This window comes from Paraburkholderia sp. BR14320 (assembly GCF_040948665.1).
Classification (GTDB): Bacteria; Pseudomonadota; Gammaproteobacteria; order Burkholderiales; family Burkholderiaceae; genus Paraburkholderia; species Paraburkholderia youngii.
On record NZ_JBFPKG010000043.1, the window covers coordinates 1 to 56,285 of the forward strand.

The window sequence follows — 56,285 nt, forward strand, 5'->3', positions numbered from 1 at the left end:
GGAATAGGGCGCGACGAAGCTATCGACCGGCGCGGCGAGCGCTGGCCGGATCGTGGCCGGCGCGGCAATGGCAGGCGACATGTCGCGCGTAAAAGCCGCCTGCTCATGTACCTCGACGACGCGCTCGGTGTGAATCTCGCCGATACGCGTCGCGGGGAGCGGGGCGGGGTGCGGCTGGTGCGGTGGCGCGGCGTCGTCCGGCATTGAGGCGGCCGGGCGCGGCGGCGACCAAGCGGCGGCGATGGGCGCGGCCAATATGGCGTGGGCCCCGCCGCTCGCGACGGCTGACGGCGCGACGTTCGCGAAAATGCTTCGTTGCACGAACGGAGCCGCCGGCGCGGGCGCGGTCACGGAAGCCGCCGTGGTGGGCATGCGCGCCGCCACCCCGGATTCCGGCGATATCCGCGATACCGGCGGCACCGGTATCGGCGCGTCGCGCACGGGCGCATCGGAGAGCGTCGGTGCGGCTGGGTCGCCCGCCATCAGCGTTTCGGCCACCGGCTGATGCAGCGGCATCACGAACGCCTGCCAGTGCGGATGCAGGACCGGCGCGACGCCCGCGCTGCGGCGCGCGAGCCGGACCAGAAAGTTGCTCATGAGCCGGCCCCGGCACGTTGCATCGCGAGGATCAGTTCGACATAGCGCGCGCGCCGCCGCGCCGACATCGACAGAATCTCGCACTCACTCCAGCCGTATTGCGATGCGAGCAGATGCACCTCGCGCAGCGACTGCCGCGCGCGCGCGTCGAGTTCCTCCAGCAGCAGCGACGCGGCGTCGAGTTCCGCGACGAACGCGCGTCCGCACGCGGGGCAGGTCATGTCGAATTCGATGCCGGCCTGCGGATCGAGCCCGGCGATGGCCTCCGCGACGGCGTCGCACACGGCGACCGGGAGCGCGCGCACCTCGACCTGCGCGCCGTCGACGCGTGCCCAGAGGACGCAGCGCGCCAGCAGCGCGAGACCGGCGCCGGGGCCGTCGTCGAGGGCGAGCGCCGCCGTGTGGTCGAGATCGCCCGCGTTGGGCAGACGGAAGCGCAGCTCGTAGTGCGCGTCCCCGTGGGTGAGCCCGAGCGTATGTTCGGGCGCGGCGTCGGCATAGGCCGGCAGCAGCAGATCGCTCACGCGCAGCGCGAGCTCCAGCGCTTCGTCGCATTCGCGCGACGGGCAGCGCAGCACGCAGTTGAGCGCATCGCCGTGGCTCTGCATGCGCAATTGGAGCAGCAGCGCTTCGCGGTCGCCCGCGCCGAGCGCCTGCGCCGCGCCGGGGGGCGCGTTTTCCAGACAACGCTCGAGCAGGGCTGTGCCCCGCGCGCCCGGCGTCATGCCCGCGTCGAGCGTGTCGAGCAGAAACGCGTGATCCCGCTCGCTCGCGGCGCGCAAGTGCAGCTCGCGCAGCGGCGCGCCATCGCGCCAGAGACCGTGCGGCAGGCGCGCGGGCAGCGCGGGAGTCGGGTCGGGAATGTGCGCCGGCATGTCGGTCTCACACCAGGTCGGTGAGCAGCGTGTCGGGCGGCTCAGTGACATCCGGATCGAGTTCCCAGCCTTCGTTCTCGATCTTGATGGACTCGATCCAGATCGCATTGGCGTTCGCGTCGAGATCGGTATGGGAGAATTCGCTGACCCAGGCTCGATAGACCTTGTAGGCGAGGACCTTCTGGCCGGCCTCGTTATAGATCTCGATCAGGAGATCGCGGCGGAAATTCTGCAGCGAGACCTCCGAGCCGACGGATCCGCCGTCCGGACCCTTTTGCGTGTAGTTCCAGACGCTGAGCGCCCACCGATGAAACTTCCTGTCCTGCGACATGCCGCGTTCCATGGTGATCGCCTCGTACTTGGTGCGTCCGGGCGACCTGTGCGGTGAGCTGGGATCGCCGCCGTCGCGGTGTTCGATTACCTCTGTCGTGCGCTTCAGGGCGGTCACCTTGCTGACGCCCGCGACATATTCTCCGTCGATCTTGACCCGGAATTTGAAGTTCTTGTAGGGATCGAAGCGCTTGGGGTTGGCGGGAAACTTTATGCTGGCCATGACGTGTCTTCACCTCTGATGTTCGTGTACGAGACGGCCGCGAGCAGGCCGGACAATCAGACCTGGAGCGCGCCGGCGATCTGCTGGATCTTGATCACCACGAATTCGGCAGGCTTGAGCGGCGCGAAACCCACCACAATGTTCACCACGCCGAGATCGATGTCGTTCTGCGTTGTGGTTTCCTTGTCGCACTTGACGAAATAGGCCTCGCGCGGCGTCGTGCCCTGAAACGCGCCCTGCGCGAACAGCGTGTGCATGTACGCGCCGAGATTCAGCCTGATCTGCGCCCACAACGGTTCGTCGTTGGGTTCGAACACGACCCATTGCGTGCCGCGAAACAGGCTTTCCTCCAGATAAAGCGCGAGACGGCGCACCGGAATGTATTTGTACTCGTCGGTCAGGGTGTCGGCGCCGCGTCCGGTGCGCGCGCCCCACGCGACCGTGCCGATCACAGGAAAGGCGCGCAGACAGTTGAGCCCGATCGGATTGAGCGCGCCGTTTTCGTCGTTGGTCAGGACGCAGGTGAGACCGGTCGCGCCGCTCAGCACTGCCTGGATGCCCGCGGGCGCCTTCCATACGCCGCGATTGGCGTCGGTGGTCGCATAGATTCCGGCGAGCGCGCCGGCCGCCGCGAAGGGCTGGACGATGTTCTGCTTGAGCGGATGAGGCGCCGTGTAGCGCGGGAAATAGATCGCGCAATTGCGGCTGCGCAGCGCGGCGAAGTCGCCGCTATTAACCCATGTCTGTGCCTGCGCGAAGGTGCTCACGGCTTCCGGTGCGTCGATGATCATGAACGCGCGCCGGCGCTGGCAATAGTCGATCGCCTTGATGAGCAGGCCGATCTTGCCGTTTTTGGTGCTGGCCTCCGGAATCACGAGCAGATTGAAAAGGTCCACTTTTTCGAGCGCATAGAGCCCGGTTTTCTTCAGCGCGTTGCCGGTCAGATCGATCTCCTGCGGCTCGGTGCCGTCCTTGCCCTGCGCGCCTTGCTTCTGGTAGAACGCTGTCCGGCCGAGGCCGGGTGCATAGCGCGCGATGTTGCGGCCGCTGTTGGCCGCGCCGTCGATGCCGAGTGCCGTGGCGAGCGCGCCGGTGAACGAAAACGACAGGTTCGGGTCCGTCGGCCCGGGCACGATGCGCACGCTTTTGCCGATGCGCTGCGCGTATGCACCCACGTATGCGGCCTGCGCGCTGCTCGCCGCCGTGAAGGCCGCGTTGATCTGCGCGATCAGCTCGTCGAGGTTCCCGGGCGGCGCGACGGTCGTGTTGACGCCCCAGACATACAGCGGGCCGGACGCCACTGACTTACCCGTCGCGGCCGACTCCAGCGTGAAGTCGAGCTGGCCGTCTGCCGGAGTGGGAAAGGCGAGCGTTACCGGAACATTGACGGTGCCGGTCTGCATGGGACGGCCCTCGGCGGAGCCGTCGACTTCCACTCCGCCCTGATCGACGCCCAGCTTCAGCAAGTCCGTGACATCCTGATCAGAGGCGGGCACGAAAACGATCGAAGCGTTCTGGGCCAGGTGGCTCGCATCCGTGACCGCCGTGAACTGCATCTGCGTGTCGCCGTTCACGAGCGCGAAGCTGACACCGGGCGGCGATTGCGCGTTGATCGCGTTCATGATGTCCGTGCCGACCGCGGTGAGCGTGTCCTTGACGGTGGCCCCGGCGGGTGCCGTCGGCAGCGCGACGACGGCGTCCTGCGCGCCCGCGCCGTCGAGCATGTAGCCGACGCGGTAGCTGGTCGTCAGCGCGGGGTTGCCGACCAATGCCGGATCGGGCGGGGCGCTCGTGCTGGTGGCGGCGCCAGTGCTGGGCGTGAGGCGCTGCACGCGAATCAGGTTCGACGTGTGATTGACGACCAGCTCCGCGAAGCCTGGGCTCTGATCGTTGAGCGTGAGATTCAGATAGGGCTCGCTGGTATCGGGCGTGAGCCTGCCGTTCTTTGTCACGTACTGCGTGACGGTCATGTTGAACAGACTGCCGGGAGCTTTCTTCGAGTCATAGTCAATGTCGATCTGCAGCAGGTTGCCCAGCGCGCCCTCGGACAGCGCCGTCACCAGCAGCGCCGGACTCTTGTTCTTGTCGAGGAGCGTCACCGAGGCGGCCTTGGCGCCCGCCGCGACGCGCACGACCCAGGCCTCGTTGCCGCCGTTCTGAAAGAAGTCCCAAACCGCAAAGCTCACCGGGCTGTCGATCGCAAGGTCTCCGAACAGACCGACATACTCGGCGAAGCTGAAGATGTGCGCGGGCTCATTGAGCCGGCCTTTCGCGGTGTAGCCGATGAACGCCGTGACGGACGTGCTCACTCCCGTGATTGTGTGCACCCCGCTCGGAATTTCTTCGACATAGACGCCGGGATAGGTAAGTGCGACGGGCATGTGAGCCTCCTCACGAGTCACGAGCTAGTTGCCGGGACCGCGCAGCATGCGCAGCAGGGCCCCGGGCGATACGTCGGCGACCATGCGCGGCAGCGCGCCCGGCACATGGATGATCGCCGTGCGCCCCACGTCGTGGAGTTCGACGATCCGCACCGGCGGACGGCGCTCGCGCAATTGCGCGAGCGCCGTGTGCGCACGCTCGGTCTTGTCCATGCATACGACGACGACCTCGGGTGCGATTGCTTCGAGCGCCGTCAGCGCTAGCCCGGCAGCCACATCCCCGACCACCATGAGATCGTCTTCATCCGCCACCAGCCCGACGACGAGATCGCTGAGCAGTCGCGGCAGGTTCACGGTCAGTAAGCGCGTAGGCACTGCGACCACTCCGGTCCCGGTTTGAGTTCATGCTGAACTGGATCGGGCGGCATGCAAATGAATCTCACGGCGCAGATCGGGACGACCGGGAACCGGATCCTCGCGCGTCGGGCGACAGGCCTTACGGCGATGCGTAACTGGGAGAGGACACGCGGAAGGGGCGTCGCGGGAAGTCCATGGATCGAAAGATCCATGCGCTATGAATCCTGCGAAGGGAACATGACCTGAGCATGATCGGCCACACGCATGCGTGCGGCGGCTTCGCCTCGGCGCGCGACCTGCAGCTTGTCGAGAATGCTGTGCACGTGATTCTTGACGGTGGAGAGCTCGATGCCCAGATGGCGGGCGATTTCCTTATTCGAATAGCCCTGGTCGATGCAATGCACGATCTGCCGTTCGCGGTCCGTGAGCGGTGCGTGGCGCGGATGCGCGTCGGCGATGCGCGTTTGTGTGGCGAGATGGCGAAACAGGATGCCCGCGACCTTGGGCGGGCACAACAGTTCGCCGCGCGCCGCACGGCCGATCGCATCGACGAGATCTTCGTTGGACGCATCGCACGAGACGAAGCCGCTCACGCCGGAGCGCGCGTAGGCGAGGACGTCGTGCTCGCGCGCGCGTGCAGCGAAGCCAAGGATATGCAGCGACGGCGCGGCGCTGGCGATACGGCGTCCCGCGACGAGCCCGTCCTCGCCAGCGATGTCGAGCAGCACGAGCGTCGGATGGAAGCGGCCGAGCGCGGCGAGCGCGGCATCGGCGTCCGCGACAGCGCAGACGTCATGGAAGGCGGGATGCTGCGCCAGGATGGTGGCGAGTCCTTCGCGCAAGAGTCGCACGAGGCTTACAAGCAGGATCCTGATCTCTTGTTCGGAGCAAATCTTCGCTGCGTCGTTCATGCGATCACTCCAGCCCATGGCGCTAACGCATTCGGGTCATATCTTGTTCACTTCGGGCGCTTGCTGCCGGCGGGTGATGCGAACGGCGCATCTTTGTTGATTAGCTAACCTCTTACAAATTGCCTCAATCTTGCCTATACAAAAGAGTAGGACAGCGTTGGGTACCCGCACGAACAAGCAAACTATATTTATAGGCAGAGGTGTATTACAGAACGTCGATTAAGTCGAGACTTCGGTCTCCGGTTCGTCCATATTCGTTCCACCGCGCAAACGTATGCATTGCCTGCCGATTGAACGACTTCTCGAACTCCGCCGACTAGGTTGTTACCGCTGCAATTCTTTGTGCCCAGAACTCCCACAGACTATTGGTGCGTCTCCGCAAAGCTGGTCAGCCCGAGAGATAGCCCAGATTGTTTGGGCGAGCGGACCATCGCAAATTACACCTGCAACGCTAGTTACGCGAGTTTCACTTATTTGCTTTTTCCTGACTCGGTTTCTGGCGACGCCGGTGGCCTCTCCGACGGCATGATTGCGCCCATGATACGCTCGATGAACTCGAAGAACTTGTCGACGCCATAGCCTGCGACGAATGCCAATGCCAGCGGTGGTAGCGTTTTGCTACCCTCCAGAAAACTGGTGAAAAGTCCGATCGTGATGCCTATAATAATCGCCGTCGCGATCTGCGCGCGGTTCACAACCGCCGACTTCCGCACGTGATAAGTAGAGGTAGCCAATTCCAACCAGATGCGCCGTAAGACAGCTGCGCACGCGCCGAGCGCGGCGTATAGCACCGGAAGTACAAATCCGACGATCGATCCACCGAAGTTATTCGCCTCTGCCTTCAGTCTCAGCGCGATTTCTCGGATATCCTGGTAAACGGCGATTTTTTGAAATCCTTCCTGCACCTGATCCACAGGCGGCCGTGGTGCAGGTCGGGCGTCGCGTTTCGAATCCTCGGCATGACTCGGCTGCTCGTCCGGCACTTCCATAGTGCCCACGTGCAGCAGCGGTAGTTTAATCTCAAGGTTGGCTCGCCTACCATCCGCCGTGCACATCCAGAAGTTCGTATCGTGATGCGTGACGGGCCCCACCATGCCGACGTCCTTCGTGTAGCAGTTGCCCATGTACTCGTCACGTTGCCAGATCTCTGTGCTCTTATCGAACTTGAATTGGCCAAGGAAGTTCATGACCGAATTAAGGCCTTCGATGTCCGAATAAAGCTGGCGCAAGCTGATGGCGAACTTCTGGATATTCTCCTTCAGTTCGCGCGCCGTTTGCGAATCCACGAGATGGTCGCTCGCGTGCTCATTGTCATGGACGTCCTCACGCGAGTCCCAGACCTGCAAAATGAAGGCTTGGGTTTCGTCGTGAATCGAGAGCGCAAGCTTGTCGTTCGACTCGACGTGTTTGTCGATATCAGCAGCGAATTGGTTAAAAATGAGCATTAGACATGAAAGTGCGATAACAAGGAGGGAAACAAAAGCTGTGATGCAGCCGTAGAACCACATCGACCTTTGCGCAATTGCCGGCGCTCGACGGTTGAGCGTCTCTCTTGTTACTGGCGAAACCGCATTTGCGATTGCGGCATACGCCGCGTAAAAAGGTGCAATATCTTCCGGATGCCAATGATTTTTGGATCGCGCGTCGACTGCAAGACCGACCGCGTTGAGATGCTTTTCGGGAATCTCGATGCCACGCTGTGCGGCAAACGAAAGCAGCCGCTGGCAAACTGAAACGTCACGCGCCAAGCCGTACACCATGGATCCTCGGGGGACGTAGTCGGTATTCCTACTGGGCGCGTCCGATGGGGAGGAATCCGAATCCATATTCGCACCTTTTTGCGAGCGGTCACGTCAAGAGGCCGAAGCCGCGCAGATCGCCGAAAGCTGCTGCCGCGCGCTAACAGGCCTTAACAAAATGAATCAGGGGGCTGTTTCCTTTCGACAAGCCCTGTTAATCCGATCGTTGTTTTGGCGACGACAAGAACATGGCCAAACCCATACTCGGCGACGAACTTCGGACGCTCATCGAACCTTTGCTGCGGCCCGCCAAACCACGGCGAACTCGTTATTCGGGGCGCAATCCGCTCGACGATTGAACGGTGCTCGCGGGCATTTTTTTCATCCTGCAGACGTGTCTGCGTTGGGGCCTACCGCCACGCGAGATGGGCTGCGGCAGCGGCATGAGTCGTGACTGGCAGGCAGCTGGCGTGTGGGACCGATTGCACGAAATTCGGCTTGCGCCGCTACGTGCAGCGGACCAAATCGACCGGTGTCGGGCCATCGTCGACTCCTCGTCAATCCGTGCCGTGGGCGCAGGTCAAGAGCGGGACCCAGTCCCACCGACCGCGCGACACCGTCCAAAACACCACCTCATTACCAAAGCGCATGGCATCCCGCTCGCGGTGATCCTGACCGGCGCGAATCGCAGTGACGTCACCCAGTTACATGCATTGGTCGACGCCATCCCGTCCATTGGACGCAAGTGTGGCCGACCACTATCGAAACCTCCGGACGTCCGGGCCGACAGGGGTACGATTACGACAAATACCTCCACTGGCTAAACGCACTGAAATCGCACGCCGTGGCGAGCCTCACGGCAGCAACCTTGCCAAAACGCGTTGGGTTGTGGAACGATCCATTTCATGGCTACACAACTTCCGGCGACTGCGCATCCGCTACGAACGCCTCGCATCTTTTCACGAAGCCTTCATGAAAATAGCCTGCTTCATCATCTGCTGGCGAAGGCTGAAGAAACATTTTGTTAACCGCTCTAAGAGCGCAGCGTAAGTTTCCTGTGCGGGCGAAGATTCGTGCCGTCTCTTGTACCCGCTGCAGTTCGACTGATACATCTGTCCCAACACCGAGCGTTGCTGTGAAGAATTCATTGATGCAACGCGCAACTTTCGCAAATCAACATCATTATGAACACACCTTTCGCCCTGCGGAGACAACCGACTTGCAGCACGCGCGACGAATTCTTAGGGTGAAGATTAGCTCAAAGTATTGCTTTTTCGTTCAACAAATGCCTCCGAAATCAGACAACGAGACCTGCTTAGACGGCCAGCCGACCAGCATGACGCCGGTTGGAGCAGTCCCACGTATCTGAGGACACGAGGACTCTCTTAAAATAAGGGATAGTCTTGTGTCTATCGGTAAGCCGAGTCGTTACCTGGAGAGCTTCGAAATTCTGACCGAGCCGGAGCGACGTCGTCGGCGCACGGCGCAAGAAAAAACGCCATCGTGCAGGAAACATTGGAGCCAGGGAGCGTCGGTATCGGCCATTGTATGTCGGCACGGCGTCAATGCCAATTAGGTGTTCGGCTGGCGCAAGCAATACCAGGAAGGCAGTCTGGCGGCGGTGAAGGCAGGCGAGACCGTTGTGCCGGTATCTGAGCCGGCCGCCGCCATCAAGGAAATCAAGAAACTGCAACGGCTACTCGGCAAGAAGACGCTGGAGGTCGAAATCCCGAAAGAAGCCGTGGAATGGGGCTGTTCAAAAAAACCTGATTGCGCGCTCGCCCTTGCTGCCGTGGGACGACTGATGAAGACGGTCTGCGAAGTTCTCGGCGTGGCGCGCTCTGCCGTGGCGGTGAAGCGAGCTCGCTCGTCTGACTGGCGCGATGCTCGCCGTGCCCGCGTGACCAATAATGCCGGGCCGGTCGGGGAAGTTCAGGCCCATGTGGCGCATCTGCCGACCTACGGCTACCGGCGTGTCTGGGCGCTGCTGCGCCGCAGTCGGGAGCAGACCTATGCGCCATGCATCAACGCCAAGCGCGTGTATCCGGTCATGCGTGAGCATCAGTTGCTGCTGCGCCTGCGCGTGACGTTTGCGCTGGACTGCTGCGACCGTGAAGCGATTAGCTGGGCAGCGACGACCGACGGGCATAGCGGCGATGTGGTGCGCGACGTGATGCTGGCCGCCGTCGATGAGCGCTTCGGCGCCACGCAGGCCGCGCAGCCCATCCAATGGCTGACGGACAACAACCACCGCACGCGCAGCTTCGCTCGCGAATTGGGTCTTGAGCCGCTGACCACGCCGGTCCGTTCGCCACAGAGCAATGGCATGGCCGAATCGTTTGTGAAGACCATGAAGCACAATTATGTCGCCTATATGGACAAGCCTGACGCACCGGTCTCGCGTCTGGCTATCGCGTTCGAACACTACAATGAGCGCCACCCGCATAAAGCCTGAAATACCGCTCGCCTCGCGAGTTCAGGCGTAATGCGGTGTCATCAACCTAACGGTGTCAGCATGTCCTCAGTTACACTCGGGCAACGAGATCGAAGCCAAAAACATGGCAGTTCGCTTCAGAGTCCTCCTACACTAAACGAAGGAATCGCATGCCCAGCTCGAGCAACTCAGGTTCCGGCTCATACCTGCGCTCAACAAAGCCGCCAATGATGCTGAGACCATGCAAACTGCGCTAGTCACCGCATTTGCTTACGGAGTGCCGCAACGCAGTTGAGGTGGTCATCTCCGATATAAAGTTGGCACACGGCTTCTTGACCGATTCCATGCTGGCGATTGCGGTACTTTACGATTGCCCTGACTTCTGTAATTCGCTCTTCGTTTTCAAATGAAATGAGAAGTACGTGACGCTCGACGAAATCATCGAAAAATCGAACCCATGCTCAGCCGACGCGCGATCTTGCGCATCAGTTCCGTTTTGCCGGCGAGCATGCAACCGTCAAACGTGATCAGGCCGTGCCTAAGGAGCCGGACAGTCACTCGTTGACGCCTGCCGGGACCTACACTGGCACAGGCTATTGAGGTTGACGCGGCACACCTGATTGACGAGGGGGCGACCAGCGAGCCATTCTGGGCACGGTCCCGAAGATAACTGGCCCTGAGGCACTACAATCTGTTAATGGGTCGAGCGACGGCCAAGGCGACGGCCGGAGCACGTGATGCCTCAAAGCGCGATCTGGCGGGTGCGTGGCATCTGGCGTATGGTTATTGACACGTGGGGGAGTCGGAGTCTGAAATGAGCCAAACCCGAGAGGCGAAGGCGCCACTCAGCCCGTTCGCTGGCCTGCTGAACGCGATCAAGTTGAGGATTGCGGCAGCGCATGCCGCCCTGCGGCCCGAAGAACCGATCGATGATGCCATCTCGAAGCTCGCGGACATAACCTCAATGCAGACACACGACCTCGTGGTCACGGGGCTTCCGGTCGCTCTCGCGCGCGACGTCACGGCCACTTATGAGATCGTCAGTCGGAACGAGGTGCTCCAGACCATCGGGGTGAGCGAGGGAACGCTGCAGCGTGGCAAGCGTTCTGCCCTGGCGCTCGACAGTAACGCGAGTGACCGGCTCATCCGGCTCGTAGTCGTGACCGAGCACGCAATCGACGTCTTTGGTTCGAAAGATGCAGCCGAGCGTTGGCTTGTCACGCCGGCTCTCGGGATCGATGGCCGAAAGCCGCTGGACCTGCTTCGAACCTCCGAAGGCACCGAACTCGTCAAGTCGTTCCTGACGCGCATCGACTACGGTGTCTATTCTTGACGCCGTTGCCCATCGCATAGACGGCGATGCCCAAAGCTGGTCGTCGAGCGCTTCGAGCGTACATGGCGGCGCCGACAAACTCTAACACCCGATCAGGCACTAGCGCTCCTCGCCCGAATGCGAGGCATCCCGGGGAGAACGGTGGATGGCGGATGCACCCGTTTCGGTCATCTATGGCACGGCATCTTGACGATCGTTCTTCGGGGTCCATCGGTCGTTCGCGTGCGCGTGCCCGGCAACATCCAAGCCGACGTTTCGCTTACCCGATCCGCTTTTCCGGGACCAGCCTGGGACGTCATTAAACCCATCCCATTCGATCATCGAGATCCGGTTCACAGCAGTGCTCATCGCACATTCGGCTTTCGTGGCCGCTCCTTCCTTCGCACACGTTAGGCAGCGATTCTATTTTCGCGTGGATACTCTTGCTGCAGCGTGATGGTAGCCATGCGACTTCCGTGAGAGGCGAATCAAATCTTCAGGCCATGTTGCGATATAATCGCAAGCGATATATTGCAATAGCGAGTCATCGACCATCGTTCGAAGAGGATATTCATGAAACCTACTGAACTGCCAGAATCGGCGCCCGTGCCGCTTGCGGACTATCTTTGCTTTGCTGTGTACTCCACGAATCTGGCGTTCGGCAAGGCTTACAAGCCCGTCCTCGATGTACTTGGCCTCACGTATCCTCAGTTCATTGCGATCATAGCGCTCTGGGAGCAAGACAACCAGACAGTGAGCGGGTTGGGAGAAAAGTTGTTCCTGGAGTCGAACACGCTTACACCACTGCTGAAGAAGCTCGAAGTGATGGGCTACGTCGAGCGCAAGCGTGATCCCGCGGATGAGCGCCAAGTTCGCGTCAGCTTGACGAAAAGCGGCCGGCGGTTGCGCGAGAAGGGTCTGAAAATTGCAGACCTTACTGATGCGACTGGACTCAGCCCGGACGAATTCCAGAAATTGCAGAAGGCGATCGTGACGTTGCGAGGTAATTTGATCAGCTCACTCTGACGCGCTTTTCTCTGGAAGCAGTGTAGCCGACACGGATCATTTTCCCTCAGAACGATATCACCTTTGGCGCGAGGGACAACATCAGTTCTCGCTCTTACTTGTCCATCAGTCGGGGTGCGCTCAGCTAACGGGCGAACTCGGCGCGTCATGTGTCGTCCAGCGCTGGTTGAGCGCAAACTTTCGACGACGCGCGGCCCGAAGTCTGCGTGGCCCTCGGAAGAGAGTTTGAGCTGATCCCGGCCCGTGGCGACTGGCTCAGGAAGCGGCGCTAACTTGGAATGCGGTACAACCCGCATATTTTGTTGCCATCCGGATCGCGTAGGTAAGCGAGATGCAGCTGGCCACCAGGTGCTTCGCGCACACCCGGAGGCGCTTCAATCGACGTACCGTGGTTAGCAAGACCAGCCGCGTGCCAGAGATCCACCTGCGCGGCCGACGAGCACTCGAAGCCGACCGTTCCGCCGTTGGCGTACGTGGCCGGTCGCCGATCGAGCGGCTCGGTAATGATGAACATTCCCGTGTGGTTGCGATACACGTAGCGACGACGGTGGACGTTGTCGTCGTTGATACCTTCGTCATAGCCGAGTGCGCCCAGTACGGCATCGTAAAATCGCTTGGCCTTTTCGAGGTCGTTCGTACCTACCGCAATGTGACTGAACATTACTGGCAATCTCCTGTTCGAATGGTGACTAGATCTGAGTGTGCCTGCCGTGGACTGGCTTTTGCTGATATTGAGCAGTTATCAGCCGCGCCGTGTTTAGTCTGACGCGACATATGTGGAAAGCGCGAAGAGATTCAGTCCCTCATGCCTGACGTCAGTTGTCGAGGGCGCTCAAGGGTGGTCCGCAGCTTCGAAATGACCTCCTGTATATGCAGAACCTCGCCAAGCCCCAGCCCCGTCTTCCTGGCGGGATCGGCGCTCAGTGCTTTCTCGCGAAGCTGCCGACCGTTTTCTGTGAGGCTGATCAATACGCGACGTTTATTCTTTGGATCGCGCTGTCTATCCAGATAGCCCATGAGTTGCAGCCGTTCTAATATTGGCGTTAGCGCGTTGTTCTTTAAAAGCAGCTTCGCTCCTAGCTCGCCGACGGCCTGAGGTGAACGCTCCCAGAGCGCAATGATTGTGACGTATTGCGGATAGGTGAGCCCCAGTTCGTCGAGGATCGGACGATAGGCTTTGACGAAGGCAAGGTTTGCTGAGTAGATCGCGAAACAGAGCGATTCAGAAAGCTTTACGGATGCCACGAACGGGTGGTCTTTAGATCTCGTCTGCATCATCTGGAAAAACGTAGGAATCCAATGAGACTCTCGTATGGTGACGTGGAAAACTCGGGATCACGAACGACTGCTACCTGCATGCGCCTCCAGGCTGCTGTGGAGCAGATAAAACACGACGTAGCGCCAGGCGACAGGACGGCTGGCTCTGTCGAGCTTGTTGAAGTGGAGCAATTCGGGACACTCTCGTTCCGCCGAACTCCGCGGAGTCTGATGGAGTTCATACGGCAACCGGGATCGTGGCACCATTGGAATCAAAGCTAGTCGTTGTAGTCTCGAGTAATATCAGCAACGTCTTGGCGAGTTGGATGCCTTGTGGCGCGTGGATCTTGCAACCCGATACGTAAGCATTTGCAGCCATGTTGGCGGTCCGGCTCGGCTCACGGCTCGGCTCACCTATCTACCTTCCATTCCTGCCGAACGAAATGGCAGGTGTATCCGTCGGGATTGCGTTCCAGATATCCTTGATGCTCCGGCTCGGCTTCCCAGAATTCCCGCGCTGGCGCAATCTCGGTGACAACCCTACCAGGCCAGAGGTCGGACGCATCGATTTCGGCCACCGTGTCACCGGCTACCGCTTTTTGCTCTTCGCTGAGGTAGAAGATTGCTGACCGGTAACTAGGTCCGATATCATTGCCTTGTCGGTCAACAGTCGTCGAATCATGTATCTGGAAGAAGAACGCCAGGAGCTGGCGATAACTTATCGTTCGCTTGTCGAATACCACCTCAACGGCTTCTGCGTGTGTGCCATGATCGAGGTAGGTGGCGTTAGGCGTGGAGCCACCGGTGTAGCCTACGCGCGTTGAGATTACGCCGGGAAAGCGACGCAATAGCGCTTCCATTCCCCAGAAGCACCCACCAGACAAAATGGCAGTTTCGGTTTCCGTCGTCATTTCATTCCTTTTTCATAGTCAATGGATGCCTGGCTGGCATCCAATCGAAGTTCTGCTTCACTCATGATCGTCAGGCGGAATGCAAACTGCCTGACATGACAGTGGCAAAGCAATTACCGAGGCGTTCTGATGCCAAGCCGGTTGTTCATAGAGCTCACGCCCTCTACTTTCCCGGCCGCATTGCCAGCAAGGGTGATCTGATCGTCGCTGATGCAACTGCCGGTTAACGTGACCATGCCGTCGACGGCGTTGACGTAGATATTCGCGGGACTCAATCCCTTGGTGCGCGAGAGCACATGACGAACCTTCTTCGCGAGCGCGCGGTTTGCGGCCTTTGCAGTTTTGGGTGACGTCAGCACCGCAGCATTTGTCTGAGCCGGTGGTGACGTTGCGTCTTGCGCATGTGCACCAAGGCCAAGCGTCAACGCGAAAGCAGTGACAGCGGATTTGACGGCGCGAGTGACTCGCAATTTGGTATTCGTTGTGTGGATGAGCATGACATTCACGACAAGATCTCCTCGGTACATGGCCCAGTCATTCCGGGCCGGGTTTATAGTTCGTATGCGATGTAGTCGCGTGCGTGTGAGGATGCGACAAAGAGTCGCCAATGTCAACACCATGCTATCTAATCGCATGCGATTTGTGCGAAGCTGGTGAAAGCGTGGCCCTCTTGGAGAGGCCTCGCGGACGGCCCCGTTTCACATGCCGCGTGAACTTGTCAGTGGGTCAATTGGTCACGGGTCGAACCATATAATCTTAGCGAACCTAAGCACCAGCGGCCGCAAAAGCAGCGACCGTGATCGTCTATCTGTCGCCGTAGCAACGATCTCAAAATGACGCGGTTTGGATAGGGCGACTTCTACCTCATGACGGAGCAGACGAGTAGCTCCAGTGTCAACGCCGAGCGATGAATTGGACATTTGCAGCGCCGGGTAGTCCGTGTAACGGGTTTCCGCTTCGGCGTAGTAAGTGTTTGGATTGGGCGGGTTCAACAAAGCGTCGAGATTGAAGCGACGCGGCGGGTGGGCTTAGCTATAAAGAGCTGCCCCACGCGATGGCATCCGCTTCGAGCGCCTGCTGAGCCGATGCCCGCATTAACTTCTCGTTCGCCATGTACGGTCCGCCGACTGCGGCTTTCAGTTTTGGACCAAGAGGGTTCTCGCCGAGCAATTCCCGGGCGGCGATGAACGCGATCCTGCGCTTGCCGAGCTCGTGACCGACCTTAGCCGAATGCAGCCGCTGGGTCGGAATCACCCATCATACCCACGTCGCCTCGCGGCGCGAGGTACACGCCAACACGGTTACCGCCCCATACGTCGATGCAGGCGTCGGTTACTTCGAGAAGGAGGCGGGCGCGATTTTCGATTGAACCGCCATACGCGTCCGTACGATGGGTTGTGCGTCCTGCAGGAACTGGTCGAGCAGACAGCCGTTCGCTCTGTGCACTTCGATGCTATCAAACCCGCGGCCTTGGCATTCCTGGCGCCCGCACGTGGTGCGATTGCGCTTGGCGCAACCGCCAGATCACCGTTCAGGAAGATTGGATCCCGACAGACATGCCAAAGTTGCAGAAACATCCTGCCGCCAGCGGCGTGGACGGCTTCGGTAACGAGCTTCCACCGTGGGACCTCTTCCTGCGACCAGATGCCCGGCGTCCCGGCGTAGCCGACACCTTGCGGCGTGACGGACGTGACTTCCATGACGATCAGTCCGGCAGACGCGCGCTCAGCGTAATACTTAGCCATCAGTGAGTTAAGCACGCATTCATCACCAGCGGGCTCGCGGGTTAGCCGGGCCATGATGATGCGATTAGGCAACGTGAGGTCGCCAACCTGGAGAGGATCAAAAAGAGTCGGCATGACAGTTTGCTTTTCCTGACCGACATATCGTCCGCGACGATGAAACCAGCGCGATGCGCGAGCTGAAAAAGGTCCGACTTTCCTGCCAGCATCTATTCACGAAAGGTGTTGACGCGCATCGACGAAACCCAGACGTGAGGGTCCCGGGCGTCACGCCACGGGACCGTTTCGGCGTTAGCGTTGCGCCGCGTCTTTCAAGTAGATGCCCTCAGACAGCCCGGCCTTTATTTGCCGACTGATGGTGTCTGTCGACACTTCCTCCGCGCCGGCCTCGATAGCTTCGTACGCCTGGCGCACGACGTCGGCCGGGGTTGCTTTCGGAACTTCCAGTCCGCGCACCAGATCCGTATCGATAAAGCCAGCATGCAGCCCGACAACCTGCGTGCGCTGTTCCCGCAGCGACTGGCGCAGGCCGTTAGTCAACGCCCACGCGGCCGACTTCGACACGCCGTAGGCAGAAAGAATTGGCCGGTTCACCCAGCTCGCGACTGATAGCACGTTCAGAATTGCGCCACCGCCGTTGGCGGCAAGGTTCCCTGCAAACGCTCGCGACGTCGCGAGCATCCCGACCACATTGGTCTCGAAGTGATCGCGCAGCGCCTCGATTGCGCTGTCGTCGGTCAGGCTCCCGAGTCGCGCGATACCCGCGTTGTTGATGAGTAAAGTGACATCTCGCGCTGCGTCCGCGGCCGCGGCTACGGCTGCCGGATCGGTCACGTCGAGCTTGACGGGAATGACTCCCGGTAACGTCACGCTGCCCGGATCGCGTGCAGCTGCATATACCTTCCACGCGCCTCTTTCTAGCGCCTGTTTTGCGAACTCGAGGCCAAGCCCGCGGTTCGCGCCCGTTACAAAAACGACAGCATCTTCGATCTTCATAGTCATTCCTTTCGCATGTTGAATCGCATGCGCGTCGGCTCGCCGTGCGCGTGGGATCTGTTGGAAACAAGGCTGCATTCGCTTACCGAAACGTTGCGCCGTGACTTCCCGCGCAGCAGCTAATCACGGCGCGCACCCGGCGCCGGCTTGCTTTCGTCGGACGATTTGTGACCTTTCACGCACCGCAGACGACGATGGCGAAGGATATAACTATGAAAATCATATTGTCAAGTGCGGCGTGAGTTTCCCGGACGATTTCCTGCGGAGCCGGCAAGTGCCGTGGCAATGCAGTTCACCTCATCGGGAACGTGCCGGATAGGCGGCGCAATCGTCCTGGCATCCCCGTAACAGTGGTTGCCTCAGTCGTAACGTGCTGCGCGCCGTCGCCGCCTGACAGGGGCACCGGTTAGACGTGTGCACACCTACTCTTGACAGGCGCCGCAATGCACATCATTCGCCGGCCCCAGGTCGGCCACGCGGTGGTTGCTTGCTTACACATTGAAAGACCGGCGTCACCCTACTGGCCAACAGTGAGATCGGTACTCAGGCTATCGAACAAGTGAATTCGATTAAAAAGTTTGCGATTGACATCGGCCGTGTCTTTCTCCATTATTCGACGCAAGCGATTCCAGCGCATGCGATCTAATAGCTTGCCCCCTTACTTACACAGGAACCCATCATGACCAAGATCGATCAAGTCCTCTTCTCAGGCAACTCCCACGCCACGGTCAACCATGACCCCGATGTCCAGCGTGGTGAGCACGGCGTGCTCGACCTCAAGCTTTCGGCTCTTAACAGCGAAGGCCGCAACTTCATTGCCACCGAGCTGCACCCGCGCGCCGAACAGCTGTTTTCTGGTGCCTGGTCGGCTTGCTACATCAGCGCGTTCGAAATTGCTGCTTCGCTGAAGAAGGTCACGCTGCCGACCGACTATTCCGTGGACATCAAGGTCAGTATCGGAACGGTCGGTAACGGATTCTGTCTTGGCGCCGAGTTCACCATCCGTGCACCGGGTCTGGCAACCGAAGTTATCGAGGCAATCGCGAAGCGCGCCCACGAAATCTGCCCGTACTCGAAGGCCGTTCACGGCAACATCGAAGTCGGCCTGAACGTCGTCGCTGCGTGACAAATAGATCGCACACGATCACATCGGACAAGATTTAATTAGTTTTATTACCTTTATATACCCAGGAATCCATCATGGAAAAGATCGAACAAGTCCTCGCTGCAGGCAACTCCCACGCCACGGTTAACCGCGATCCCAACACCCATCGCGGCGAGTTCGGCGCCTACGACCTGAAGCTGACCGCGCCTTTCATCGAAGACGTCGAGTACATCGGCACGGAGCCGCACCCGCGCGCCGAGCAGCTGTTTGCTGGTGCCTGGTCGGCCTGTTACACCACCGTGTTCGGAATGGCTGCCCAGTCGAAGAAGGTCACGCTGCCGGCTGACTATTCCGTGGACATCAAGGTGAACATCGGCCAGACCGGTGCCGCTTGGTTCCTTGGCGCCGAGTTCAACATCAGCGTGCCGGGTGTGGAAAAAGAAGTCGTCGAGAAGATCGCGCACCTGGCCCATCAGATCTGCCCGTACTCGAAGGCTGTGCGCGGCAACATCGAAGTCAGCACGAACATCGTCGCGGCGTAATCCGCATGGGCACGTGTCTCTTTGCGGGGGCGCGTGCCCTCCACTGAACACCTTTACGGAATCTCATCATGAAGACCAAGCTAATCGTTGCACTGCTCGTCGCAGTTTCCGCGTCCGTCACCGCACCCGCGTTCGCCAGCGGCTATGGACCGGCTCCTTTCTACAAGCCCTCAGTCGGCGCGCCGGCATCTCAAAGCGGTCAGAGCCTGCGAACCGTCGCCGCGGAACGGGAGGACGCAGCCAGCACCGAGAATTCGTACGGCGGCGTAGTTTCCGGTGTATCACAAGCGGGGAGCCAGGTCGCGGCAACGCCGCGCGATAACTTCCTGTCGCATCACTAAATCGTGCATTCCGATCGCTGAGCCGTCGCGCATCTTCGTTATTCCTGCGCGCCGGCCACAGCATCGGGCGGTCCATAACCTATTCACCGGAATTGAAGCAAGCAATGTTCAGTCATGTAACGGTCGGCACCAACGACCTGGAAAAAGCAAAGCGGTTTTACGATAGCGTGCTGAGTGTTCTCCACTATGGCGGCGGTCTTAACGACGACAACGAACTGCGTCGGCGTTATGTCTACCCCGCAGATACGGGTTTTTTCTTTATCACCCAGCCGCTCAATGGCCAACCGGCGACCAGCGCGAATGGTGGGACCGTGGGATTTAACTGCCAGTCGATCGAACAGGTCGACCGATGGCATGCCGCCGGTGTTGCCAACGGTGGAGAATCAGTTGAGGCGCCGCCCGGCGTGCGTGAGTCCAGGGTCGGTCGCCTCTACCTCGCCTATATGCGCGATCCGGACGGCAACAAGCTCTGCGCCGTGTACCGGATGCCGGTATGAGGCGTGCTCGGGAAGCGGAGACAATCGCCGCAGGGCGGGACGGCGCCGCGCAACCTCCAGGATGTGCGACAGGCGGCCCAGCAAATAACGAGGAGTTGTACTCCCCTACGGCAGGGATGCGGCGCATGGTATGTTGCGATACAATCGCATGCGATATATATTTTGTGATACGTCAGGCTCCTGCCAAGGAGGATACACATGAAATCCAGGGATCAACTGGCACCCGAAAACCTGATGCTTTCCGACTACCTGTGCTTTGCGGTCTACTCCGCGAACCTGGCTTTTGGCAAGGCGTACAAGCCCATCCTCGAGGAACTCGGACTTACCTACCCGCAATTCATAGCGATCATTGCGCTGTGGGAGGAAGACAACCAGACGGTCAGCGGTCTGGGCGCGAAGCTCTTTCTCGAATCCAACACGCTTACTCCGATGCTGAAGAAGCTCGAGGCGATGGGCTATCTGGAAAGGCAACGCGATCCCGGTGATGAACGCCAGGTGCGGATCAGTCTCACAAAGACTGGCCGGCGACTGCGCGAAAAAGCGCTGAAGATGGACCTTGTCGAGACGGGCCTCGCGCCCGACGATTTCGCAAAAGTTCAAACGGCGGTCGTGACGTTGCGAAACAACCTTATCAAGTCAGTCCAGAACGGCGAATAAACGCTTACCGGCGGTATCGCAGCGGCGTCCTTTACGGACATTCAACCGGCGCGTTGGCTCTTCGTGCACGACGATCTGAAGGGCGAGCTACTTTCGGAGAAAAGCGTCCGAAGCTAATCGGACTTCTGCGAAGAGACACGTTGGGAGCAGCCGTGCGGGTGCGACGATGGGACGGCCGACGTCTGGGCGCCATGGCGTAGTCGACCGTCGCGCGCCGACTATGCCATCGGTCCGTGCATCTGCAGACGTACGTCTCAATTTATGTTTGTATTGCCGCAGATTCCTGGTTGATGGGAATGGTGCGATGACTCATGCGTGGCGCCGGCCGCTCTACGACGTCGTCACAACCGGCTTGCAATGCTGCATCGCCCGGTTCAGGCAGATGTCTGCACAAAAGTGCCGCGAATCTGGAGGCCGACAGTTCTGCAACGTTGCTGGCGAACGTTTGTAGAAACGTCTGCAGCGATGTACCGTTGTCTGCGCCCGATGAGCCAAACAAGGTGGTGAAATCCTGCTCCAACTTCGACACCACGTCGTTCACTGAAGTCGTCGAACCCGTATCGCTGCTTCCGCTGGCTTCTCCGGTCTGGCTGCTTTCCGCGCCAACGGCCCGTGCGAGCGATTCAAGCCCTGCAGCAAGCGGATTCGAGTAAGCCGTGGCTGATGCAACGTTCCCCTGATCACCAGAATTGCGCTGCGAGGCGGTGCCGTATTGCAGGCCTGGGGCGACCTGAAGGATCTGGCCCGATAAACTGCTCAAATGTCGCATCAACACCTGCTCCGGATAGCGACCCCGCATGCGAGGTGGTGCCAATGCCTTGGGCTCCTCCGGATGCAGGCGTACCGGTTTGGCCGAACGGGAGAGCGAGTCCCGGTTGAGAAAGCGCCTGAACGATCGCTTGCACCAGCGGATTCCCGGGGGGCGACGATGGAGTCTCCGTCTGCTGCTTGTACGTTTGTGCGAGCGGCTCGCGCTGTACGCTGATCCCGGTACTTGTCCCGAATCCAGCAATAGCTGAACACGGAGGTCTTTGTAGTCCTTGCTGTTGAGTTGATGTGCAATCGTCAGTGGTCACTTTTCCTTGTCAGATCCGTTGTCGAACAACTTCAATGCTGCGTTCGCCCGTTGAACAGCGTTAGTTCATCACACAGCTGCTACGAACGGAGAGCCCTTGGCAGAGTCGGGGAATGCGACGAGCAGTGCGATGATCCGGTATGTTTTCGTGGCGCAGACTCCAGGAAAGTGTTCTGTCGCGTTGAATCACTCAATTTATTGCATGCGATAAATGGTGACGAAGAAATGTCAATTCCCAAAGCGTAGGTGAGCCTGTTTCATCGACTTTCAGTGTTGCTCGAGAGGGCCCCCCTGCGCTACAGCTGCCACAGCTATGGCTTCTCCCGCGGTCCTCTCTTATTGCGTCGACCTAGCGGCGCGTATGAATCACGCGGACTTAGCGGTCTTCACTGCGTCCTGTCGCGCCGCGCGCTCCTGCGCGTAGGAAGGGCTAAACTCAGCCTTTAGATCTTCCCGTCGCAATGGTTGACCACAGGCTTGGCAGACTGTGCCAATCCCGGCATCGTGGCCACAGGTTAGGTGCGTATAGAGGACTGCGACGTCCTCGTTCGGGGACTTGTGCCATGTCTCCCCCCATTCGCGGAGCGCAAGGATGACCGGGTAGAACGCCCGACCCATTTCCGTGAGCTCGTATTCGTAGCGAGTGGGCTTTTTCATGTAACGCTTGCGCTCGATCATGCCGTTTGCTTCAAGTCGTTTGAGGCGGGACGAGAGCATCTGCGGTGTTGCCTGCGACTGCGCCAACAGGCCGTCGAACCTTCGGTTGCCCATGAACAGCTCGCGCAAGACCAAGACAGTCCAGCGGTCGCCGATGACATCCTGAGACCGCGCGACCGGGCACAGCGTATCGCTACTCTTGGACAACGCAGGCATGCAAGACCTCATAAACGAGGATAAGTATGATAATCATATCTATGATATCACGGGTTCGCCGCGCGTGCGTACGCCGCGAACTCGTGACTTCGCAGTCTGTGCGGATTACGCGCTGCTGCCACGCTACTTTCAAGCAGGCGGCCGTTCAGGCCTTGGACAACTCGCCGTCAGTCAGACGCCAGATGCCGCACGGGTTGCTATGCCGCAAAGCTTCCGGTAGCAGGTCATCCGGAAATCCCTGGTAGCAGACAGGCCGCAGGAAGCGCTCGATCGCAGTCATGCCGACAGAGGTAAAGCGGCTATCCGAAGTTGCCGGGAAGGGGCCACCGTGGATCGACGCATATGACACCTCTTGTGGATGCGCAAACGCATTGACGACGATCCGTCCCGTACGACGTTCGAGAAGGGGCAGCAGGCGCGCGGCGAGTGTGTGATCAGCGGGATCGATGTGCATCGTTGCCGAGAGCTGGCCCCGAAACTGCTTGGCGATGGCGGTCAGTTGCTCGAGGTCCCTCACCCGCACCAGTAGTGCCGCGGGTCCGAAAACCTCTTCCGACAAAGCCGGATTCTCCAGCATCCGGGCCCCGTCGATTTCGAAGAGAATCGATTGACCGTCCCACGCACCCTGTGGCTCTCCGCCCGCTGCGATTCGCCTCGCCCCGGCGTTGCTCTGGCGTTCGACGTTCTTCCGATAAGCCGTGAAAATGCCTGGCGTCAACATCGTGCGCGCCTGCATTGCTTCGACGCGGGAGATCATCGCCGCCTTCAGTTCAAGGTAACCCGGCCCGTCAATGGCGAGCAGGATGGCGGGCTTCAGGCATGCCTGACCGACGGTAACGAGCATGCGTTCGGCGAAACCATCGCCAATGACGCCACCCCGGGCAGCGAGCGCAGCTGGCATTACGAAAGTCGGATTCACACTCGTCATTTCGGTAAAGACCGGTATTGGGTCTGGACGCTGCTGGGCGCGCCGGAACAGTGCCATTCCACCGCCTTCCGACCCTGTGAAGGTGACTCCCCTGATGAGCGGATGGTCGACCAACGCCTCGCCGATTTCGTTCCCACCGCCGCGGACCAGAGAAAACACGCCTTCATGGAAGCCCGAATCCTTCACGGCTTGCTGGATCACCCGACCCATCATTTCAGACGCGCCTGGGTGCCCGTTGTGGGCCTTCACGATGACAGTGCAGCCGGCAGCCAGCGCCGACGCAGTGTCCCCGCCCGCGACCGAATAGGAAATCGGGAAATTGCTCGCACCAAAAATCGCGACCGGGCCGAGTCCGATTTTTTGCATCCGATGGTCCATTCGTGCGCGCGGCTGACGTTCCGGTTGAGCACGGTCGATCGTCGCCTGGCGGAAGCGCCCCTGACGGACGACGGTCGAGAACTGACGAAACTGCAGTGCAGACTTCGCGGCCTCTCCTTCGAGTTGCGCGACCGGCAAGCCGGTTTCGAGCGACGCGCGTCGCGCGAGTTCCGGCGTGATGACGTCGAGGCCGTCGGCGATTCGCTCAAGGAATTCGGCGCGATCGATAAGGCTGGTGTGAGTGTAGCTATCGAACGCCTCGTCGGCGAGTTGTGATGCGCAATCAACCTCTTCAATTCGGCCGAATGCGAAGGTCGGTTCAATCTCGACATTCAATGTCGGATTAAGTGCCTTCATGCTGCCGGACGTCCCCGCGACTTCCTGCGCACCAATTAGTAGATTACCGGTGAGTTTCATGAGAGTTCCTTTCGATCAGGCGGGAAGTGCAGCAACCAGCTCTGCCGTCGTCAGGATTTCATGGGCGAACGTGGGACCATTCAGTTCGTGCGCGGCGCGCATCATTTCCTTGGTGAAAGCCGCTGTAGCGTCTCGAACGAGTGTGACGTGATAACCCAGTTCCATTGCAAAGCGGCTCGTTGACTCAATACAGGTATTCGCCAGCAGGCCGACCACGATCACGTGCGTGATCCCTTGCTGTTTGAGCTGGAAGTCGAGGTCAGTGTTAGCAAAGCCGCTTTGGCCCCAGTGCTCGTGAGTGATGATGTCGCCTTCCTGCGGCACAAAGTCGGGATGCCACTCACCACCCCACGTGCCCCTGGCGAACGTTTGACGCTTCTGCACGAGGCGTTGAGTCGGGTTCGGATGATCCCAGTTGTCGTAGTCGCCGGGTTGCCAGCGGCGATGCGGGACATAGACGACCTGAACGCCTGCTTTTCGTGCGGTATTGACCGCGGCGCGGAGATTGTCGAGCAGACGGACTTCCGCGGCGATATCACGCAGCATCGGAAAGAGCTTGCCGCCATCGGAGAGAAAATCGTTGTACGGATCGACCAGCAACAGTCCGGTGCGGTCCGCGTCGTATGCAGGGTTGGACATTTCAATACTCCATTAGGTCAGTGTGCGAATGAAGCATTCGCGTTGCACAGTCGGCGCCGGGTTGCGTTTGTTGGACGATTCGTGACGCCTCACGCATCGAAGATGGTGCGGGAAGAATATAACTATGATAATCATATCGTCAAGAGAGACACGGCTTTTCGGACGATCCGCCGGAAGCTGACCCTTCTTCGGTACGCTGTCCAGCGAACCGCAGAGCGTGCCGGGTGGGCGCGTCATTGACCCCGGCGACGCGCCAGAATTGACCTGCTCTCCGGTGGCGGACAAGATAGCGCGCGGCCCGTACGAAGCCGCAACAGACAGGCGGCATCGGGCTGGCCAGCAGCGGATCCACATTCATGCTATCGACGAGGCGTATGCGATTAAATCTTTTTCGATTGACATCGGGCTCGTCTTTCTCCATTATTCGACGCAAGCGATTACATCGCATGCGATCTAAGGTGCTTGACACCTTTAACCAAACAGGAACCCCATGACCAAGATCGACCAAGTCCTCTTCTCAGGCAACTCCCACGCCACGGTCAATCACGACCCCGATGCCCAGCGCGGTGAGCACGGCGTGCTCGACCTCAAGCTGTCGGCGCCCAACGGCGAAAGCCGCGATTTCATCGCCACCGAACTGCATCCGCGAGCCGAGCAGATGTTTGCGGGCGCGTGGTCGGCCTGTTACATCAGCGCGTTCGAGATTGCGGCCTCGATGAGGAAGGTCGCGCTGCCGTCCGACTATTCCGTGGACATCCAGGTCAGTATCGGCACGGTCGGTAACGGGTTTAGTCTCGGCGCCCAGTTCACCATCCGCGCGCCGGGTCTGGCAGCGGAAGTCGTCGAGGCACTTGCGAACCGCGCCCATCAGATCTGCCCGTACTCGAAGGCCGTGCACGGTAACATCGAGGTTGGCCTGAACGTCGTCACGGCTTGATAAGTAAATCGCATACGATTACATCGGACACGAGATAAAAGGTTTTATTACCTTATACACAGGAATCCATCCATCATGGAAAAGATCGAAAAAGTCCTCGCTGCAGGCAACTCCCACGCCACGGTCAATCGCGACCCCGATGCCCAGAGCGGCGAGTATGGCGTCTATGACCTCAAGCTGACAGCACCCGGCGTTGAGGATCTCGATTACATCGGCACCGAGCCGCACCCGCGAGCCGAGCAGCTGTTTGCTGGCGCCTGGTCGGCCTGTTACACCACCGTGTTCGGGATGGCGGCCCAGCTGAGGAAGGTCACGCTGCCGCCCGACTATTCCGTGGGCATCCGGGTGAACATCGGGCAGACCGGTGCTGCGTGGTTCCTCGGCGCCCAGTTCGACATCCACGTGCCGGGTGTGCAAAAGGAAGTCGTCGAGAAGATCGCGCACCTGGCCCATCAGATCTGCCCGTACTCGAAGGCTGTGCGCGGCAACATCGAGATCAGCACGAACATCGTCGCGGCGTGATCCGCATGGGCACGTGTCTCTTTGCGGGGGCGCGTGCCCTTCACTGAACACCTTTTGAGGCTGATTCTTCGAAAGCATGCTGCGATAGCAAACGTCTCATCTTCCGCGCGCTGCCATCGAGAGTCATGAGGCTTTTGACCGTAGCCTGTCGAGGAGCAAGATTTGACGGGTAGGGTCATGCTGATAGGTTTTCGTAATTGTGCTGACCTACGATAGCACTCAGGCCTGCGACGGCGGGTGTTGCCAGCGCAGGGGGCTTTGCGTGTGCGTCGATGCTGGCGTCAACCGAATGCCAGGCCCGATCGTCGACGGCTAGATGCAGATGTCCAGGCCTGAGGGTCGAGCCGACCGCGCCGGCGCTGAACACCGATTTAAGCGATGATTCGCCGCAGTCGATCCTGCCCAAATTCCATCCAGCCCTCATCGTCGAGAGTTGCTGTCGTCAATCTCAAAGGCCGCGTTGCAGTCCTGGCAATCGGAGGTTCACATGAGCAGCGCTGCAGTCGAGACTCATAACGTGCGCGGTGTAGACATGAAGCTCGAGGTCATCGTAGTTCCTGTTTCGGACGTCGATCGCGCCAAGCAGTTTTATGACGGCTTGGGATGGAGGCTTGACGCCGACTACGCCTCCGACGATGGCAACTTCCGCGTGATCCAGTTCACGCCGCCCGGTTCCGGGTGCTCGGTCATCTTCGGCAAGAACGTCACCGCGGCAACGCCTGGCTCCGCCCAAGGACTGTACTTGATCGTCTCCGACGTCGAGGCGGCTTGCAAGGAACTGCTGGGTCGAGGGGTGGAGACGAGCGAAGTGTTCCACGACGCCGCTGGCGTGTACGCCGGCTCGGATGAGCCCTATCTGTTCGGGCGGATCCGGGTTAGCGGTCCAGACCCTGAGCGTCGGAGCTACCGCTCGTTCGCCTCGTTCAGCGATCCAGACGGCAATGGCTGGCTGCTTCAGGAACTCACTCACCGAGCGGCCGGTCGTGTGGACACAGACGCCATCACCTTCACCTCAACTGCGGATCTCGCGGCGGCGTTCCGACGGGCGGAGGCGGCGCATGGCGAGCACGAGAAGCGGACCGGAGGCCAACGCGATGAGAATTGGCCCGAGTGGTACGCGCAGTACATGGTTAGTGAGCAGGCAGGCAAGGAATTGCCTTTGTGAGCAGGCACCTGCGACGAACGCTTTCGTAACGCGGAGGGGCGAAACCTCGCGGCTGCGGTTGCTTGAAAAGGTCCAGGACCTGTCACTACTGCGCATAGCTTCTCAACGGAAGGTCGCCAATGACGAGCGATTTCGACGCAATCATCATCGGGGCCGGGCAGGCCGGTCCATCCCTCGCGGGCCGGCTGACCGATGCCGGAATGACCGTCGCGCTCGTCGAGCGCAAGCTCTTCGGGGGAACCTGCGTGAACACCGGCTGCATGCCGACCAAGACACTCGTGGCCAGTGCCTATGCCGCGCACCTGGCGCGGCGCGGCGCTGAATATGGTGTCGTGCTGGATGGTCCCGCCCGGATCGACATGGCGCGGGTGAAGGCGCGTGCCGACGAAGTCTCGCGCAACGCGCGCACGGGCGTCGAGCGCTGGCTGCGCGGCATGAAGGGGTGTACGGTGCTACAGGGCTCCGCTCGCTTCGAGTCGCCGGACACGGTTGTGGTGGGTGACGAATACCTCCGCGCGCCGCGCATTTACGTCAATGTCGGCGGGCGCGCGATTGTCCCGAATCTTCCGGGCATCGATCAGGTAAGCACTCTGACCAATACGTCAATGCTGGCGCTCGACCGCGTGCCTGAGCATCTGGTCGTAATCGGCGGAAGTTATATCGGACTGGAGTTCGCTCAGATGTACCGCCGGTTCGGCGCAAGGGTGACTGTCGTGGAGCAATCGCCGCGCCTCGTTATGCGTGAAGACGAAGAGGTCTCGGTTGCGATCAGGGAGTTTATCGAGTGCGAGGGCATCACCGTGCGGGCCGGTGCCCAATGCATTCGTTTCGCCCCGCATGCGGCAGGCGTTGCCGTCGGGGTCAACTGCACGGACGGCGAACCGGAGATCGTGGGCAGCCACGTCCTCCTGGCCGTGGGGCGTCGGCCCAACACGGACGACCTCGGGCTCGACGAGGCCGGAGTCGCGACCGACGCGCGCGGCTACATCCGCGTCGACGATCAGCTCGCGACCAGCGTGCCCGGTATCTGGGCACTCGGTGATTGCAACGGCCGGGGGGCCTTCACACATACGGCCTACAACGACTTCGAGATCGTTGCGGCCAACGAGCTTGATGGCGAGGCACGCCGGGTGAGCCAGCGGATCCCGGCCTACGCCCTGTTCATCGATCCGCCCCTGGGCCGCGTCGGCATGACCGAGACCCAGGCGCGGGCGAGCGGCCGACCGCTGCTGGTCGGGCACCGGCCTATGACCCGTGTCGGGCGCGCCGTGGAGAAGGGCGAGACAAAGGGTTTCATGAAAGTGGTCGTTGACGCACAGACCTCGAGAATCCTCGGTGCGGCCATCCTGGGTACTGGTGGCGACGAGGCCATCCACGGTCTCCTCGACGTGATAAACGCAGGCCTCCCGTATACGACCCTCCAGCACGCAGTCCCGATCCACCCCACCGTATCTGAACTCATCCCGACCGTGGTCGCAGAGATGAGGGCGGTTTCTTGAGCCGGCTTTTCTGTGCAGTAGAGGTTCCCGACGTGTATGCCGCCGCGACCTGAGATTCCCTTGAGCGCAACGCTGGTCTACCCATCCCCGTAGGAGAAGCACCATGCCTGACGCCTCACAGTTCGACATCGACCTCAGCAGTCCGGGCCGGTGGACGATCACCTTCAGCAACCCGCCGATCAACATGTTTGTTCCTGCGACGATCGTCGAATTGGGAACAGTAATGGCCGACCTCGACTCGGACCCGTCCGTGAAGGTCGTTGTCTTCCAGTCGGCGAATCCAGATTTTTTCGTCGCCCATCTTGATGTAGCTAAGGCGGCCGAACGGCCAGATGTGTTGGGTCTTTGGCGCGACTTCGTCCTGCGACTCGCGTCATCGCCAGTGGTAAGCATTGCAAAGATTCGCGGCCGCACGCGCGGCATCGGGAACGAGTTTGTTCTGGCCTGCGATATGCGCTTTGCCAGCAGGCAGAGTGCCATATTTGGCAACCCCGAGGTCGGGGTTGGTCTGGTTCCGGGAGGCGGAGCACTGGAATGGCTCCCGCGCCTGGTCGGTCGGTCGCGGGCACTTGAGTTTGTTCTCAGCGCCGACGACTTCGACGCCGACATAGCCGAACGCTACGGCTGGGTAAACCGCACGTTGGAAGATGACGCTCTCGACGCCTTTGTCGATACGCTGGCCCATCGCCTGGCCTCTTTCGACCGTGAAACACTCGGCGCGGCGAAAGCTCAGATCAATCGTTGCGGAATGCCGGCGGCTAGCGAAATCCAGTCGAGCATTGACATGTTCTTTCCGGCGCTGGCCTCGCCAAGTGGGCAGGCCCGCCGCGCCAAGCTCCGGACCCTGGCCTACGGAGTTCCGAGCGATTTCGAATTGAACTTCGGCAGGTACCTGCCCGCGCTAGGGCAGGCGGGCGACGATGACACGGGCGCGCCGGTCGCCGGCGCGGCAAAGGGCTGAGCCTCCTCCTGCAATTCGCGCGGCGCCCGTCGACGCGGTGCGTCGCAGGTTTTTCCCTAGCCTCAGACTTCGTCTCGGACATCCGAGATGTCGCGACCAGGAGATCACGGCGATGATGAAGCAGAAGGTTTCTTTCGAGAACGATCGGGGTGAATTGCTGGCCGGACTCCTTGAGCTTCCTGACCAATCTGTCGCATATGCGCTGTTCGCGCATTGCTTTACTTGCGGTAAGGACTTGAAGTCCGCGTCGAAGATCGCACGGGCGCTGACTGAGCAGTCGATTGCCGTACTTCGCTTCGACTTTACAGGGCTTGGTAACAGCGACGGCGATTTCTCCAACAGTAACTTTTCCTCCAACATTAGCGACCTGCTGGCGGCAGCGGATTTCCTCAGGAGGGCACATCAGGCACCAATCTTACTGATCGGTCATAGTCTGGGTGGGGCTGCAGTTTTAGCCTCGGCTTCCGACATACCGGAATCAAAAGCGGTCGTTACGATCGGGGCTCCTGGCGACGTGCGGCATATTAAGCACTTGTTCAAGGACAGCATCGAATCAATCGAAAGGCTCGGCACCTTGACGGTACAGCTTGCCGGTAGGGACTTCACAATCAAGCGTCAATTCCTCGAGGACGTTAACGAACACCGGCTGGAAGAGAAAGTCGCGAGGCTGAAGAGGGCATTACTTGTCTTCCATTCTCCTCTGGACGATACCGTTAGCATTGAACAGGCGCAAAAGATTTTCCTTGCGGCGAAACATCCAAAAAGTTTCATATCGCTGGATCGGGCTGACCATCTACTCAGCGGCGGTAAAGATGCAGAGTATGTGGCACGTTGTATCGCCGCGTGGGTGTCGCCATATATCCCTTCACGATAGGCGGTAATAACTTTAATCCAGCAGTGCAGCAGTTTGGGCGGTGACCAACCAGAATTGGAAACGCATTGCCTGCCCGCAGGCAGCCGTGGGAAGTTGTGTTGTGACTTAGGCTTCGCGAAATCGGTCCCACACCCCAATGTCTTTAGCATTGACGCACTGCGTAAAGGTAGTCACCGCAATCGTCGAAGCAGGCCAACTACGCATTGGCAAAGAAAGTGCGTGCCGCGCTGGATCACGCGAAGGACATCAGGCCGGAAAATATTGTGATTCGCGCTCGCGGTGGCGCGGTAACGCTGGAAGACACCGTTCCGGATTCCTCGCAGGTCGACAAGGCCACTCAGGTCGCTCAAGGCGTTGCCGGCGTGACCTCTGTCAAGAATGCATTGACCATCAAGGAAGTGGGTCAGTAAGGCTGGCCTTTGGCGAAGCAGTCGGAGGATGACGCCGATCTCGACGATGTGCAGATTGCCCTGTCGCGGGTGAACGCGGGCGAGTTCTCGACGATATGCACGCGCCTCGAAGCCATGTCGGGCGTGCGCGAATGTCGACGCGAGAAATAAGGCAGAGAGACAGTCATGACCCGAAGCTACGACTATGAAGGCTTCATGCTCGATATCTCTGTCGAGTCCGATTTCAGCATCGGACCGAACAGGCGCGAGCCAACGCGGCCAGGGTACGTTGCTATCGTCAGGATATTTCAGGCTGCGAGTCACGTAGCCGTGTTTTCATCGTTGCGCTTTGGCGAAGCGCGCGGTCGTCCCTTCGCAACCGAGGCTGACGCGCTCATGGGTGGATACAGCGCCGCGTGCAAACTCGTCGATGATCTGTTCTGCCATGACCGGCACTGATTTGACTCGTCAAGACCCGACCGTTACCTGTTCGATTCCTTCGCACGCAGGCGGACACAGGCGAGCCCGCACAGGGGCGCTACCTGTTAGGCCGCGAGCGCGGCTCACTTCGATTTCGGTGGCCGGCCGGTCTTGACCGGTTCGACCGCCTTGACGGCCGCAAGAAGACGTTTCGTCGGCTCAGATGCCAGCAGAAGTAGCCCTGCACGGACGAGCTCGCTCTTCTTCACGGCCAGGCCCGCATCGAGGCACCGCTGCTTGAGTACCGCGAGTTGCTCGTAGTCCTTCCTCGGCATCGTGAAGGTGTCGCGCACGACCTTTTCCTCTTTGACATGCTCCCTGCGGTCCCGGACAGCGGGCGCAGAAGGCGCTTCAACAGGCATCGCCTTCCGGGACTGTGGCTTGGCCGCAACACGTTGGGTTTGCGCAGTCTGGACTGACTTCCCGCCGGCCGCTGCCTCGTTGGCACTGTGGTCCGGCGATACATGCGCCCGCTTGCCGCTTCTGTTCCTGGTAGCCTTTGGCTTCACGATTCTTTCAGGTTTGACAAACCGTACAAACAGTTTATCGTCATTCTGGCAAGAGGAGGTTTTCTATGCCAGACAAACACATTTCCAGCCAGTTCGATGCCGACCTGGAACACCTATCGTCGAGATTTTTCGAAATGGGTGGGCTGGTTGAGTCCCAATTGGCCAATGCGATGGAGGCGCTCAGCCGCTTCGACATGGGTCTGGTCGAGAAGGTGGTTAGCGAGGAGCGTCGACTCAATGCGATGGAAGTCGAGATCGATGCCGAGTGCAGCAACATCATTGCCCGGCGCCAGCCCATCGCGTCTGATCTGCGTCGACTGTTGGCCTTCTCAAAGGGGATCAGCAATCTCGAGCGCGCAGGCGACGAAGCGCGCAAGATCGCAAAGCGGACGCGCAGAATCGCGGATGACACTGCGGGCAGGAGCATGAATATCGCGGAAATCCGGTCGTCCGGTCAGATGGCGGGAACCATCTTTCACAACGCGCTCGCTGCATTCGCGCGGCTCGATTCGGTTGAGGCAGCCCGGATCATGAGTGAGGATGAGGCGATCGATGAGCAGTACCGCGCATTCGTGCGCAAGCTGCCAACATTCATGGCGGAGAATCCCCGCATCATCACTTCCGCACTCGACTACGTGTCCATCGCGTCGGCCATCGAGCGGATCGGTGACCATGCAAAGAACCTGGCAGAACTTGTCATCTATGTTGCCAAGGGTAAGGATGTCCGTCACATTTCGCGCGACCGACTTGAGCGCGAGGCCCTCGATGGTTGAGAAGCGCACAGCAGTGGCGCGAAGTCCCGACAGCCGCGTCCGCACGTGCGGCATCCCGTTGTGAGCTTCATGAAGTTCGCGCGGTGGACAGTCAGTGTGTCGGGGAGGTAGTGCTATGAAAATGTCTCACAGAATGAAGTCCGATTCGCCCGGGCCGGTTTGGGGGCTGATTACGGGGATTTTCCTGATGGTGGCTGGGATCGGCATCTGGATCTATGTGTAATCATCGAAACCCGGCAATTCCATTGATGAATCGCTCGCGATGGCTGCAATGCTTGTCGGCGCCTTTTCTGGCTGTCTACGCCGGCCTGGAAATCAGGCACAGACATCGATAGTTCCGCAGTCGGCAGCCGGGGCAGCACACGCCAGGGCTCGTCGAGGTAAGCGCGTTAGCGGGTAGCCGGAACGGAAAGCGTGCTGGCCACGACAAGGATGCCGGGCGGTGCGCGATTTCAGGCGACGAGCGCGTTTCCATCTTTTTTCTCCTCGGTAGAACACGATGCCCGATATGCAGGTGTCCGGTCAGGGAGTATTGGGCGCGCCCGTTGCTGCTGCTTTGTGAAGGACGGTTGTTGGCTGGAGCCAGAGTCCTAAACGTCGTTCCAATTCGGCAGAAGAATACCGAAGCTGTACTGAGGCCTGGAAGCATGAAAGAGAGAGCAACCGTCGTGTGCTGGCAGCGAGAAAGAATTCTCCTCGTAGAGCGGGGGCGAACGAGGTGGTCGCTGCCCGGAGGTACGATCCGGCGCGGCGAGTCGCCGGTCGAAGCTGCTCAGCGCGAGCTCATTGAGGAAACGACGCTCGTGGGTCACGAGCTGGGGTACCTGTTCCAGTTCGGCGGCCTGAACAAACGACACCACGTGTTTTTTCTAATCTTGCCTGAAGATGCCCGGCCGGAACCGAGCGATGAAATACTGCGGTGCCGCTGGTTTCGCCCCGGAAAAGTGGCTACGCTCATGACCAGCGTACCGACACACGAAATCGTCACTCTTCTGTTCAGTCACGAAGCAACCCACTCACTGCGCGATTCTGCGTCGTCGTCAGCTCAGCGGCGAGACCAGACTGTTGTGGGCGACGTGGCAGTGCAGACCGTATAGCGCTCAATCGCGAGGACTCGTATCAGGAGGATTACATCGCGCGATGCGCGGAGTACCGCTGATCGCGCCAGTTTGCGCATAGATTCGACATAGGATCAACCGACGTCCGAGGCGGTCGCTGTCCGCGCGCGAATGTCTCTTGGCGAGGGTGAAGGCAACGGCCCAATGTCCATTCAACGTGTAGGGGAGCAGCCGAAGATGGCCGAACCCGGTCCGACACGTCCGGCTCAGTTTGACCCGAAGCGGGCAGTCGGGATGCAAAGAAGCGAGCGGCCGGTGTGGGTTGTTAACCTGCCGCTTGTTCTACCATGCTTGGTAGCACGTGGTTGCTCGGCTTCTCCGTCAGTGCCGGTATGCGTCTCAGCGTTAGACCGACAGGCTATCCCTTTTTGATGCCAGGCAGCTTGGTAGGGACAACGATATTGAGATTGTCATTATTGCTAACCTCGAAGGGAAAGGCATTACGCTGGAATAGCGGCGAAGCGATCTGCACCTTGATGCGTAGATCATCCTGCGTTGAACCATTAAATAATTTGAAGACGTCAGCGTCGGTGCCTATCGTCGTCTTGGCGAGCGTATTTAGCAGTTCGTCCGAGCTTCCGTGGTTCATACCTAAAAATGCTGCTGTCAACGCCGCGCCGAGTTTAGGGCGTAGCAATTGATCTTCATCGACACGTTGGTTCGGTGCAATATGCGAAAGGGCCGAGATGATGTGTTCATAATCCCGCTTCAAATCCTCGATGCTGATTGCCTCGAACCCGGCAGCTTCCTCGGCAGCAAGCTCGGGTTTCGCACGGCCTAGTGTGCCTGTTCGATAATAATTTTCGACAGCACCTCGTCGCAGGAAAAAACACCCAAGCTCGGCGAGCGCACCAAGTAGCGCGTTATATCGAGTAAACAGGCTTGCCGCATCGGCAGCGGCATCACCGAAGCTTTCTGGCTTAGTTAGCAGCCGCGCCAGCGTTACCCTCCGTTTAGCAAGCGCACTCGACTCTTTGCTCGACCAATCGGGATAGAGCGCGGCTGCCGCATCGACTGCGGATTGATGCGTGGACATGAACGTTTCCAAAGCGGTCCGTAAGTCATTGTCGAGATCCGCTAGGCTCGTTCGGCCGAGTCGATCGGCGATTGCGGTGGCTTGAGGCAGTTCACTGAAACTGCGAACAAGCCCGTTGTCGTCTGCTAGGGCATCGAGATCCGCGAGTGCCGCAATTTGCTTATTCATCAAACGAAATAGTTTTGCTGCTTCAACAAATTCTCCCTTGCCGGTGACTGGTAGAATTTGTGCGTTGCGCGCAAGCAACCTCAAGTCGAGGGAGCGCGCAAGCTGCGTTGCGATGATCTCGTCGCTGGGTCCCTCGACCAACAGTACACGTTCAGCAAACATCGCCATGCGGTGCGTGGTGCTGAGTCGAGCGACCAACGCCGCTAACTTGTTTCGTTTGAGGATGTCCGCATCATCGGGAACTTGCGTCGGCGGTTGACGTGCTGAGTTGAAGAACGAAAAAAAGGGCAGTTCGCTTAGCTCACGCAGGGGGAGCAGAGATGCCGAATGAGTCGCAATCACGATCACCTTTCGCGAATGGTCTGACGGATCTCCAGCTACCCGTTCCATTTCTTCGAGCAGAAAAGCTTGATGCTGTGGGTGCAGCGAAATCTCGGGTTCGTCGATTAGAAGCGCACCAATCTCGTCATTGTGGATCGCCGCGAGCAGTGCTACCAGCTGGAGGATGCCACTGGCTTCATGATTGGCCGCATAGGAAGCGCCGCCAGACATCGCTGAGAGTCGGATGTTGAGCCCGTTTTGTGACCACGAAAGTTGTACGCTGCGATCAAATAGCTGCTGGAGGCGTGCTTCAACTTTTAGGCGTAGATCGGCGCGACTGTCGAGCGCGAGAAGGCTGCCTGTGACGCTCTCAAAATTCCACCAGTTCTTTTTGTGAAGAATATGACCGACTGCCGCATCGGATTGCTCGATTGAACCTGGGTTGATAAGTGCCGCACGATAATTTTCAAGGGGACCGCTGCGTCCGGCTGCGAGGAAGTGAGTTTTCCGGCCATGAATGCTGATGTAATTTGTAGCATCCAGTGCAGTCTTTATGGCCCGTAAGGCGCGAGTCTTGCCGCTACCGTTCGGGCCGACTAATGTGGTGATACCGGGTCGAATCGTTACAACCCCTTCAGTTGCGGTTTCACCAAGCAGTTGAACCCTAACTCCAAGCGGCCAACGTTGCGCCGCGCCATCCGTGTTTGCATTCACCTTCTTGCCCCCGCTCGATTAGCTTGTTATAAATGCTCCATTCTATCCCGGGTGGGGTATGGGCATGTCCAGCCGAATGGCCGGTCGCGCGGTTCTGCTTCGCATCGAGTCTCCTACGGCCTGGACTCCCTCGAGCTAGGACTGCGGGCTTCGCTTGCGTGCGGTCGGCAGGTCAAGCTGGCCGTTGCCTGTCCTGCAGTCTCCCCAGACTTTGTCACCTTCGCCGCGACTGTAGGCTGCGGCCCTGAGCAGTAAAGTCACGGAGGGTCGAGCCTGGGCTGCGCCTGTCGGGAGAACGTGCGTTTTAGCGGGAGCGAGCGACTGCAAGCTGATCCAAAGACGACACCGGGATGTCAGCCGCACGTCCGGGGCGAACGACGTCTCATGGCCGAACCCGGGCCGTCAGGGAATGCTCCAGATCGACACGAAGCAGGCGGTAGCGTTGCCTGGAATGCGACGGCGGCTTACGAGCACACAACGGCCGGTCCCGCCATTTCGATGCCGGTCGTTAGCATACATTTGCCGTGTACAGTCAGCCTTCCGGGTTGATCCCGGTGTTCGTCACGCGCCGGCCGCTCCTGCTTCATGAGCCCCCAGGCGCCTGGCTTACGTCGATTTCCGCAGGGCAGCCATTCAACGCATGCAATGGTTTACGATGGCACTCCAATGTCCTGGTCCCATATCGCCATGGAACTCCGGCATCTTCGCTATTTCATTGCTGTCGCAGAATTGCGCAGTGTGCGCTCGGCTTCCGAACAGTTACACGTGACCCAGCCGGCGATATCCCGACAAATTCAGGACCTCGAAAGCGCCATCGGCGCGGCGCTGTTCGAACGCACGCCACGCGGCCTGATGCTCACGGCTGCGGGAGAAGCCTACCTATCCGAAGCGCGAGAAATTCTGGCCCGCGTCGACGCCGCCAATCGCCTCGTCCGCCAAATTGCTTCCGGCTTGCGTGGCCATCTGCGTATCGGTTTCGTCGAAAACGCAGCGTGGAGCGGCATCGTTTCCAGCGCTTTGCGCGAATTCGAGCAGGCAGTGCCGCAAGTGGCGCTCGAACTGCAGCCGATGAATACGCCGGAACAACTTGACACGATTGCAGCGGGACGGCTCGACGGCGGCTTCTGCTATCGGGTCGGCGTGCTTCCCGAAGGCATCGCGAGCGTGCCCGTGCTCGAACAGAATGTCGTGCTGGCCGTGCCCGACGCATGGCCGCTCGGCAAGGCGGGGGCCGTTTCGACGACGGACCTCCGGGACATCCCGTTTATCGCGTTTCCTCGACGCGTCTACCCGGCGTACTACGACCGACTGCTGTCCGCGTGCGCCGAGCGTGGCCTGACGCTCGACATCCGGCAGGAGGCCAGCACCGAAACGGCCATTCTTTCGCTGGTGTCCGCGGGCATGGGGGCCGCGATCGTGAATGCGGCGAATCGCGATCGTCCCCCGGCACGCGTGCGTTTCGTCGATTTGAAAGATTTGTCGGTGCCGTTGCCACTCGAATTCTGCTACGCCGCAAACGGAGCAAACGCGGCTCTGGCCCGATTCCTCGACCGTCTCAGGTAAGCGGCACCTTGCCGTAGTAACGCGCGGACGAAAGCGTAGCCAGCGATGCCTTGAAGGCATCAGCCGAGCGGAAAACGGCATTGGTCAGACGCTTTATCGCGGGCGATAGTAAGGACAACCGGGGCGTGGCCTCGTTACTTACGGATCGCACCATGTCCACTCTTCCATCGCTTATCGCCACCGACGTCGATTTCGAGCGCACGGGTTTCCAGACCGGCACGCTCAGAGTGCCCTGGTCGCACGACCGCTCGGCTTACGGGCACATCCCCATCCCGCTCGCCGTACTCAACGCCGGCCCGGGGACAGGCCCGACGGTTCTGCTCACGGGCGGCAACCACGGCGACGAATACGAAGGCCCCGTCGCGCTGATCAAGCTATTGCAGCGGCTGCCGTCGATGACGATACGCGGCCGCCTCATCGTGATCCCCGCGCTGAATTTCCCAGCCTTCATCAACGGCTCGCGCACGTCCCCGATCGATCGCGGCAATCTGAACCGGCTTTTCCCGGGCGCGCGCAATGGGCGGCCGACCGAGATGATCGCGCATTACGCCGAAACGGAGTTGCTTCCGCGCAGTGATATCGTGATCGATCTTCACGCCGGCGGCGCGTCGTTCGACCATGCTCCCACGCTTCTCGCGTCACCGCCCGCCGAGGGCGAGCGGCGCGAGCTCTATCTCGATCTCGTGCGCGCGTTCGGGGCACCGAACACGATGATCATGGATCTGCTCGGCGAGGATCGCACTTTCGCGGCGGCCGCTGAACGCCACGGCAAGCTCTTCCTGTGCGGCGAATTCGGCGGCCACGCCGGGTGCGACGCGGCCAATCTCGCTATCGTCGAGAGCGGACTCCGCCGTGTCCTGCATCGGCTCGGCATGACACCTGAAGAGCATCCATCGCCTGCGGGCGAGACACGTTTTCTTCGTGTGGAGGGCGCACGCCACTATGTGTACTCGCCAATTGCGGGCGTGTTCGAACCCGCTTTCGCGCTCGGCGACCGCGTTCGCGAAGGTCAGATCGCGGGACGTCTCTTCGATCCGCACCGGCCTTGGCAAGCGCCGCTGGAGATCCGCTTCCGCGCGGACGCCACGGTCATGTGCATCCGCACTTTTGCGCGCGTGGAACCCGGCGACTGCCTCGCATTGCTGGCCGCGGATGCCGATGCAAATTGAGCAGAAAACACAAAGAACGACTGCGACTGACGATTCACCGACTCATCCTCCGGAGACAGTGTATGAGCGCTTATCCCACTTTGACCCAGCCGGACGAAAACGCAGCCCGGCCAGCTCCAAACGCCGTGCGATACCCCGTCTACATCGTGCTGCTGTTCTTCACCTGCTTCGCGTTCTCGTATCTGGATCGGCAGATCGTCAGCATTCTCGTCCAGCCGATCAAGCAGTCGCTCGCGCTCACCGATACGCAAATCGGGTTGCTGCAGGGTCTTTCGTTCACGATGTGTTATGCGACGGCGGGTGTCTTCGTCGCGCGGCTCGTCGATCGAACCAACCGGGTCAGGTTGATCGCCGCTTGCATTGCGATCTGGGCTGTCTCGACGATGGCATGCGGATTCGCTTCGAGCTTTTCCGAACTGCTCATCGCCCGCGCCGGGACCGCGATCGCCGAGGCGGGACTGAGCCCGGCTGCACTGTCGATTTTCAGCGACATCTTCCCACCGCGGCGGGTGGCGCGCGCGAGCAGTGTCTTCATGCTCGGGCCGTATGTGGGAGGCGGCGTCGCGTTGTTCGGCGGCGGCATGCTGTTGTCCGCCGCCCATGGCGACAACATTGCATGGCTCGCGGCGCATGGCTTTGAACCGTGGCAAATGGTGTTCGTCGCGGTCGGACTGCCCGGGCTCGTGTTGGCCGCGTTGGTGGCATTCTCGGTTCGCGAACCGGTCCGCCTGGAGACGCTGCATCATGCGACAAGAGCGGAAGATGCCGTGCCGTCCCTGCGGCATGTCATCGTCGAACTGTTCGTCCGCAATCGCTTCTGTCTGCCCTACTTTGCGGCTTACGTCGTGCTGATCACGGTGTTTTACTCTCACTCGGCATGGTTTCCGACTTTGCTGATGCGGCATTTTCACCTCGCGCCGAAGACGGTGGGCCAAATGGCCGCACCGGCTTACATGATCGGCGGGACACTCGGTATCGCGTGCGCGGGCGTGCTCTCGACGCGCGTGACTGACGAAAGTACCTTGCGCAGAGTGCTGGGCTTCTCCGCCGCCGCGGTTGCTGCGCTCGTGCCGGCTGCGATTGCGATGCCGCTTGTCGCCGACAGCAGGGTTGCGGTCGTGCTGTATGGCACCTGTGCGTTCGCGGCGAGCATCGCGATGGGTCTTGCGCCCGTGCCGCTGCAGATCGCCGTGCCGAACCGCATGCGTGGGCGCTCGCTGGCACTGCTCGTGTTCATGACCAACGCGATCAGCGGAGGCGTCGGTCCCCTGGCCGTCGGCTTCCTGAACGAGCACCTCGGGCACACCGACAACAGCCTGGGCGTGGCGCTGGCCCTCACCGGCGGGTTGGCCGCACTGATCGGTGCCGCGCTTTACCTGGTGGCCATGCGGCGCGTGCCGGTCGCGCACACGATGACTGTAGCGTGAACGGACTCAATGACTTACGACAATCCAACATCGCCATGAAAAACGCTTCCAATACCCACCTCGTGGGCGAGGCAAGGATCACCCGGGTCGACGAAACGGCCTTCGCACTCGCTCCCGATGTCTTGTTTCCCGACTGGGATGCCGCAAGCGGCCAAGCCCTGGAAGAATACTGTTCGACCGCCAGCCTTGATCTCACCAATCGACGGGTGTCGCTGAAAACGCATTTGTGGGTCGTGGAAATCAGTGGCCTGACTATCGTCGTCGATACGGGAATTGGCAACGGGAAGGCGCGGCCATTTAGCGCGCTTTTCGACAAGCTCGACAACCCCGTGCTTGAGCGCTTCGAAGCGGCTGGCTTCCGGCGCGAGCAAGTCGACCAAGTATTGCTCACGCATTTGCACGTCGATCACGTTGGCTGGAATACGCATTGGCAAAACGACCGCTGGACACCCGTGTTTCCGAACGCCACCTATGTATTCAGCCAGCGCGAATGCGATTATTTTCAAACGCCCGAAGGACAACCGCGGCGCATGGTATTCGAGGACAGCATACTCCCGCTGATCGAAGCCCAACAGGCTCGCGTCGTGCCGGACGAAGGGGAGGAAATCGTCGACGGCATTCGCTTTCTCCCGACGCCGGGCCATAGCATTGGGCATATGGCCATCGAAATTCGCTCGCGGGGACAGACGGCGTTGTTCTCTGGGGACGTCATGCATAGTCCGCTGCAGGTCTATCGTCCTCAGTGGAATTCAACCTTTTGCCTTGATCAGCCACAGGCGCGAGCATCAAGACAATCGCTTCTTGAACATGCGGCAGCAACGGGGGCGATCGTATTCCCCGCACACTTTCCGGAAACGTCTTGCGGTACGGTGCACGAGGGTCCACGCGGCTTCGAATGGCACTACTTGAATGGCGCGAAATAAAAAACGCTTGAGGAACGAAACGTTGCGATTCTGGGGTTGCCGAACCGTCTGAGCAATCTACACGAGCCTCCGACCGGCTTTCACGTCGATGACAGAAACGCCCTGCAGAGTGGACGCCCAAGCGTCCACTTGAGCGCGATAACGAGTGGCGCTTCCTGGGCCGACAGCTGCCCCAGGCGGCCCTTTCGGCATGGCCCCGGCACGAAAGGTTCAGTGGTGGAGGGTTGCTGCACCGTGCACCATAATCGTGGAGCCAGAAAAAACGGGAATGTGCGCCGGCCGCCTTCTGACGATGGGTTCTCCGGTAGCCCCCCGCGGCTGAGGCGAAAATGCGCACCGAATCTGATAAACGGTCAGTGTGCAACTGCGACTTCGGTTGTTAGGCTCTTAGCTGGCGTAACCGCCCGGCGCTGTCTGCGATGTCGGCTCATGAGCGCAGCCTCCGGGTCGCAAGTTAACGGTCAGTTCACCTTCAAACTGCGGACCCTTGCGTTTGACGATGTCTAGGCTGACGCCTCGTTCGGCTGTGCGGACAAGTGATACGCAGTTCCGCGGGAGATGCATCGGTAGCCATCACGGATGGGGCGAAAGACGAAAAAGGCGAACACCCGGGGACACTTACCAGTTCAACAACACTCTCATGCGAGAGATGAGCCACGTCAATTCTGCGTTCGACACCCAGCCTTTTCGAGCGACCGCGGCGCGCACGCGTTCAAGGGTGAGCTCATTACTGTGCTCCGGATGAGCAGCAGCGTCGCTTTCGGCTTTCGGTATGAGCTGGTGCGCGAGGTCTTCGCAAATGCTCCAGCGTTCTTTGCGATCAAGGTCGGTTTGGCCGGCGACGTATTTTCCCTCGGAAAGAACGACGCAAATCTTAGGTCGCGCGCCGGCGACTACACTAGGTGAGTCGTCGCTCGGAAAGTTGTTGGGAACGTGCTCGGTTTCAGTGTTTGTTGTCATGTTTGGCCTGCCGATGTGGGTGCCGCTTTCCTTTTCAATGAAAGTCCTCGAGATTAGCGGCGGAAATTCTTCGACATCCGCGGTCCCCGGTCTTGGCCCATCATCACTCGAACAACCGAGGGATTCGCGCTGGCGAGATGCTGGTGGTTCATGCTGTAGCCATACAGTTGATGCAGTGCAACGGCGACACCACATGAGCGTGAGTATCCGCCTTCGCAATGGACAACCACCGATGCTATTGCCTCAGGCAATGCGTCGACGAAGGCGCGGACTGCGTTGGCCTGCTCTTTGGTGAAGGCGTGGGCAAGCTTCTCCCGAGCTCTGGTGGACAGGTCTGGATTCAGAAAATCCACGTCGGCGAAGCTCAAGCGCAGCACATGAGCGAACTTACCGATGCTCGCCGACGGACGATAGGGCGCTGTGATTGAAATGACGGCCATAGAGGACAGTTGCGGCAGCTTTTCCGCATTGGTTCTTGACAACGCGAATACCTGACGCGTCCCATCAGTCGGAGGCCGATAAAGCTGCCCGAGAATATCCTGCAGTCGCTGCACCATTTCTTGCGTCTCAAAACTCTTACTATGCCGATTGATATTGGCCCAAAAGGGCCGCTCGGCCGTCTAACCTCGAAGAGGTCTTGCCAACCCGGCAGCTCGCTTTCTGGCACCTGAACATGCTTTTGGTGCTCATGGCGCTATTCCGACAAGCTGATGTCGTACACGAGCTTCGCTAGTTTCGCTAGGGCAGCGCGGATGTCGCAACGCGCTTCGCTAGCGGCAGATTTGTCGTTTTCCAGCTTTTATAGATCGGGGCGTACCCAGAGCGCGAGGCGGGGCCAGGTCAAGGCCTGCGGCGATCATCATGGCGAGCGTCCAAATCAGTCTGCTATCAACTTACTTTCTTCGACATGTTGGTCTTGATAAGAGCCGGACCACCCACGCGCATTTTGATTTGGTACGGGCGCGCGTGGCATTAACGGAAGGCAGCCGGAGGCCTCAGTCATTTTCGTGCTCAGGACAGCGCGTTTTGATCCCGCCGTTTCGAATCGCCTTGCCTCGATTGCCGCACACCTCGCAGAGCTGCTTGCTCATCGTTTCAGCTAGTTCGATCATGCCCGCCTGTTCGGCATCTGGTCCGTTCGCATAAAAGCAAAGTCCGCCGAATTTTTCTTTCACCTGAACGGCGACGACCTGCGATGCCCCGCACTTCGTCGCGTGCTGCAGGTTCAGGCACAGGGCGTTGAGCAGGTCATACCATCCATCGCCGCATTCGAAGCCCCAAGTCGCGAATGCGGACGGCACAGGAGGCCCGTCGAGATCGTAGGGATCGCCAACCGGGTCGACCATAAAGATCGCGGGATAGTGGGCGCGCAGCATGGCGTCCAGCTCAGGGCTCAATTGCTTTCTCCGTCGTTCACGTATTCGCGCAAGCCGACCAGTCTCGTTGATCGCTTTGATCGCGACGTCGAGGCTCCTGCGTTCGCATCTCGACGACGTAACGCTTGAGACAGCCACGAAGCGGCCCGAGTGTGATGGCTACTCATGTCGGGATCCCATGCAGGATCCGCCCCAAGATAGCTTCTACCTGTGCTGCGCCGGCAGGGTCAGCTGCAGCCTCGTACGGTGTCGTGCCGCCGAGTTCGGGATGCGGGCAGCGCATCCAGGCGTCGGCGTCGGCCGCGTCATCCCAGACCAGCGTTGCGAAGCGCAGGAGCCGCGCCGCCAACAGCCGATCGGGAGCATCAAGGCCATTGCCGTCGTCGGTACAGATGGAAGAGTCAGCCTGCGAGGCTGCAATTGGCCCTGCACATTCATCGCAATAGACGTGATGCCAATGGCCTTCCCGATACTGCCCGGGCTTGCCACAGCTCTCGCAGATTTCGCGACTTTTCGCTTTCGCCTTTTCGATGGACCTGCGAATGCGCGTCCAGGAATCAAGTCCACACACAAGTCCGTCCATGACATCGACGATCATTTCGCCCGCGCACTGGCTAATGTTGGTGCACACCGGAACGAGAGGGGAATCGCAGCGACTCAGCAGAAGTGTCTGGTCCAGTAGGGCGAGGGTCAGCGGGAAATCGATTATGTCCTGCCACATTGCACGAAGTTCGCACTCGATCTCGTGCGCCAACTGTTCGACGATTGCGTACCAGCCGAAGCCACACTGAATCCCGAAGTGCGCCATGTTTGATGGATAGGCATCGGGGAGGCTTACGGCGCGAAAAAATAGTGGGTATCTCGACAGCAGTTGCGTCTGCTCGGCAGTTGCCAGCCAGGGGCGGCAATTGCTCTGTGGGTCGGTAACCGTTGGGGCAGGTCCTTTCATCTAACATCACTTGCAAATAGTCTATTTTGGACTATTCCAAAACAGGATGCAACCTTGCGGCTCGTCGCGTTGAGCCGCCAATGGAAAAATCTATCTACTCCCGCCGGTACGCTTTGTTTGTTCAGCTGCTTCGAGCGGCCCGAGAAGAGGCTGGCTTTACACAGGAAGAAGTCGCAGCTCGCCTTGAGACAACCCAGACCTTCATCAGCAAATGCGAGCGCGGGGAACGCCGACTGGACGTTGTCGAACTCTGTAACTGGTGTGAGGCTCTGGGTGTTCCGGCCGCGCAGTTCGTCGCCGAACTTGAGAAGACGCTGTGACTGACCGACCGGGCGCGCTGCCTCATCGGAAAGCCAACCGAACTTGCTCACGATCCGGAGGCCATTGCCGGACGCTGTTCAATGAAGCGGAGATCGTAGCGGCGAGGGGGCCTTACTGACGTGCGGCGGGTCGCCCGAATGCGGTCACGAACTGGCGCGCCCGACGCGCATCGTCGCCGTGCAGATACGTCGAGGTCGTCGAAATCGACGCGTGTCGCAAGTTATCGCGCACCGCGACGAGTTCCACGCCACGGGCCAGCGCATGCGACGCATGCGTATGACGCAGCCAGTGCGGGCTGGCCTTTTGCAGCCGCGACGACAGGTCGGGGTTCTCAGCGAGAACGAGCGCAGCGGCCAGCTTAAAGAAAGCATCCATCACCTGGCGCAATCGTGTGCAGGTGATGGGATCCCTGCCGTGGGCTGCCGAGGCAAGCGATGCAACCACCGGCATGGACGGCTCCCATCGCTGGCGCGTCACCGGCAAGCCGCGCTGCCGAAGGTACCGGTCGAGCGCGTCGCGCACGAGGGGCGGCAGCGCCACCTGTCCAGGCTTCGCACCCTTGCCGGCGACGCTCAGCCACCATTCGTCCCTGCCATCGTCGTGAATGTCGTGGAGTTTCGCGCCGACCAGTTCATGGGCCCGCAGCCCCGTTCCGTACAGGAAGTCCAGCACGAAGCGCAGGCGCTGCGCGGCCGGTGCCTGCCAGCCACACGACCCCTCGAGCCCGTCCGCGAGGCCGCGTACGATGTGCCACTCGCTGCCGGTCAGCGCACGCACCGTATCGAAGGGCGCAGCGTGCTGGCCGCCCCGCACGGTCAGTCCGGCGAACGGGTTGCCGAGCACGTAGCGCTGTTCGATCAGCCAGCGAAACAGCGCGTTCAGCACGGTGAGCGCATACCCCGCCGAGCGGGATGACAGGCCGCGTGCGAACGGCCGCCATTCGGCCGAGCTGCGCGGCTGCGGCGGACCGGTCCAGCGCGCACGCGGCGCCGGATGACGCAGGAAGGCGCGGTAGGCAATCGCATCGTCGGTGGTGAGCGAGGAGAGCGCCTGCTGCCGTTCAACGATGGCCCACAGCATCAGCCGTTCGGCCTCTCGACGATACGCACGCGCGGTGTGCGGTGCCTCGTGCAGCGCCAGCCACGCCAGCACGGCCTCGTAGTCGTTGCGAGCATTGAGGAGGCAGGCGCGGCGCGGGGCCCGGAAGCGGCCGCGCGAGCCGTCCAGTTCGGGCACCGGCCGCCAGCGCTCCCAGGGTGCAATGTCGTTCTCCCGCGACGGCTGGACCCGTTCGACGAGAGCCCGCGCCTGGCCGGTCAGCGCGGGGTGGCTGGCGAACAGCGCTTCGACCTGCTCCGCGCCGGTGCGCCCGAGCCCGGGAATGCCGCGCCACCACAGGTGCCGCCGCGGCACCCGCAGGGTCAGTTCCGCGAGCGTCCTCATGTGGGCGGTGCACAGCACCTGCGCGATGCGCGGCGGCAGCCAGGCGCCGACGCTGTCGGTCAGCCGCGGCTGCGGCCCCGGGGTGCAGCGCAGGACGTCGATCGCGTGCACGACGGTCGCGGCGTACCGGGTGCGGCCAGCGGCCGGCAGCGCGAAGAGCGGGATCAGGTCGTCGCGCTGGCGGGCCGTGGCGCACGCGATGAGCTGCCGGCGGATACGGGCAATCACGCCGCGCGAGGACTGGCCATCGCTGCGGAGGTGGGCGAGATAGCGCGTGACGGCCTCGCGCGCCGTCAGGCCTTCGTACCAGGCGCGCAGCGTGGCGAGCGACGCAAGACCAGGCAACGGAATGGGCAGTGCGGCGGCCAGGGCAGCGGGCGATCCGGTGGAAGGTCCGTTCCCCGGTCCGGGAGCCGGGACAGGGGCGGTTTTCATGAACACAGTTTAGGTTGCCCGCAGTGCACTTGCGATAAGGGTATTTATCGCAAGAGCACGGACGTTTCATCCGGCACTTGGGGAGGAGGCGAGCCGGCACGGGCTGATGCTCGTGCTTCGAACCGGTGCGCTCCGTTGCACGTCACCTCCTTTGCGTCCGGCGGAATAACTTCTGATGGGCAACGCGGAACGCGCTTCGACTCATGCGTGCCGGGCGACTCAATGCAACTGGTTCCAGCAGTCGCAGCCTGGCACGGTCATTTGTGCGGAGCCCTCGGACGGCAAGTCGTCGGCCAATGCGGACGTTTAGCGATCAACGCTCGAATGGCCGGTCAGCGATCTAGATCGGCCGTTAGTCGACGGCCAGCCATGGCCGAAACCCCAAGAAATCGGCAGACCGAGCGCGAGTACAGCGAGCCACTCGAACATCAACGTGCCGTGCGACTGCAGGAAGACGGGCGGCGGCGCAAGGCACAGGGCAACGCAGCGGGCAAGGCGGAGCTTTTCTCCGCCCCTGCCCCTTGTCCTGCAACGCCTCGCGAGGAGCTTTCCGCTTCTACCTGAACCGGTACCCACACTGTGCGGCCGAACGTCATTCAATGCCTCGACGAACGCGATCCGGCCTATCAGCGGCCGAAGATGCAGGCCGAGCAAACTGCTCCTTCGATCGCGCGGCTTTGCGCGTGCAGCCTCGGGCGAAAGGTTGCGCTCATAGGCGTTGATGCTGAGACGGTCTAAGTGAAGCGGGCTGTAACGCCTTGAACAGAAATGTAAAGTTTTTCTCGGCTGCGACCGATATCCCGTAAGGTAGAACCACCGGTTATCAAAACAATGAAGAAAACACTGATTCTTGCTCTCCTTCCCGTTGCGCTCGCCGCCTGCAGTCCGACGAAGGTTTCATTCCTTGATCGAATCTACAAGGTTGACGAGTTTGACCAGAACACTGATCTGCGTCAGCGCACAGTGGCTGAGTGCAATTCGAATCCCGGGGCGTTGAAGGACGATCCGAACTGCATAAACGCACTCGCCTCGAAGGACAAGGCGGATGCAAAGGAAGCGCAAGAAAAAGCAGCCGAAGCGCAAGAAAAAGCAACCAAAGCTGCTACTGCGCTTGCAATGCTGATGGCGAATCCGGCCGCTGTTCGAGAGGACGAGGCGCGGCGCGTTGCCGCTAGGCAGGACATCGGCACCATCATGCAGGCCCTGAAACTCTATCGACTCGACAACGGGTTATACCCTACGCAAGACCAAGGCATCGCAGCGTTGTTCGAGAAACCGACGGCGGGGCCGGTGCCCACTAACTGGAAGGACGGCGGATACCTCGAGCGTCCTGCCAGCGGGATGTTGCGGATTAGTGATCCTTGGGGGAACTCATACCAGTACCTCAACCCGGGCGTCCATGGTGAGATCGATGTGTTCAGCTATGGCGCAGATGGGAAGCCCGGTGGGGAAGGAAACGACGCCGATATCGGGTCGTGGCAGTAAAAAGGGCTGAAGGCAAGCGTCTGCCCTATCTCCCAGGCAGGCGCGCGCCCCGGATGTCCAGCGAGGCCGGCTGGAGATCAGGCCGGGTCGGCGCCGGCACACTGGCCTGGGTCACTGCGGACAGCGCTGCATAGAAGGAACTCCATCGGGCGTCACTCATTTCCACTGAGGCGAGCGATTAGACATCGCCTGCACGATCAAGCCCCGATCTTTGCAGAATTACGTATGAGGGCCAGTAGGAGCGTCGCCTGCTGCTCGAAGTCCAAGCGCGCATCTGTGGCGCGGACCCGACGAAGATGTCGAGCGCGCACCTAGGGAAATCCATCTGATTCTGTTAGTGTCAACGCGCGAAGCATTTTTCCCCGGTACCCTTCCTATCTCCGGAGCGCGCACCTTGCGTCAAACTAAAAACTACATTCGCCGATACCTCCCGCTTTCAGCCGTTTTTGACACCCTTCTTCGGAAAAAGTTGGCGCTGCTGGACCCACAAAACTGGGACGATAAAAACGACAGACGGTTCATGCAACTCTACAAAGAGGCCAAACACCTGAATTCTCTTTACGCCTTGTGTGCGGCCACTTGCACGGAAACGTACGCGCACTGGCGAGTCTATTCGCCGGCGGCCGAGGGTGCCTGCATCGAAATTTGGCGCGAGCCGTTGGAAGCCGCTCTCAAAGAGACGAAGTATGTCCGCTTTCGCGATATGAAGTATGTAAAGCTCGAGGACGTCGATCATCTCGGCCCTGCAGACCTGGAAGATCTACCGTTTTCGAAACGAGTTGGCTACGGCTCCGAGCGCGAATATCGGATAATCGCTTGGTCAAAGAAGCCACAAGCCGCCGCTCTTGAGATCGACATCGACTTGAACTGGGTTAAGAAAATCGAGCTCAACCCATGGATGCCGAAGTCTCTTGCTGACAGTGTACAAACGATGCTAAAGGCGGTTCCGAACTGCGAAAATCTAGCCACGTCGCAGTCGTCGTTGATTGACAATCAACGCTGGCGTGACGCGGGTGACCGCGTGTTGGGGCGGCCGCCCGGCGGAGCAGAAACGACACTCTCCCCACCCAAGAAGAGCAAGTGACTCTTCATGGTTCTGGCACACCGACATCCTCGTCCTGCGCCACCGCATCCAATGGGTCGACGTGCTCGCCCGACCTCAGAGCGGCGGGCAATCGCCTGACGAACATCGTACTGACGAGCCGCTCGACCGTGCAGTCGTGGGAGGAAGGCGGCGAGCCCCGACACAGCTACGGCGCCGCCATCCTCGAAGTGCGCACGCGTTTCTGCGGTGGGGAGGGAGTTGACGGCACGGCACGCGCGAGAAGCGAGGTTCAGCTGGTAGCGTCAGCGTCGCGTGATAGCATCGCCGCAATTCCACACCGGGGATAGCGATGAATGGAAGCGCGGCGGTAGAGTCTCAATGGCCGAGCAGTGAGAAACTGTTGAACCTGCGCTTATCGCGTATTCCGTACTATGTCCAAGGCGTGCGGGCGGGTCTAGCCGCGCTGTCGCTCGCAGAACGGCACCGTCCGATGGACGGAATTGAGATCCGAGTGGACGGCGTCAGCGAGCCGGTCTGCAGCACCTTTCTAGTCGTCTACACGGAGACCACTTCCAGCATGGCAGCGATTTACTCGAGGCTGCTTCTGGAGTTCTTGGGGCTAAAAGTGGGCGGCAATCCATCCCAGTTGCAGGAAATCAACAAGCGGACGCGCCGCGGCGACATCGGGATTGAAGATTATCGACGGGCCGATGGCACACCGCTCGCTAAAGTGTTGCCGTCGGTTGTGGACCATTTCCCGACCGTGAGTGTGTCGAGCAGGCGTGGATCACGGCATGCGATTTTGCAGGCCAGCGCTTGGCACACGTGACTGACGACTTCAAGGTAAACGGTGTCGACGTGACGCCGATGTTGATCCGGACGTTCGAGACCATTCCGGATCTGGTGACCCGCGTCTTTTTCGATCAGCTCGACAACGTCTAGCCCGCTCGGTTGTTCCTAGACAACGCACCTAGCGGCGATTCAACGGCAGGTTGTGACGCGATTTGGGCACCGCTCGACTGTGTGTGGGTAGTGGTGCGGGTAGAAACGAAAAACGGGCCGAAAGGCCCGTATTCAGTAAGCGTTGCTCTCGTACCGTCTAGACCGATGGCGCCAAAGTGGACACAGTAGGCCCCACCAAATGAGTGGTGGAGACTACTTTGTCACCTGAGATTGCAACAGCAGCCAGACGGACACGTAAAGGTACCCCCAACCATCCCATCGAGTTCCGACGGGAACTCGCAAAGCTGGCATGTGAACCCGGTGTCTCGGTCGCCCGGCTGGCTCTGGAACATGGGCTCAATACGAACCTGTTGTTCAAATGGCGCCGAGCCTACCAGGCCGGACTGTATGAGCCACCGACACTGTTGCCGGTAGAAGTGGTGCCCGAGGAACGCACGATTGAGAACGCGGCTGCATTGTCCGTTCAGTCGCAGAGCAAGGCCCATCCGGCCGTCGCGGGAGTGATAGAGATTTGTGTCGGCATCGCACGCGTGCGCATTGAGGGCACGCCCGACGCAGCCACGCTGCGCGTTGTGCTGCGTACGTTGCGTGCCGCTGCGGAGGCTGAGACGTGATCGGTCTTCCTGCCGGCACACGTGTGTGGCTGGCTGCCGGCGTGACCGACATGCGTGCCGGATTCAACAGTCTCGCCGCCAAGGTGCAGACCGTGCTGGAACGCGATCCCTTCTGCGGGCACGTTTTCGTGTTTCGTGGCAAACGCGGCGACCTGCTCAAGGTGCTGTGGTGGAGCGGCGATGGCATGTGCCTGCTGATGAAGCGACTCGAGAAGGGGCGCTTCGTATGGCCTCAAGCCGACGGTGGCGTTATTTGCCTGAGCCCGGCGCAACTATCAATGTTGCTGGAAGGCATCGACTGGCGGCAACCGACGAGAACTGCAAGACCGACCTCGGCGTTGTAAACGTCATCGCTGGCGCGTAAACTGCCTGCATGACGCGCGCGAACCCACTTCCCGACGATGTCGAAACGCTGAAGGCCATGCTGCTCAGCCGGGAGGCGGCGCTTCGCGAGCGCGACGCTCAGGTGCTCAAGCTGCAAGAAACGGTAGACTCGCAACAAGCCGCGTTGGCTTCGCGCGCAGCCGAAGTCGAACACCCGAAGCTGCTCATTGCCAAGCTGCGCCGTATGCAGTTCGGTCGCAAGTCGGAGAAGCTGGACCGTCAGATCGAGCAACTCGAGCTGCGTCTCGAAGAGCTTGAGGCCGACGCAGGCGCGGCACCGGTCGAAATCCCGAAGACGCCGCGCACGGCTGTGGAACACGCACCGCGCAAGCCACTGCCCGAACATCTGCCGCGCGAGATCGAAACGCATATGCCCGAATCCGCCGGGAAGTGCACGCAATGCGGTGGCGTGATGAAGTCGCTGGGCGAAGACGTCTCCGAACAACTTGAGTACGTACCGGCCAGCTTCCGGGTGATCCGTCATGTGCGCCCGAAGCTTGCCTGCGTGTGTTGCGATCACATCTCCCAGGCGCCTGCGCCCAGCCGCCCCATCGAACGCGGTCTCGCCGGCCCAGGTCTGCTCGCCCACGTGCTGGTCTCGAAGTTTGCAGACCATGTACCGCTTTACCGGCAGTCGATCATGTACGCGCGAGAAGGCGTCGAGCTTGATCGCTCGCTGCTTGCGAAGTGGGTCGGTCACGCGGCCACACTGCTGCAGCCGCTCGTCGAAACACTGCGTGCTCACGTGATGTCGGCGACGAAACTGCACGCCGACGACACGCCGGTTCCAGTGCTTGCTCCGGGCAACGGCAAGACGAAGACGGGTCGCTTGTGGGTGTACGTACGCGATGATCGTGCATCGGCCGACATCACACCGCCGGCGGTGTGGTTCGCCTATACGCCGGATCGCAAGGGTATCCATCCGCAGCAGCACCTCGGGTCGTTCAACGGTACGCTGCAAGCCGATGCATACGGTGGCTACCAGGCCATCTACGAAACCGGGCGCGTCACGGAGGCAGCTTGCTGGGCGCACGCTCGACGACAGTTCTATGAATTGCACGCAGCGCGCCCCAATGCGTTGAACACCGAAGCGCTCGAACATATCGGCGCGCTATACCGGATTGAGGAAACGATCAGGGGCAAACCGCTCGACGAGCGGCGCGCCTATCGTCAGGAGCACGCGCGGCCGTTACTTGACCGATTCCATGCGTGGCTCACGACGACGCTCGAAACGCTCTCGCGCAAATCTGACACGAGTCGGGCGATCCTCTATGCGTTGAACCGGTGGGAAGCGCTCACACGCTACTGCGATGATGGCCAGCTCGAAATCGACAACCTGCCAGTCGAGCGTGCGCTACGCGGGGTGGCCATCGGTCGCCGCAATTATCTGTTCGCTGGAGCAGACTCTGGCGGCGAACGTGCCGCCGTAATCTACAGCCTCGTGGGCACCGCAAAACTCAACGGCATCGATCCTGAGCCCTATCTGCGCTACGTGCTCGCACGCATCGCCGACCATGCGATCAACCGCATCGGCGAACTCACGCCGTGGGCTGTTGCCGCTCAGCTCGGCACCACAACCTGAAGATCAAGATCTCCAGTCAAGACGTCGCTGGTGCCACGCTTACCGTATTCATTGATGTCCTGGCGGAGAGAGGGACAGCCGTCCGCCGCCGGAATATCCCTAAAAATCGATGCCGTGAAGCCGGACAAAATTAACTGTGATCCGGTTGCAAAAAGCCGGTACCGCACCGCGGTGCGCAGCGTTGACTCTGCACATCAGCGTCCCGGATCAGTAGCCAATCACTAGAATTCCTCGGAGAGGCAGTCTCATCCGATTACTGGCGTACATTGTCTCGAAGAACGTGATCACGCGGTCAAAGTCCGGATTCTTGACGCCTGCCGCAAGGTAAACGTTGCGAACCGCAATGGCTAGATAATCGACGTCGTCCATCATGCAGGCCTGAAATAGGTCCTTTAGAAACTGATTGTTCACTACTGCCCGACCGGCCTCCACCTTAACAACGAACTTGCCTTCGACATGATGGGCGTCAGCCTCGAACGCTTTCGAGACACGCCCATTGTTTCCGTACAAGACTGGAACTCGTATTTTCTCGGCGGTCTTCTTGCCGGTCTCGACAGTGAATCCCAGCTCCCGTAAATGCGGTGCCACACGAGCAAGCACCCCATCGCTTGGCAGGGAATGTTCGGCGGAGGTTATGTCGATGTGGCTTGCTGCGAATGCGTTCACAACAGCCTGGGCGAGAGAGGTCGGTTTGTCGGATCTCGGAAAGTACGCCCAATTCAGCATAACGTGTTGGTCCGTGGCTTGTCGAGGAATGCGCATTATTCTTTAAGCGCCAGAACGTTTGGTCATTGCCATCTTGGCTGACTTCCAGCAGGCAAGCAGGCCGCTCATATAAATGTAGGCTGCGCTTTTAGGCGAGAACTACGTCGGAAACAAATTTGCGAAAGCTTCGGGCGCGGGTAGTGGCTTCGGCGACCTTTGGGAACACCACCACGGTTCCGTATTTCCGGAGCCGGCTGATATCGCCGGCCGGCATTGTGTTCGCGGTGCCGTACTGCTGCTCCATCACCCAAAAAAACAGCCGGTAGCCTTTGGTGCGAAGTTCTGTGAGCACGGAATCGGTTGCTGCACTCTCATCTTGAAAGTTTGGGCATAGTGCTGCGATGATAGCTGGAATCGACTGCGGATCGGCGGTCGCCATAAATTGGATAAAGCTCTCGGGTAGGTCGTCGTTCGACATGCGCCTGATGAGAAACTCAACGTCCTTGACAGTCAGCCTGCGTTGATAGCGACTTCCATTCGTTAGTGCCCGAAGGGTGTGTGATTTCCCCCAGTTTGAGTGACCCACAACGAATGCGATTTTCGGCTTCGACATGATGTTCCCTTGTGACAATGCCCGACCTTCCTGTTTGGCAGACTGGTACGTTAAGAAACACGCTAAGCTGCGTTGGCTGCGCTAGGCGCGCGGCCCGGCTTACTTCGCAGGTGCCTCGCCGGTCGTGCTGGCGGTAACTTGGGGCGTCCTCTTGCCCTCCAGCCATTCGATCAGCAGGCTTTGTAGCTCGGCGGTGCGCTTGGCCAAATCAGCATCGGCCGGAAAACCTGTGACATTCATAGGTAGCGATGCCTTACCAGTTATGAGATCGACCAGCGCCTTACGTAGCATTTCCTGATCGTTCATCAGGGCCGCTTGCCACTGTGGGTAATAAACGTGGTCTTGGATTTCCACATCCCGAAAGCCGTAATGCAGGGATCTCCCCATCTGCTTGAGGAGTTCAACGAACAATTTGATTCTTTGTTGTGCCCACGCGTCCAGATTGGTATGCGGGGTATTTAGATGCATCAAAAGATCACGCCATGCGTCCACGACCTTCGCATTCCCATGAAATTCCAGCGGTACGGCGTTGAGCGCATTAACGTGCTGCGGAGAGTTTAGCGTCATCCGTGAAGCCATCAGAGCCCGATATACTTCGATTTGCCGGCGCGTGCGCTCACCCCTCCGATCGAGGAACTTCTGGACTTGTACGGCGAATATCGGCCCGAGTAGGGTCGCGCAGGCAATCACGTAGTCAGAAGCGTGCATTTTGGTTGCTCGTCGCCTCGTCAGGACCGCCATCGATTGTCGCGAATTTCGTTTGTTGCGTGTGATTCAAAAGGATGTTCCCCGTTTTCAGCTCTTTCACTCTGACACTGATGTTATGTATTTTGCATGAGTGCGCAAAATACCGACCTCGGAAGGGTACTGGGTTAGATTCTATATCGGCTGCCGTGCAACCAGTTACAAAATCCACCAGCAGACTTCAAGTCGCGGCGGCTACATCGACGCGCATGCGCTGACGCATGATGGTCTGGCGGCTCGTGTTCAATTCACGCGCGATGGCAGCGACCGTCTGCCTTTGGGCCAACCGCTCCAGCGCCGCCGACTCCTGCTTATCGCTCAACGCCTTTGGGCGTCCCAGGAAACCGTGACTGACGCATCGCGGGACCATGGCGACGGCCGTCAGCGCTTCGCTACTTCGCCTGTCAGGAGCCTGGTGCGCGCAATGTTCATCTCGACAGAGGTCACATTCGCCGCAAGGTCCCCGCCGTTGCCCGAGCCATATGATGCCCGCACGCGCCCGCTCTCGGCATCCCGAAATGCGCGAAAGGCACGCGCTGCCCTGTCAAAGGCAAGTACGGGATGCACTGCACGGCGGCCTGCGCTGCTACTTTCGAGTTTTACGACGTCGGCGCGCCTCTTTCCGCAGCCGCCAGTTCTATTTCGGACTGCCTGATCGCGGCGGGCAAGCAGTCACGGTGTTCGGCAAGCGACGGTTTGCTACGGCATTGTTCCAGCTGGCCTCAGCCGGTGGCGCGGCCATGGCTGAGTGGATCGTCACGCAAAGCAGTCCTGTGCCGATAAGCGCAGGGAATCGCGGCGAGCGCAAGCAATCCACGTTCCGGATTGGATCGCATGAGGTGTTTCCTTGCTATCAGCGACGTGACGCGAACAAAAACAGTTATGTCAGGTCCGATGGAAATTGCCGTCGAACCATCTACGCGGGACGCCATTCGTCTTCAGCGTGCGATCCCAACGCCTGCGGACGCAGGCGTGCTCACGCGCGGTTCGAACTGAGACGACCTCTCCGACGCGGGAAGTTGTAAGGGTGCTGGACTATATGGCGTTCAATCCAAACAGGTCTTGGTGCGGACCCGAGTCGGGGGCCATCATCATCAACTAAGCCACTGTTTGTCAGCATCTCAGCATCAGTTGGTTTCGGGGAACAAAACAGCCTATTTTGTTGAAAAACTCCGCTGCAAGGAGATCAGCGAGGATTTCAGAGGTCCTCTCACCCTTACCCGAGGCTCACGAGCGGCATGTAGAGCGATCTAAGAGGCCGATTTTTCTGCGGCGGGTCCGGTTCCGTAGAAGGGGGAGTTTTTAAACACAATACACTTGAAGGGCGCCGCTGAGTCTGCGCTGGGCCGACGAACTGTTGAGGGCCGTAAGTACGCGCTCGCCGATGTGAGAGTCGCCGCTCTGGAGCCGGCTCGGGTGAACGGCCGCTTAGCATCGTGTAGTCGCCCGGTGAGGGTCGGTACCTGAGCGTCTGCATTGGCCGAATCGCGCGCGTTCTACTTACTCGGACCCGAGTTTTTCGTTGTATCTCGTACGCCACGAGTTCCATATATAGCAGATGGGCCACTTGTTCCT

56 protein-coding genes and 5 pseudogenes are annotated in these 56,285 nt (G+C 60.0%); 33 read left to right on the forward strand and 28 right to left on the reverse strand.

Annotated elements, in window-relative coordinates; genetic code table 11:
- The 7 genes and pseudogenes from AB3X89_RS29560 to AB3X89_RS29590 form a co-directional block, all read right to left on the reverse strand.
- Nucleotides 1–597, reverse strand: a pseudogene (locus tag AB3X89_RS29560) (hypothetical protein); the annotation flags it as partial.
- Nucleotides 594–1,472: a hypothetical protein gene (locus tag AB3X89_RS29565; RefSeq protein WP_368586448.1), complete on the reverse strand. Its 879-nt coding sequence runs from the start codon at nt 1,470–1,472 to the stop codon at nt 594–596. The gene AB3X89_RS29565 and the pseudogene AB3X89_RS29560, both read right to left, overlap by 4 nt.
- Nucleotides 1,473–1,479: 7 nt before the next feature.
- Nucleotides 1,480–2,025, reverse strand: coding sequence for a phage tail protein (locus AB3X89_RS29570; RefSeq protein ID WP_368586449.1), 546 nt, complete (start codon nt 2,023–2,025; stop codon nt 1,480–1,482).
- Nucleotides 2,026–2,081: 56 nt separating this feature from the next.
- On the reverse strand, nt 2,082–4,406 hold the full coding sequence (locus tag AB3X89_RS29575) for a phage tail sheath family protein (protein WP_368586450.1): 2,325 nt from the start codon (nt 4,404–4,406) through the stop codon (nt 2,082–2,084).
- Nucleotides 4,407–4,430: 24 nt separating this feature from the next.
- The gene (locus AB3X89_RS29580; protein WP_368586451.1) at nt 4,431–4,781 is read right to left on the reverse strand and encodes a hypothetical protein; all 351 of its coding nucleotides are present in this window, start codon (nt 4,779–4,781) and stop codon (nt 4,431–4,433) included.
- Nucleotides 4,782–4,978: 197 nt separating this feature from the next.
- Nucleotides 4,979–5,674: a LuxR C-terminal-related transcriptional regulator gene (locus AB3X89_RS29585; RefSeq protein WP_368586452.1), complete on the reverse strand. Its 696-nt coding sequence runs from the start codon at nt 5,672–5,674 to the stop codon at nt 4,979–4,981.
- A 470-nt stretch (nt 5,675–6,144) separates the two neighbouring features.
- Complete coding sequence (locus AB3X89_RS29590) at nt 6,145–7,434, reverse strand: hypothetical protein (protein ID WP_368586453.1); 1,290 nt, start codon at nt 7,432–7,434, stop codon at nt 6,145–6,147.
- A gap of 227 nt (nt 7,435–7,661) precedes the next feature.
- On the opposite strand from AB3X89_RS29590, the pseudogene AB3X89_RS29595 reads away from it, so the two are divergent.
- From AB3X89_RS29595 to AB3X89_RS29610, 4 genes and pseudogenes are all read left to right on the forward strand, one after another.
- Nucleotides 7,662–8,463, forward strand: a pseudogene (locus AB3X89_RS29595) (IS5 family transposase).
- A 355-nt stretch (nt 8,464–8,818) separates the two neighbouring features.
- A pseudogene (locus AB3X89_RS29600) lies at nt 8,819–9,918 on the forward strand (integrase core domain-containing protein).
- Nucleotides 9,919–10,661: 743 nt separating this feature from the next.
- Entirely contained in the window at nt 10,662–11,180 is a 519-nt protein-coding gene (locus tag AB3X89_RS29605) for an antitoxin Xre/MbcA/ParS toxin-binding domain-containing protein (RefSeq protein ID WP_368586454.1), read from the forward strand.
- Between the two features lie 552 nt (nt 11,181–11,732).
- Nucleotides 11,733–12,185, forward strand: a complete 453-nt coding sequence (locus tag AB3X89_RS29610; protein ID WP_176379888.1) for a MarR family winged helix-turn-helix transcriptional regulator — start codon at nt 11,733–11,735, stop codon at nt 12,183–12,185.
- Nucleotides 12,186–12,453: 268 nt separating this feature from the next.
- Here AB3X89_RS29610 and AB3X89_RS29615 read toward each other — a convergent pair whose 3' ends face one another.
- The 6 genes and pseudogenes from AB3X89_RS29615 to AB3X89_RS29640 all read right to left on the reverse strand — a co-directional run bounded on the left by AB3X89_RS29615 (nt 12,454) and on the right by AB3X89_RS29640 (nt 17,091).
- Complete coding sequence (locus AB3X89_RS29615; protein WP_368586455.1) at nt 12,454–12,846, reverse strand: VOC family protein; 393 nt, start codon at nt 12,844–12,846, stop codon at nt 12,454–12,456.
- A gap of 134 nt (nt 12,847–12,980) precedes the next feature.
- Nucleotides 12,981–13,463, reverse strand: a complete 483-nt coding sequence (locus AB3X89_RS29620) for a MarR family winged helix-turn-helix transcriptional regulator (protein WP_368586456.1) — start codon at nt 13,461–13,463, stop codon at nt 12,981–12,983.
- 389 nt (nt 13,464–13,852) lie between these two features.
- A complete protein-coding gene (msrA, locus tag AB3X89_RS29625; protein ID WP_368586457.1) occupies nt 13,853–14,353 on the reverse strand; it encodes a peptide-methionine (S)-S-oxide reductase MsrA in 501 nt (166 codons plus the stop codon).
- 113 nt (nt 14,354–14,466) lie between these two features.
- On the reverse strand, nt 14,467–14,850 hold the full coding sequence (locus AB3X89_RS29630) for a BON domain-containing protein (protein ID WP_368586494.1): 384 nt from the start codon (nt 14,848–14,850) through the stop codon (nt 14,467–14,469).
- A gap of 423 nt (nt 14,851–15,273) precedes the next feature.
- Nucleotides 15,274–16,212, reverse strand: a pseudogene (locus AB3X89_RS29635) (alkene reductase); the annotation flags it as partial.
- A 174-nt stretch (nt 16,213–16,386) separates the two neighbouring features.
- Entirely contained in the window at nt 16,387–17,091 is a 705-nt protein-coding gene (locus AB3X89_RS29640; protein WP_368586458.1) for an SDR family oxidoreductase, read from the reverse strand.
- 679 nt (nt 17,092–17,770) lie between these two features.
- Between AB3X89_RS29640 and AB3X89_RS29645 the strand changes: the two genes are divergently transcribed.
- The 5 genes from AB3X89_RS29645 (at nt 17,771) to AB3X89_RS29665 (ending at nt 20,233) form a co-directional block, all read left to right on the forward strand.
- A complete protein-coding gene (locus AB3X89_RS29645; protein ID WP_176107859.1) occupies nt 17,771–18,217 on the forward strand; it encodes an Ohr family peroxiredoxin in 447 nt (148 codons plus the stop codon).
- A gap of 74 nt (nt 18,218–18,291) precedes the next feature.
- Nucleotides 18,292–18,738, forward strand: a complete 447-nt coding sequence (locus tag AB3X89_RS29650) for an Ohr family peroxiredoxin (RefSeq protein WP_176107860.1) — start codon at nt 18,292–18,294, stop codon at nt 18,736–18,738.
- A 68-nt stretch (nt 18,739–18,806) separates the two neighbouring features.
- Nucleotides 18,807–19,079, forward strand: coding sequence for a hypothetical protein (locus AB3X89_RS29655; RefSeq protein ID WP_176107861.1), 273 nt, complete (start codon nt 18,807–18,809; stop codon nt 19,077–19,079).
- Nucleotides 19,080–19,183: 104 nt separating this feature from the next.
- Nucleotides 19,184–19,576: a VOC family protein gene (locus AB3X89_RS29660; RefSeq protein ID WP_176379883.1), complete on the forward strand. Its 393-nt coding sequence runs from the start codon at nt 19,184–19,186 to the stop codon at nt 19,574–19,576.
- 198 nt (nt 19,577–19,774) lie between these two features.
- Entirely contained in the window at nt 19,775–20,233 is a 459-nt protein-coding gene (locus AB3X89_RS29665) for a MarR family winged helix-turn-helix transcriptional regulator (RefSeq protein ID WP_176107863.1), read from the forward strand.
- Nucleotides 20,234–20,492: 259 nt separating this feature from the next.
- Here the strand turns inward: AB3X89_RS29665 and AB3X89_RS29670 are convergent, their stop codons facing one another.
- From AB3X89_RS29670 to AB3X89_RS29685, 4 genes are all read right to left on the reverse strand, one after another.
- The gene (locus tag AB3X89_RS29670) at nt 20,493–21,047 is read right to left on the reverse strand and encodes a hypothetical protein (protein ID WP_368586459.1); all 555 of its coding nucleotides are present in this window, start codon (nt 21,045–21,047) and stop codon (nt 20,493–20,495) included.
- A 627-nt stretch (nt 21,048–21,674) separates the two neighbouring features.
- Nucleotides 21,675–22,181, reverse strand: coding sequence for a winged helix-turn-helix transcriptional regulator (locus AB3X89_RS29675; RefSeq protein ID WP_368586460.1), 507 nt, complete (start codon nt 22,179–22,181; stop codon nt 21,675–21,677).
- A gap of 145 nt (nt 22,182–22,326) precedes the next feature.
- Nucleotides 22,327–23,904, reverse strand: coding sequence for an aldehyde dehydrogenase (NADP(+)) (locus AB3X89_RS29680; protein WP_368586461.1), 1,578 nt, complete (start codon nt 23,902–23,904; stop codon nt 22,327–22,329).
- Between the two features lie 15 nt (nt 23,905–23,919).
- Entirely contained in the window at nt 23,920–24,543 is a 624-nt protein-coding gene (locus AB3X89_RS29685; protein WP_176379879.1) for an isochorismatase family cysteine hydrolase, read from the reverse strand.
- 490 nt (nt 24,544–25,033) lie between these two features.
- Here AB3X89_RS29685 and AB3X89_RS29690 point away from each other — a divergent pair, with 490 nt between their 5' ends.
- The 9 genes from AB3X89_RS29690 (at nt 25,034) to AB3X89_RS29730 (ending at nt 31,349) form a co-directional block, all read left to right on the forward strand.
- Nucleotides 25,034–25,480 (forward strand): Ohr family peroxiredoxin, encoded by a 447-nt coding sequence (locus tag AB3X89_RS29690; RefSeq protein ID WP_176107868.1) that lies wholly within the window; start codon nt 25,034–25,036, stop codon nt 25,478–25,480.
- Nucleotides 25,481–25,555: 75 nt separating this feature from the next.
- On the forward strand, nt 25,556–26,002 hold the full coding sequence (locus AB3X89_RS29695; protein WP_368586462.1) for an Ohr family peroxiredoxin: 447 nt from the start codon (nt 25,556–25,558) through the stop codon (nt 26,000–26,002).
- 487 nt (nt 26,003–26,489) lie between these two features.
- Entirely contained in the window at nt 26,490–27,167 is a 678-nt protein-coding gene (locus AB3X89_RS29700; RefSeq protein WP_368586463.1) for a VOC family protein, read from the forward strand.
- Between the two features lie 119 nt (nt 27,168–27,286).
- Nucleotides 27,287–28,666, forward strand: a complete 1,380-nt coding sequence (locus tag AB3X89_RS29705) for an FAD-containing oxidoreductase (RefSeq protein ID WP_368586464.1) — start codon at nt 27,287–27,289, stop codon at nt 28,664–28,666.
- 103 nt (nt 28,667–28,769) lie between these two features.
- Nucleotides 28,770–29,627, forward strand: a complete 858-nt coding sequence (locus AB3X89_RS29710; protein WP_368586465.1) for an enoyl-CoA hydratase/isomerase family protein — start codon at nt 28,770–28,772, stop codon at nt 29,625–29,627.
- A gap of 112 nt (nt 29,628–29,739) precedes the next feature.
- Nucleotides 29,740–30,501 (forward strand): alpha/beta hydrolase family protein, encoded by a 762-nt coding sequence (locus AB3X89_RS29715; RefSeq protein WP_368586466.1) that lies wholly within the window; start codon nt 29,740–29,742, stop codon nt 30,499–30,501.
- 203 nt (nt 30,502–30,704) lie between these two features.
- Nucleotides 30,705–30,911: a BON domain-containing protein gene (locus AB3X89_RS29720; protein ID WP_368586467.1), complete on the forward strand. Its 207-nt coding sequence runs from the start codon at nt 30,705–30,707 to the stop codon at nt 30,909–30,911.
- A gap of 9 nt (nt 30,912–30,920) precedes the next feature.
- Nucleotides 30,921–31,061 carry a hypothetical protein gene (locus tag AB3X89_RS29725; protein ID WP_368586468.1) on the forward strand — a complete coding sequence of 47 codons (141 nt, stop codon included), beginning with the start codon at nt 30,921–30,923 and terminating at the stop codon, nt 31,059–31,061.
- A gap of 15 nt (nt 31,062–31,076) precedes the next feature.
- A complete protein-coding gene (locus AB3X89_RS29730; protein ID WP_368586469.1) occupies nt 31,077–31,349 on the forward strand; it encodes a hypothetical protein in 273 nt (90 codons plus the stop codon).
- A gap of 104 nt (nt 31,350–31,453) precedes the next feature.
- On the opposite strand, the gene AB3X89_RS29735 is transcribed toward AB3X89_RS29730, so the two are convergent.
- Nucleotides 31,454–31,663, reverse strand: coding sequence for a hypothetical protein (locus AB3X89_RS29735; protein WP_368586470.1), 210 nt, complete (start codon nt 31,661–31,663; stop codon nt 31,454–31,456).
- A gap of 281 nt (nt 31,664–31,944) precedes the next feature.
- Here AB3X89_RS29735 and phoU point away from each other — a divergent pair, with 281 nt between their 5' ends.
- Both phoU and AB3X89_RS29745 read left to right on the forward strand, forming a co-directional pair.
- Nucleotides 31,945–32,652, forward strand: a complete 708-nt coding sequence (gene phoU, locus AB3X89_RS29740; protein ID WP_368586471.1) for a phosphate signaling complex protein PhoU — start codon at nt 31,945–31,947, stop codon at nt 32,650–32,652.
- A gap of 647 nt (nt 32,653–33,299) precedes the next feature.
- Nucleotides 33,300–33,749 (forward strand): NUDIX hydrolase, encoded by a 450-nt coding sequence (locus AB3X89_RS29745; protein ID WP_368586472.1) that lies wholly within the window; start codon nt 33,300–33,302, stop codon nt 33,747–33,749.
- Between the two features lie 379 nt (nt 33,750–34,128).
- Here the strand turns inward: AB3X89_RS29745 and AB3X89_RS29750 are convergent, their stop codons facing one another.
- Complete coding sequence (locus tag AB3X89_RS29750; RefSeq protein WP_368586473.1) at nt 34,129–36,009, reverse strand: ATP-dependent endonuclease; 1,881 nt, start codon at nt 36,007–36,009, stop codon at nt 34,129–34,131.
- Nucleotides 36,010–36,696: 687 nt separating this feature from the next.
- Here AB3X89_RS29750 and AB3X89_RS29755 point away from each other — a divergent pair.
- The 4 genes from AB3X89_RS29755 (at nt 36,697) to AB3X89_RS29770 (ending at nt 41,091) form a co-directional block, all read left to right on the forward strand.
- Nucleotides 36,697–37,572: a LysR family transcriptional regulator gene (locus tag AB3X89_RS29755; protein ID WP_368586495.1), complete on the forward strand. Its 876-nt coding sequence runs from the start codon at nt 36,697–36,699 to the stop codon at nt 37,570–37,572.
- A 152-nt stretch (nt 37,573–37,724) separates the two neighbouring features.
- Nucleotides 37,725–38,741 carry a succinylglutamate desuccinylase/aspartoacylase family protein gene (locus AB3X89_RS29760; RefSeq protein WP_368586474.1) on the forward strand — a complete coding sequence of 339 codons (1,017 nt, stop codon included), beginning with the start codon at nt 37,725–37,727 and terminating at the stop codon, nt 38,739–38,741.
- Between the two features lie 62 nt (nt 38,742–38,803).
- Nucleotides 38,804–40,168, forward strand: a complete 1,365-nt coding sequence (locus AB3X89_RS29765; RefSeq protein ID WP_368586475.1) for an MFS transporter — start codon at nt 38,804–38,806, stop codon at nt 40,166–40,168.
- A 35-nt stretch (nt 40,169–40,203) separates the two neighbouring features.
- Nucleotides 40,204–41,091, forward strand: coding sequence for an MBL fold metallo-hydrolase (locus AB3X89_RS29770; protein ID WP_368586496.1), 888 nt, complete (start codon nt 40,204–40,206; stop codon nt 41,089–41,091).
- A 618-nt stretch (nt 41,092–41,709) separates the two neighbouring features.
- Here AB3X89_RS29770 and AB3X89_RS29775 read toward each other — a convergent pair.
- The 4 genes from AB3X89_RS29775 to AB3X89_RS29790 all read right to left on the reverse strand — a co-directional run bounded on the left by AB3X89_RS29775 (nt 41,710) and on the right by AB3X89_RS29790 (nt 44,376).
- On the reverse strand, nt 41,710–42,051 hold the full coding sequence (locus AB3X89_RS29775) for a hypothetical protein (RefSeq protein WP_368586476.1): 342 nt from the start codon (nt 42,049–42,051) through the stop codon (nt 41,710–41,712).
- Between the two features lie 53 nt (nt 42,052–42,104).
- Nucleotides 42,105–42,608, reverse strand: a complete 504-nt coding sequence (locus AB3X89_RS29780) for a hypothetical protein (protein ID WP_368586477.1) — start codon at nt 42,606–42,608, stop codon at nt 42,105–42,107.
- A gap of 438 nt (nt 42,609–43,046) precedes the next feature.
- Nucleotides 43,047–43,448 (reverse strand): hypothetical protein, encoded by a 402-nt coding sequence (locus AB3X89_RS29785; RefSeq protein ID WP_368586478.1) that lies wholly within the window; start codon nt 43,446–43,448, stop codon nt 43,047–43,049.
- Nucleotides 43,449–43,590: 142 nt separating this feature from the next.
- On the reverse strand, nt 43,591–44,376 hold the full coding sequence (locus tag AB3X89_RS29790; protein ID WP_368586479.1) for an antitoxin Xre/MbcA/ParS toxin-binding domain-containing protein: 786 nt from the start codon (nt 44,374–44,376) through the stop codon (nt 43,591–43,593).
- Nucleotides 44,377–44,456: 80 nt separating this feature from the next.
- Between AB3X89_RS29790 and AB3X89_RS29795 the strand changes: the two genes are divergently transcribed.
- Nucleotides 44,457–44,696, forward strand: coding sequence for a helix-turn-helix domain-containing protein (locus tag AB3X89_RS29795; protein WP_368586480.1), 240 nt, complete (start codon nt 44,457–44,459; stop codon nt 44,694–44,696).
- A 112-nt stretch (nt 44,697–44,808) separates the two neighbouring features.
- Here AB3X89_RS29795 and AB3X89_RS29800 read toward each other — a convergent pair whose 3' ends face one another.
- A complete protein-coding gene (locus AB3X89_RS29800) occupies nt 44,809–46,575 on the reverse strand; it encodes a phage integrase family protein (protein ID WP_368586481.1) in 1,767 nt (588 codons plus the stop codon).
- 831 nt (nt 46,576–47,406) lie between these two features.
- Between AB3X89_RS29800 and AB3X89_RS29805 the strand changes: the two are divergent.
- From AB3X89_RS29805 to AB3X89_RS29840, 8 genes and pseudogenes are all read left to right on the forward strand, one after another.
- Nucleotides 47,407–47,592: pseudogene (locus tag AB3X89_RS29805) on the forward strand (EexN family lipoprotein); the annotation flags it as partial.
- A complete protein-coding gene (gspG, locus tag AB3X89_RS29810) occupies nt 47,569–48,060 on the forward strand; it encodes a type II secretion system major pseudopilin GspG (protein WP_368586497.1) in 492 nt (163 codons plus the stop codon). The pseudogene AB3X89_RS29805 and the gene gspG, both read left to right, overlap by 24 nt.
- Before the next feature lie 394 nt (nt 48,061–48,454).
- A complete protein-coding gene (locus AB3X89_RS29815; protein ID WP_368586482.1) occupies nt 48,455–49,144 on the forward strand; it encodes a hypothetical protein in 690 nt (229 codons plus the stop codon).
- A 310-nt stretch (nt 49,145–49,454) separates the two neighbouring features.
- On the forward strand, nt 49,455–49,934 hold the full coding sequence (locus tag AB3X89_RS29820) for a hypothetical protein (RefSeq protein ID WP_368586483.1): 480 nt from the start codon (nt 49,455–49,457) through the stop codon (nt 49,932–49,934).
- On the forward strand, nt 49,922–50,047 hold the full coding sequence (locus tag AB3X89_RS29825) for a hypothetical protein (RefSeq protein WP_368586484.1): 126 nt from the start codon (nt 49,922–49,924) through the stop codon (nt 50,045–50,047). Before AB3X89_RS29820 ends, AB3X89_RS29825 begins: the two co-directional genes overlap by 13 nt.
- A 218-nt stretch (nt 50,048–50,265) precedes the next feature.
- Entirely contained in the window at nt 50,266–50,682 is a 417-nt protein-coding gene (locus AB3X89_RS29830) for a transposase (protein ID WP_368586485.1), read from the forward strand.
- Nucleotides 50,683–50,705: 23 nt separating this feature from the next.
- A complete protein-coding gene (gene tnpB / locus AB3X89_RS29835) occupies nt 50,706–51,026 on the forward strand; it encodes an IS66 family insertion sequence element accessory protein TnpB (protein ID WP_368586486.1) in 321 nt (106 codons plus the stop codon).
- A gap of 29 nt (nt 51,027–51,055) precedes the next feature.
- Nucleotides 51,056–52,648 (forward strand): IS66 family transposase, encoded by a 1,593-nt coding sequence (locus AB3X89_RS29840; protein WP_368586487.1) that lies wholly within the window; start codon nt 51,056–51,058, stop codon nt 52,646–52,648.
- Nucleotides 52,649–52,855: 207 nt separating this feature from the next.
- Here AB3X89_RS29840 and AB3X89_RS29845 read toward each other — a convergent pair whose 3' ends face one another.
- The 4 genes from AB3X89_RS29845 to AB3X89_RS29860 form a co-directional block, all read right to left on the reverse strand.
- Nucleotides 52,856–53,314 (reverse strand): hypothetical protein, encoded by a 459-nt coding sequence (locus AB3X89_RS29845; protein ID WP_368586488.1) that lies wholly within the window; start codon nt 53,312–53,314, stop codon nt 52,856–52,858.
- Nucleotides 53,315–53,501: 187 nt separating this feature from the next.
- Nucleotides 53,502–53,966: a hypothetical protein gene (locus AB3X89_RS29850; protein ID WP_368586489.1), complete on the reverse strand. Its 465-nt coding sequence runs from the start codon at nt 53,964–53,966 to the stop codon at nt 53,502–53,504.
- A gap of 99 nt (nt 53,967–54,065) precedes the next feature.
- Nucleotides 54,066–54,674 carry a DUF6680 family protein gene (locus tag AB3X89_RS29855; protein WP_368586490.1) on the reverse strand — a complete coding sequence of 203 codons (609 nt, stop codon included), beginning with the start codon at nt 54,672–54,674 and terminating at the stop codon, nt 54,066–54,068.
- A gap of 217 nt (nt 54,675–54,891) precedes the next feature.
- Nucleotides 54,892–55,080, reverse strand: coding sequence for a helix-turn-helix domain-containing protein (locus AB3X89_RS29860; RefSeq protein ID WP_368586491.1), 189 nt, complete (start codon nt 55,078–55,080; stop codon nt 54,892–54,894).
- Nucleotides 55,081–56,285: the final 1,205 nt, after the last annotated feature.

What these genes read in the sequence shown, in the direction of transcription:
- AB3X89_RS29565 (WP_368586448.1), bottom strand. Translation starts at nt 1,472, where the DNA reads ATGCCGGCGCACATTCCCGACCCGACTCCCGCGCTGCCCGCGCGCCTG.
- AB3X89_RS29570 (WP_368586449.1), bottom strand. Translation starts at nt 2,025, where the DNA reads ATGGCCAGCATAAAGTTTCCCGCCAACCCCAAGCGCTTCGATCCCTAC.
- AB3X89_RS29575 (WP_368586450.1), bottom strand. Translation starts at nt 4,406, where the DNA reads ATGCCCGTCGCACTTACCTATCCCGGCGTCTATGTCGAAGAAATTCCG.
- AB3X89_RS29585 (WP_368586452.1), bottom strand. Translation starts at nt 5,674, where the DNA reads ATGAACGACGCAGCGAAGATTTGCTCCGAACAAGAGATCAGGATCCTG.
- AB3X89_RS29590 (WP_368586453.1), bottom strand. Translation starts at nt 7,434, where the DNA reads ATGGTGTACGGCTTGGCGCGTGACGTTTCAGTTTGCCAGCGGCTGCTT.
- AB3X89_RS29605 (WP_368586454.1), top strand. Translation starts at nt 10,662, where the DNA reads ATGAGCCAAACCCGAGAGGCGAAGGCGCCACTCAGCCCGTTCGCTGGC.
- AB3X89_RS29610 (WP_176379888.1), top strand. Translation starts at nt 11,733, where the DNA reads ATGAAACCTACTGAACTGCCAGAATCGGCGCCCGTGCCGCTTGCGGAC.
- AB3X89_RS29615 (WP_368586455.1), bottom strand. Translation starts at nt 12,846, where the DNA reads ATGTTCAGTCACATTGCGGTAGGTACGAACGACCTCGAAAAGGCCAAG.
- AB3X89_RS29620 (WP_368586456.1), bottom strand. Translation starts at nt 13,463, where the DNA reads ATGATGCAGACGAGATCTAAAGACCACCCGTTCGTGGCATCCGTAAAG.
- msrA (WP_368586457.1), bottom strand. Translation starts at nt 14,353, where the DNA reads ATGACGACGGAAACCGAAACTGCCATTTTGTCTGGTGGGTGCTTCTGG.
- AB3X89_RS29630 (WP_368586494.1), bottom strand. Translation starts at nt 14,850, where the DNA reads ATGCTCATCCACACAACGAATACCAAATTGCGAGTCACTCGCGCCGTC.
- AB3X89_RS29640 (WP_368586458.1), bottom strand. Translation starts at nt 17,091, where the DNA reads ATGAAGATCGAAGATGCTGTCGTTTTTGTAACGGGCGCGAACCGCGGG.
- AB3X89_RS29645 (WP_176107859.1), top strand. Translation starts at nt 17,771, where the DNA reads ATGACCAAGATCGATCAAGTCCTCTTCTCAGGCAACTCCCACGCCACG.
- AB3X89_RS29650 (WP_176107860.1), top strand. Translation starts at nt 18,292, where the DNA reads ATGGAAAAGATCGAACAAGTCCTCGCTGCAGGCAACTCCCACGCCACG.
- AB3X89_RS29655 (WP_176107861.1), top strand. Translation starts at nt 18,807, where the DNA reads ATGAAGACCAAGCTAATCGTTGCACTGCTCGTCGCAGTTTCCGCGTCC.
- AB3X89_RS29660 (WP_176379883.1), top strand. Translation starts at nt 19,184, where the DNA reads ATGTTCAGTCATGTAACGGTCGGCACCAACGACCTGGAAAAAGCAAAG.
- AB3X89_RS29665 (WP_176107863.1), top strand. Translation starts at nt 19,775, where the DNA reads ATGAAATCCAGGGATCAACTGGCACCCGAAAACCTGATGCTTTCCGAC.
- AB3X89_RS29675 (WP_368586460.1), bottom strand. Translation starts at nt 22,181, where the DNA reads ATGCCTGCGTTGTCCAAGAGTAGCGATACGCTGTGCCCGGTCGCGCGG.
- AB3X89_RS29680 (WP_368586461.1), bottom strand. Translation starts at nt 23,904, where the DNA reads ATGAAACTCACCGGTAATCTACTAATTGGTGCGCAGGAAGTCGCGGGG.
- AB3X89_RS29685 (WP_176379879.1), bottom strand. Translation starts at nt 24,543, where the DNA reads ATGTCCAACCCTGCATACGACGCGGACCGCACCGGACTGTTGCTGGTC.
- AB3X89_RS29690 (WP_176107868.1), top strand. Translation starts at nt 25,034, where the DNA reads ATGACCAAGATCGACCAAGTCCTCTTCTCAGGCAACTCCCACGCCACG.
- AB3X89_RS29695 (WP_368586462.1), top strand. Translation starts at nt 25,556, where the DNA reads ATGGAAAAGATCGAAAAAGTCCTCGCTGCAGGCAACTCCCACGCCACG.
- AB3X89_RS29700 (WP_368586463.1), top strand. Translation starts at nt 26,490, where the DNA reads ATGAGCAGCGCTGCAGTCGAGACTCATAACGTGCGCGGTGTAGACATG.
- AB3X89_RS29705 (WP_368586464.1), top strand. Translation starts at nt 27,287, where the DNA reads ATGACGAGCGATTTCGACGCAATCATCATCGGGGCCGGGCAGGCCGGT.
- AB3X89_RS29710 (WP_368586465.1), top strand. Translation starts at nt 28,770, where the DNA reads ATGCCTGACGCCTCACAGTTCGACATCGACCTCAGCAGTCCGGGCCGG.
- AB3X89_RS29715 (WP_368586466.1), top strand. Translation starts at nt 29,740, where the DNA reads ATGATGAAGCAGAAGGTTTCTTTCGAGAACGATCGGGGTGAATTGCTG.
- AB3X89_RS29730 (WP_368586469.1), top strand. Translation starts at nt 31,077, where the DNA reads ATGACCCGAAGCTACGACTATGAAGGCTTCATGCTCGATATCTCTGTC.
- phoU (WP_368586471.1), top strand. Translation starts at nt 31,945, where the DNA reads ATGCCAGACAAACACATTTCCAGCCAGTTCGATGCCGACCTGGAACAC.
- AB3X89_RS29745 (WP_368586472.1), top strand. Translation starts at nt 33,300, where the DNA reads ATGAAAGAGAGAGCAACCGTCGTGTGCTGGCAGCGAGAAAGAATTCTC.
- AB3X89_RS29755 (WP_368586495.1), top strand. Translation starts at nt 36,697, where the DNA reads ATGGAACTCCGGCATCTTCGCTATTTCATTGCTGTCGCAGAATTGCGC.
- AB3X89_RS29760 (WP_368586474.1), top strand. Translation starts at nt 37,725, where the DNA reads ATGTCCACTCTTCCATCGCTTATCGCCACCGACGTCGATTTCGAGCGC.
- AB3X89_RS29765 (WP_368586475.1), top strand. Translation starts at nt 38,804, where the DNA reads ATGAGCGCTTATCCCACTTTGACCCAGCCGGACGAAAACGCAGCCCGG.
- AB3X89_RS29770 (WP_368586496.1), top strand. Translation starts at nt 40,204, where the DNA reads ATGAAAAACGCTTCCAATACCCACCTCGTGGGCGAGGCAAGGATCACC.
- AB3X89_RS29775 (WP_368586476.1), bottom strand. Translation starts at nt 42,051, where the DNA reads ATGACAACAAACACTGAAACCGAGCACGTTCCCAACAACTTTCCGAGC.
- AB3X89_RS29780 (WP_368586477.1), bottom strand. Translation starts at nt 42,608, where the DNA reads ATGGTGCAGCGACTGCAGGATATTCTCGGGCAGCTTTATCGGCCTCCG.
- AB3X89_RS29790 (WP_368586479.1), bottom strand. Translation starts at nt 44,376, where the DNA reads ATGAAAGGACCTGCCCCAACGGTTACCGACCCACAGAGCAATTGCCGC.
- AB3X89_RS29795 (WP_368586480.1), top strand. Translation starts at nt 44,457, where the DNA reads ATGGAAAAATCTATCTACTCCCGCCGGTACGCTTTGTTTGTTCAGCTG.
- AB3X89_RS29800 (WP_368586481.1), bottom strand. Translation starts at nt 46,575, where the DNA reads ATGAAAACCGCCCCTGTCCCGGCTCCCGGACCGGGGAACGGACCTTCC.
- AB3X89_RS29820 (WP_368586483.1), top strand. Translation starts at nt 49,455, where the DNA reads ATGAATGGAAGCGCGGCGGTAGAGTCTCAATGGCCGAGCAGTGAGAAA.
- AB3X89_RS29840 (WP_368586487.1), top strand. Translation starts at nt 51,056, where the DNA reads ATGACGCGCGCGAACCCACTTCCCGACGATGTCGAAACGCTGAAGGCC.
- AB3X89_RS29850 (WP_368586489.1), bottom strand. Translation starts at nt 53,966, where the DNA reads ATGTCGAAGCCGAAAATCGCATTCGTTGTGGGTCACTCAAACTGGGGG.
- AB3X89_RS29855 (WP_368586490.1), bottom strand. Translation starts at nt 54,674, where the DNA reads ATGCACGCTTCTGACTACGTGATTGCCTGCGCGACCCTACTCGGGCCG.
- AB3X89_RS29860 (WP_368586491.1), bottom strand. Translation starts at nt 55,080, where the DNA reads ATGGTCCCGCGATGCGTCAGTCACGGTTTCCTGGGACGCCCAAAGGCG.